The organism is Roseburia sp. AF12-17LB (genome assembly GCF_003479605.1).
Lineage (GTDB): Bacteria > Bacillota > Clostridia > Lachnospirales > Lachnospiraceae > Roseburia_C > Roseburia_C amylophila.
The window spans coordinates 57,672-115,342 of sequence record NZ_QUHR01000004.1 but is presented as its reverse complement, the minus strand read 5'-3'; the positions used below and the strand labels follow the sequence as shown (position 1 = coordinate 115,342).

General features: G+C 42.9%; 50 protein-coding genes (1 of these 50 only partly in view). 4 read left to right on the top strand and 46 right to left on the bottom strand.

Annotated features, from left to right (window positions below; translation table 11 throughout):
- From DWV68_RS06720 to DWV68_RS06680, 10 genes are all read right to left on the bottom strand, one after another.
- Positions 1-88, bottom strand: the start of a protein-coding gene (locus tag DWV68_RS06720) for a prepilin peptidase (RefSeq protein ID WP_118057607.1). 329 nt of this gene lie to the left of the window's left edge; only the first 88 of its 417 coding nucleotides appear in the window; it begins with the start codon at positions 86-88; its stop codon lies beyond the left edge, outside the window.
- 105 nt (positions 89-193) lie between these two features.
- Entirely contained in the window at positions 194-940 is a 747-nt protein-coding gene (locus DWV68_RS06715) for a TadE family protein (protein ID WP_118057606.1), read from the bottom strand.
- Positions 941-1,098: 158 nt separating this feature from the next.
- On the bottom strand, positions 1,099-2,541 hold the full coding sequence (locus tag DWV68_RS06710; protein ID WP_118057605.1) for a DUF5702 domain-containing protein: 1,443 nt from the start codon (positions 2,539-2,541) through the stop codon (positions 1,099-1,101).
- A 36-nt stretch (positions 2,542-2,577) separates the two neighbouring features.
- A complete protein-coding gene (locus DWV68_RS06705) occupies positions 2,578-2,802 on the bottom strand; it encodes a Flp1 family type IVb pilin (RefSeq protein ID WP_022242873.1) in 225 nt (74 codons plus the stop codon).
- 112 nt (positions 2,803-2,914) lie between these two features.
- Positions 2,915-4,138 carry a type II secretion system F family protein gene (locus DWV68_RS06700; protein ID WP_117841884.1) on the bottom strand — a complete coding sequence of 408 codons (1,224 nt, stop codon included), beginning with the start codon at positions 4,136-4,138 and terminating at the stop codon, positions 2,915-2,917.
- The gene (locus DWV68_RS14315; protein WP_022242871.1) at positions 4,132-4,647 is read right to left on the bottom strand and encodes a type II secretion system F family protein; all 516 of its coding nucleotides are present in this window, start codon (positions 4,645-4,647) and stop codon (positions 4,132-4,134) included. The genes DWV68_RS06700 and DWV68_RS14315 overlap by 7 nt, the downstream gene beginning before the upstream one ends.
- A gap of 208 nt (positions 4,648-4,855) precedes the next feature.
- Positions 4,856-6,082, bottom strand: a complete 1,227-nt coding sequence (locus DWV68_RS06695; protein WP_117841883.1) for a CpaF family protein — start codon at positions 6,080-6,082, stop codon at positions 4,856-4,858.
- Between the two features lie 78 nt (positions 6,083-6,160).
- Positions 6,161-7,162, bottom strand: a complete 1,002-nt coding sequence (locus DWV68_RS06690) for a hypothetical protein (protein ID WP_117841882.1) — start codon at positions 7,160-7,162, stop codon at positions 6,161-6,163.
- On the bottom strand, positions 7,162-7,707 hold the full coding sequence (locus DWV68_RS06685) for an A24 family peptidase (RefSeq protein WP_158552112.1): 546 nt from the start codon (positions 7,705-7,707) through the stop codon (positions 7,162-7,164). Before DWV68_RS06685 ends, DWV68_RS06690 begins: the two co-directional genes overlap by 1 nt.
- Before the next feature lie 55 nt (positions 7,708-7,762).
- Positions 7,763-8,035 (bottom strand): pro-sigmaK processing inhibitor BofA family protein, encoded by a 273-nt coding sequence (locus tag DWV68_RS06680; RefSeq protein ID WP_117698791.1) that lies wholly within the window; start codon positions 8,033-8,035, stop codon positions 7,763-7,765.
- A gap of 155 nt (positions 8,036-8,190) precedes the next feature.
- On the opposite strand from DWV68_RS06680, the gene DWV68_RS06675 reads away from it, so the two are divergent.
- Positions 8,191-8,445: a YaaL family protein gene (locus DWV68_RS06675; RefSeq protein WP_227700759.1), complete on the top strand. Its 255-nt coding sequence runs from the start codon at positions 8,191-8,193 to the stop codon at positions 8,443-8,445.
- Here the strand turns inward: DWV68_RS06675 and DWV68_RS06670 are convergent.
- The 14 genes from DWV68_RS06670 to DWV68_RS06605 form a co-directional block, all read right to left on the bottom strand.
- Positions 8,409-8,885, bottom strand: a complete 477-nt coding sequence (locus DWV68_RS06670) for a flagellar export chaperone FliS (RefSeq protein ID WP_118057604.1) — start codon at positions 8,883-8,885, stop codon at positions 8,409-8,411. The genes DWV68_RS06675 and DWV68_RS06670 overlap by 37 nt on opposite strands.
- Before the next feature lie 15 nt (positions 8,886-8,900).
- Positions 8,901-10,289 carry a flagellin N-terminal helical domain-containing protein gene (locus tag DWV68_RS06665; RefSeq protein ID WP_118057603.1) on the bottom strand — a complete coding sequence of 463 codons (1,389 nt, stop codon included), beginning with the start codon at positions 10,287-10,289 and terminating at the stop codon, positions 8,901-8,903.
- Positions 10,290-10,370: 81 nt separating this feature from the next.
- Positions 10,371-13,472, bottom strand: coding sequence for a DUF6240 domain-containing protein (locus tag DWV68_RS06660; RefSeq protein WP_118665340.1), 3,102 nt, complete (start codon positions 13,470-13,472; stop codon positions 10,371-10,373).
- A 203-nt stretch (positions 13,473-13,675) separates the two neighbouring features.
- Positions 13,676-14,176: a PTS sugar transporter subunit IIA gene (locus DWV68_RS06655; protein WP_118057601.1), complete on the bottom strand. Its 501-nt coding sequence runs from the start codon at positions 14,174-14,176 to the stop codon at positions 13,676-13,678.
- 88 nt (positions 14,177-14,264) lie between these two features.
- Positions 14,265-15,122 (bottom strand): MurR/RpiR family transcriptional regulator, encoded by an 858-nt coding sequence (locus DWV68_RS06650; protein ID WP_147337986.1) that lies wholly within the window; start codon positions 15,120-15,122, stop codon positions 14,265-14,267.
- 135 nt (positions 15,123-15,257) lie between these two features.
- On the bottom strand, positions 15,258-16,637 hold the full coding sequence (locus DWV68_RS06645; RefSeq protein WP_118057599.1) for a PTS transporter subunit EIIC: 1,380 nt from the start codon (positions 16,635-16,637) through the stop codon (positions 15,258-15,260).
- Between the two features lie 38 nt (positions 16,638-16,675).
- Entirely contained in the window at positions 16,676-18,565 is a 1,890-nt protein-coding gene (locus DWV68_RS06640) for an oxidoreductase (protein ID WP_197420824.1), read from the bottom strand.
- Between the two features lie 368 nt (positions 18,566-18,933).
- On the bottom strand, positions 18,934-19,506 hold the full coding sequence (locus DWV68_RS06635) for a PBECR4 domain-containing protein (RefSeq protein ID WP_117841874.1): 573 nt from the start codon (positions 19,504-19,506) through the stop codon (positions 18,934-18,936).
- A 423-nt stretch (positions 19,507-19,929) separates the two neighbouring features.
- Complete coding sequence (gene glgB / locus DWV68_RS06630; RefSeq protein ID WP_117698780.1) at positions 19,930-21,837, bottom strand: 1,4-alpha-glucan branching protein GlgB; 1,908 nt, start codon at positions 21,835-21,837, stop codon at positions 19,930-19,932.
- 27 nt (positions 21,838-21,864) lie between these two features.
- Positions 21,865-24,309 carry a tetratricopeptide repeat protein gene (locus DWV68_RS06625; protein ID WP_118057598.1) on the bottom strand — a complete coding sequence of 815 codons (2,445 nt, stop codon included), beginning with the start codon at positions 24,307-24,309 and terminating at the stop codon, positions 21,865-21,867.
- A gap of 341 nt (positions 24,310-24,650) precedes the next feature.
- Positions 24,651-25,985 (bottom strand): AI-2E family transporter, encoded by a 1,335-nt coding sequence (locus DWV68_RS06620; RefSeq protein WP_118057597.1) that lies wholly within the window; start codon positions 25,983-25,985, stop codon positions 24,651-24,653.
- 25 nt (positions 25,986-26,010) lie between these two features.
- Complete coding sequence (locus tag DWV68_RS06615; RefSeq protein ID WP_022242856.1) at positions 26,011-28,296, bottom strand: hydratase; 2,286 nt, start codon at positions 28,294-28,296, stop codon at positions 26,011-26,013.
- 176 nt (positions 28,297-28,472) lie between these two features.
- Positions 28,473-30,857 (bottom strand): HAMP domain-containing sensor histidine kinase, encoded by a 2,385-nt coding sequence (locus DWV68_RS06610; protein ID WP_118665338.1) that lies wholly within the window; start codon positions 30,855-30,857, stop codon positions 28,473-28,475.
- Between the two features lie 15 nt (positions 30,858-30,872).
- Entirely contained in the window at positions 30,873-31,562 is a 690-nt protein-coding gene (locus DWV68_RS06605) for a response regulator transcription factor (protein WP_022242854.1), read from the bottom strand.
- A gap of 234 nt (positions 31,563-31,796) precedes the next feature.
- Between DWV68_RS06605 and DWV68_RS06600 the strand changes: the two genes are divergently transcribed.
- Positions 31,797-32,387, top strand: a complete 591-nt coding sequence (locus tag DWV68_RS06600; RefSeq protein WP_022242853.1) for a hypothetical protein — start codon at positions 31,797-31,799, stop codon at positions 32,385-32,387.
- 30 nt (positions 32,388-32,417) lie between these two features.
- On the opposite strand, the gene DWV68_RS06595 is transcribed toward DWV68_RS06600, so the two are convergent.
- From DWV68_RS06595 to DWV68_RS06570, 5 genes are all read right to left on the bottom strand, one after another.
- Positions 32,418-33,149 carry a hypothetical protein gene (locus DWV68_RS06595; RefSeq protein WP_118088001.1) on the bottom strand — a complete coding sequence of 244 codons (732 nt, stop codon included), beginning with the start codon at positions 33,147-33,149 and terminating at the stop codon, positions 32,418-32,420.
- 21 nt (positions 33,150-33,170) lie between these two features.
- Complete coding sequence (purM, locus tag DWV68_RS06590) at positions 33,171-34,109, bottom strand: phosphoribosylformylglycinamidine cyclo-ligase (RefSeq protein ID WP_118088000.1); 939 nt, start codon at positions 34,107-34,109, stop codon at positions 33,171-33,173.
- Positions 34,110-34,170: 61 nt separating this feature from the next.
- Positions 34,171-36,120, bottom strand: a complete 1,950-nt coding sequence (locus DWV68_RS06585; protein ID WP_118087999.1) for a bifunctional metallophosphatase/5'-nucleotidase — start codon at positions 36,118-36,120, stop codon at positions 34,171-34,173.
- A gap of 539 nt (positions 36,121-36,659) precedes the next feature.
- On the bottom strand, positions 36,660-37,769 hold the full coding sequence (locus DWV68_RS06580; RefSeq protein WP_118087998.1) for a DUF362 domain-containing protein: 1,110 nt from the start codon (positions 37,767-37,769) through the stop codon (positions 36,660-36,662).
- Between the two features lie 266 nt (positions 37,770-38,035).
- Entirely contained in the window at positions 38,036-39,448 is a 1,413-nt protein-coding gene (locus tag DWV68_RS06570) for an aspartate ammonia-lyase (protein WP_118087996.1), read from the bottom strand.
- Positions 39,449-39,786: 338 nt separating this feature from the next.
- Between DWV68_RS06570 and DWV68_RS06565 the strand changes: the two genes are divergently transcribed.
- Entirely contained in the window at positions 39,787-40,233 is a 447-nt protein-coding gene (locus DWV68_RS06565; protein ID WP_022242847.1) for an Lrp/AsnC family transcriptional regulator, read from the top strand.
- Here DWV68_RS06565 and DWV68_RS06560 read toward each other — a convergent pair.
- The 15 genes from DWV68_RS06560 to DWV68_RS06490 all read right to left on the bottom strand — a co-directional run bounded on the left by DWV68_RS06560 (position 40,196) and on the right by DWV68_RS06490 (position 53,381).
- Positions 40,196-42,649: a cation-translocating P-type ATPase gene (locus DWV68_RS06560; protein ID WP_242994289.1), complete on the bottom strand. Its 2,454-nt coding sequence runs from the start codon at positions 42,647-42,649 to the stop codon at positions 40,196-40,198. The two genes, DWV68_RS06565 and DWV68_RS06560, sit on opposite strands and share 38 nt — an antisense overlap.
- A 371-nt stretch (positions 42,650-43,020) precedes the next feature.
- Positions 43,021-43,428: an ATP synthase F1 subunit epsilon gene (gene atpC / locus DWV68_RS06555; RefSeq protein ID WP_022242845.1), complete on the bottom strand. Its 408-nt coding sequence runs from the start codon at positions 43,426-43,428 to the stop codon at positions 43,021-43,023.
- Positions 43,429-43,439: 11 nt separating this feature from the next.
- Positions 43,440-44,831, bottom strand: coding sequence for a F0F1 ATP synthase subunit beta (gene atpD / locus DWV68_RS06550; RefSeq protein ID WP_117841866.1), 1,392 nt, complete (start codon positions 44,829-44,831; stop codon positions 43,440-43,442).
- A gap of 41 nt (positions 44,832-44,872) precedes the next feature.
- On the bottom strand, positions 44,873-45,727 hold the full coding sequence (atpG, locus tag DWV68_RS06545; protein WP_117947283.1) for an ATP synthase F1 subunit gamma: 855 nt from the start codon (positions 45,725-45,727) through the stop codon (positions 44,873-44,875).
- 32 nt (positions 45,728-45,759) lie between these two features.
- On the bottom strand, positions 45,760-47,265 hold the full coding sequence (gene atpA / locus DWV68_RS06540; RefSeq protein WP_022242842.1) for a F0F1 ATP synthase subunit alpha: 1,506 nt from the start codon (positions 47,263-47,265) through the stop codon (positions 45,760-45,762).
- On the bottom strand, positions 47,262-47,828 hold the full coding sequence (atpH, locus tag DWV68_RS06535; protein WP_118057587.1) for an ATP synthase F1 subunit delta: 567 nt from the start codon (positions 47,826-47,828) through the stop codon (positions 47,262-47,264). Before atpH ends, atpA begins: the two co-directional genes overlap by 4 nt.
- On the bottom strand, positions 47,816-48,331 hold the full coding sequence (gene atpF / locus DWV68_RS06530; protein ID WP_117698877.1) for a F0F1 ATP synthase subunit B: 516 nt from the start codon (positions 48,329-48,331) through the stop codon (positions 47,816-47,818). Before atpF ends, atpH begins: the two co-directional genes overlap by 13 nt.
- 48 nt (positions 48,332-48,379) lie before the next feature.
- Complete coding sequence (atpE, locus tag DWV68_RS06525) at positions 48,380-48,634, bottom strand: ATP synthase F0 subunit C (protein ID WP_007890533.1); 255 nt, start codon at positions 48,632-48,634, stop codon at positions 48,380-48,382.
- Between the two features lie 25 nt (positions 48,635-48,659).
- A complete protein-coding gene (gene atpB / locus DWV68_RS06520; protein WP_117698891.1) occupies positions 48,660-49,346 on the bottom strand; it encodes a F0F1 ATP synthase subunit A in 687 nt (228 codons plus the stop codon).
- Positions 49,347-49,425: 79 nt separating this feature from the next.
- On the bottom strand, positions 49,426-49,833 hold the full coding sequence (locus tag DWV68_RS06515) for a hypothetical protein (RefSeq protein ID WP_022242838.1): 408 nt from the start codon (positions 49,831-49,833) through the stop codon (positions 49,426-49,428).
- Positions 49,814-50,068: an AtpZ/AtpI family protein gene (locus tag DWV68_RS06510; protein ID WP_022242837.1), complete on the bottom strand. Its 255-nt coding sequence runs from the start codon at positions 50,066-50,068 to the stop codon at positions 49,814-49,816. Before DWV68_RS06510 ends, DWV68_RS06515 begins: the two co-directional genes overlap by 20 nt.
- A 253-nt stretch (positions 50,069-50,321) precedes the next feature.
- Positions 50,322-50,807, bottom strand: a complete 486-nt coding sequence (locus DWV68_RS06505) for a deoxycytidylate deaminase (RefSeq protein ID WP_022242836.1) — start codon at positions 50,805-50,807, stop codon at positions 50,322-50,324.
- A gap of 423 nt (positions 50,808-51,230) precedes the next feature.
- Complete coding sequence (gene upp, locus DWV68_RS06500) at positions 51,231-51,860, bottom strand: uracil phosphoribosyltransferase (protein ID WP_117698874.1); 630 nt, start codon at positions 51,858-51,860, stop codon at positions 51,231-51,233.
- A 1-nt stretch (position 51,861) separates the two neighbouring features.
- On the bottom strand, positions 51,862-52,320 hold the full coding sequence (locus tag DWV68_RS06495; RefSeq protein WP_117841861.1) for an arsenate reductase/protein-tyrosine-phosphatase family protein: 459 nt from the start codon (positions 52,318-52,320) through the stop codon (positions 51,862-51,864).
- A gap of 11 nt (positions 52,321-52,331) precedes the next feature.
- Positions 52,332-53,381 (bottom strand): L-threonylcarbamoyladenylate synthase, encoded by a 1,050-nt coding sequence (locus DWV68_RS06490; RefSeq protein WP_118665336.1) that lies wholly within the window; start codon positions 53,379-53,381, stop codon positions 52,332-52,334.
- Between the two features lie 172 nt (positions 53,382-53,553).
- Here DWV68_RS06490 and DWV68_RS06485 point away from each other — a divergent pair, with 172 nt between their 5' ends.
- Complete coding sequence (locus tag DWV68_RS06485; RefSeq protein WP_118173597.1) at positions 53,554-54,594, top strand: aldose epimerase family protein; 1,041 nt, start codon at positions 53,554-53,556, stop codon at positions 54,592-54,594.
- 86 nt (positions 54,595-54,680) lie between these two features.
- On the opposite strand, the gene DWV68_RS06480 is transcribed toward DWV68_RS06485, so the two are convergent.
- Both DWV68_RS06480 and DWV68_RS06475 read right to left on the bottom strand, forming a co-directional pair.
- Positions 54,681-55,439: an N-acetylmuramoyl-L-alanine amidase gene (locus DWV68_RS06480; RefSeq protein ID WP_117841858.1), complete on the bottom strand. Its 759-nt coding sequence runs from the start codon at positions 55,437-55,439 to the stop codon at positions 54,681-54,683.
- Positions 55,440-55,665: 226 nt separating this feature from the next.
- Positions 55,666-57,483, bottom strand: a complete 1,818-nt coding sequence (locus DWV68_RS06475; RefSeq protein ID WP_197420823.1) for a glycosyl hydrolase family 18 protein — start codon at positions 57,481-57,483, stop codon at positions 55,666-55,668.
- Positions 57,484-57,671 lie beyond the last annotated feature (188 nt).

Genomic DNA, 57,671 nt, shown 5'->3' with positions numbered 1-57,671 from the left:
ATACTCTTATGCTTTGTATTTCTTTTTTTCGGATATCTTCGATGGAACATATCCCCAACATTCCAAGTACAGAACATATCGTCATCATCCCCTTATCTCCTTGTTATTCGTTATTTTCTATCTGCTACTTACTGCTTATAACCTGCTATCTGCCGTTTCTTTCTTCTCATATTTTTCTGATACATTTATTTCCTCAGGAAGCTTTTCTCTTTTCACATTTTCCACAGGGCGAATGATTTCCCGCTTCTTCCAGCAAAATACGGTATACGGTACGCTTTAACCCACTGCAGGAAAGACTATTGTGCACTGCCTCTCCATATTCTGTTACAAATACTGTTTTGGTATCTTTCTTTCCTATGCGGCATTTCTCGCAATCTTTATATTTCGCTCCGGAATCATTCCGTAATCCGGATACCGTCTCTTCCGGCACCGCCAGAATGCTCAAATCCAAATAGGTACAGTCCGAAAACCAGTGATAGGATTTCCCTGTCTCTGTAATATAGACATAAGTTCCATCTTCATTTCCACTGCCTGTATAACCAATCCATTTATGCACTTTTGCCCGCTGATCCATGTCATAAGAAAATAGTCCCAATAACTGCAATGGATTTTCAATCCGATAAGATACACATAAATCAATATCATTTCCCATTAATTCAGAACGCCAAAAAGAGAACCCCTTTTCTTCCCCTTCCACATAAATTACCGGTGCTTTCAGTTCTTCTAATTTTCTTTGAAACAGGATTTTTGCTTCTGCAATTGGCACAACGGAATCCAGCCCGCTTTCATGTGTCATATGTGCATGAATGGCACTTTTTCTGGCGGCATATTGCAAGGCATATTCCACATCCAGCTGTAATTCCAATACCCGGAAAAGAAAGATTACCGATAGTATACAGATTACAAACAGTGGCAATGCGATAGCTGCTTCTATTGTCATAGACGCCGTCGTGGAGGCACATAAAGGTGTCTCTTTTCTGTTTGTAGAATTGCTATACAATAGATTTGTATTATCTGGGTTAGAGAGAGTTTTTTTATATTGATTTTTTATTTGAATTCTGAGAAGAGACACCTTTATGCACCCCCTTTCTTCTTTTGTTAATAAACATAGGAAAATGAATTTTTTTCCTGAAAATGATAATCTCCTTTGAAGCTTTCGCCACTTCCAAACCACCCGAAGAACAATGGTTTTGACAGATAACTGCACTGTATTTCCATACTACCAATCATGCAGTCCATCCGAAAATTCTCCCGGTCCGGCAGCCGCCTGATATTCTGCTCCATCAGATTCATTGCCCGATAGGTAAGCTTCTCCTGTCCGGTAAGATATAATAAAATTCTTAAATAATCCCCATAACTTAAACCACTTTCACTGGTCTTACTTTCCTCTTCTTTTGCAAAGGATTCCGACAATGCTCCAACGTCTAATGTCCACTCGGCATTTCCTTTTAAAAAAGGAACCTTGCCACCCTTTAAAAGCGTTTTTACATCTTTTATGCTTTCTGAAAATGCCCATGCCACAAGAATTCCTTCTTCTACCACCTTGACTACCGCCGGATTAGCTGTCCAGCCCGCAGTTACAAGTGCTATGGTATTCGCCAATGCCGTTTTCTCGGCATCCCCTTTCAAATAAATATAGTTTGCCACCTCACGAATCGCCAGCATGCGTTCTGCAACGCCAGCAAGGTTTGCCACATCAGAATCTTTCCCTGCAATGAGATATTCCATCTCATATTGCAACACTTCCGACTCACTCTGATTTCGGTAATCACTAAACTGCTTCAATAAATATTCCCGGAAGAAAAGTCCCGTTGTCATATCCTCCTGCTGTGCCTCTCCATTTCCTGTAAAACAGGTTCTCTTTGCAATATCATCGGATAAATCAATGGTCTGTGTCGATACCGCTGATACATCTTCTACCACCAGTGACAGGATACTTTTATTCTTGAGTTCTTTTACATAATCCAGTGGATTCTCATTCTTCTGATTTGCGCTATTCCGTTTTGTGTTTCTTTCCAGCCCACTCTGTGTATCGGTCTCCTGAATAGCAGCTTCGAACTTCTTCTCGATGTCTTTATTGTCTTCTGTCAGTTCCTTTGCTTCTGTTGCCTTTTCATATAATTTTTCAATGGCCGCAATTCCCATGGTACGCTTTACATAATCTGCTGCCTGCCTTCGAAATTCAGCTCCCGCATCATCGGTTGCCATCGTATAATTCGTAATATAGCAGTTCTCTAACTGCATCTCATAAAGATTGGTATATGACATTTTTAAGAATCCCGGCTTCGCCTTAAGGTTCTCTTCTCCAAGTTCCTGCAATGACTGTTCCAGACTACTAAGTTCCGGCTCTCCTTTCCTGCCTGCCTCCAGGAAATAGAAATGATACTGCTCAAAAAGCGCGGTATCATACTCTGCCATTTTGGATTCCAGCAAAAGTTCCGTTTCCATTTTGCTCTGCGCCTCTAATCCATAGAGGCGTGCAGATTCCAGCAGAGTAAATACCAGACTTAAAATCATCGTCAATGCAAGGCTTAAGAACAATGTAATACTCCCTTTTTCCCTTGTTCTTTCCATTTTCTACAAAGAACCGGTCCGCTGGGTAATTGTCGAAAAGATACTGTTTAAAAGAACCGTCAGTTTTGATTTAAAAATAACAATCAGTCCAATCAGAACCACCAGAATCAGAACCACTTCCACAACACCTACCCCATCTTCCTCTTTTAAAAACCGGGTCAGACTTCCTTTTATTCTTTTTACAACGTTCATTGGATTTGTCCGTTTTACATTTACTACACCTTTCATGTTCCTTCCTCCTTTATTTACCTATTGTTTTAGTTACATATTGTTTTAGTTACCTGTTATCTGCTTACAGCCGAAACCTGCCACTGACAGCTTCTTACGGCTGCCTGGTAACTTATATGTGCATGGTCATACATGCAGGCACAACAAGAATGACCATAATCACCACCATCATCATTAGCATAGGAAACAATAATTTTGTTCCTGCTTCCTCTCCCAGTCGCTGCGCCATAGTCTTTCGCTGGGAAAATGCATCCTCTGATTCTTTTGCAAGAATTCTGCCGATTCCTACAGTTCCCTTCTTGAGATTCTGTGTCAGAATAGATGCAAACCTGCGATAGGATGCCAGTCCGCATCGTTCTCCAAACCGCTCATATGCCAGGCTTTCCCCCATTCCATCCTCTAATTCTCTTCTGGTAAGCAGCATTTCCTCGTAACCGGCACGTTTTGGCAGTCTTTGTTCCTTCCGTTTACTCTCATATGTATCTGTCAGCTTCTTCCACGCCTGACGCAATGACATACCGGCTTCTAATAATAATCCCAATCGACTAACCATTTCCGGATAATCTTTTACCAATTCCTCTTCCCAACGTTTTTTTGCATCCTGCTGTTCCTTTTTCCCACTCCATAGAATCACTACTGCTGCAAATATCCCCAGGAAGAGAAAAATAACCAACGGCTTCTCGGTTTCTTCTTCCCAGCGAAGTGCTACACCATCCATATTCTGTGGCAGCTCCACTTCTTTTTCTTCTGCATTTTGATTATAAAGATATTGTTCTATCTTTTTTCCCAGATTGGTTTCATTCTGGTTTTCTGAAGGATAAAGACAGATGGGAAAGGAATACTCTGCCTGATTTTTTCCATTCGACAAAATTGCGGTAGCATTCACCACCTGCCCCGGCAAAAGATTTTCTTCCTCTATATTTCCCTGTAAATCAATCCAGATATCCGGTTCTAACTTCCATTCCACAGAAATGAGACCATTTTTAACACGTTCGCATAAAACCACCTGTCCACTGACATGGTCTGCCTGCTGCCCGTTTCGAAATACTTCTTCTGCTTCTTTTTCTGCCTCCGGCAATATCTCTTTCCATTCCGCTGCTGTTAAAGTACGTTCCTGCAGATTTAATACAATCTGCCCTTTTTCCCCACTATCTTCTTCTATATAATTTAAAGATTCCTGATAGTCTCCTTCCCCCGGTTCATTTCTTATTAAACAGTTCTCCTTAAAATGAGATTCCTGCTTTTGCATCCACTCCGCTGCAATTCCCAGTAAAACTGCTGCCAAAAGTACCAGAATTGCCAGCTTTTTCTTTTGCTTCTTCATTTTCTTTAACATATACTTTCTCCAATACGTCTTACGATTTTCTCTGACCAAAGATATGCCAGTCCATAGAGAATAAGACACCCTGTCATAATCAGCACCCCCGCCACATTCCCATACAATGCTTCCAAAAAGCTTCCCGATGTCACATTGACAAATGCCAGTATAAATAAGGGAATTACATTCATTACCTTCTGTTCCATCTTCCTTGCTGTCAATGCTGTCTCTATGGTTTCCTGCAATTCCATCCGGTCTGCCATCTGCCGAACTGTATTTCCCATAATTGCAGTAAAATCCCCGCCGCTCCGCTTGGCATAAGAAAAAATTCCCGCAAACTGCTCTACATCCTCTATCCGGCTCCGCTCTGCAAAATCCTCTAACAGCTGCTCCAATGGCACATTACAGTCCATCTGGTGTATCATCTGGCGCATTTCCACCGCCATATCACTTTCCATGCCATACTGCTGTATCACATCTTTTTTTGCTTCCCGCCACGCATTTTCAATGGAATATCCTGCCCGCATTGCTCCTGCTGCCGATAGCAGTGCATCCTTAAACTGAAGCTTTAAATCATTCTGGCGCTGTATCTTAGCAGAATTCCTTTTGTTTCGAAGAAATACTGGACATAAACCAAATCCTGCAAGAATTGCCAGAGTGGACTGATAAAACAGCCAGCCTATCAGAATATCCAGCAGCAGAAATTCTCCAACATATAATAAAAACTGTCTTTTCTTAAAATGATATTGACGATAATCCGGCAGCCTGTAATTTTTCCTGATAGAGAAGTTCTCCTTTCTTCTCCCAGATTCCGCCGATGCTTCCCTGTTCTTTTTTCTCCCGGAACCGGAAGAGCTCGTGTAAACATACCTTGCCATTTTCTACCCCCTTCACTTCCACAACCTGCAGCAATTTTCTGCTGCCATCCCTGATTCTGCCAAGTTGTATGATAATATCAATGGCCGATGCTATCTGACTCTGGATTGCTGCCAGCGGCATATCCATTCCCATCAGCACCATCGTCTCAAGGCGGCTTACCATATCCATTGCCGAATTGGCATGTCCGGTACTCAGGCTGCCGGAGTGTCCGGTATTCATTGCCTGCAGGACATCCAGTGCTTCTGCCCCACGGCATTCCCCGACGATAATCCGGTTTGGGCGCATACGAAGTGCACTTTTTATCAAATCCCGGATGGTAATCTCCTCTGCTCCCGGAAGCTTGATATCCCGGCTCTCCAGACGCACCAGATTGGGTAGCCCAAGCAGCTGCAGCTCCGCTGAGTCCTCAATGGTAACCACACGTTCTTCCTTTGGAATAAATTCCGACAAAGCATTTAGAAATGTAGTCTTACCGCTTCCTGTTCCTCCTGATACAAAAATGTTATAGCCGGCACACACCAGATGCTTTAAAAAATCTGCCACTTCCCTTGAAATAGAACCCCATTCTATCAGTGTCTGCATCCGGACAGGCTCTTTGGGAAAACGGCGGATGGACAACGCTGTTCCATCTATGGCAATAGGTTTTAAGACAATATTTACCCGGGAGCCATCCGGCAGTCTGGTATCTACAATAGGATGTAATTCATTTACCATACGGTTACTGCCTCCTGCAATCTGCTGTATGACATCCTGAAGCTTTTCTTCTGATGTAAAGTGTTTATCCCACTGATAAAGCCTCCCTGCCTTTTCATAAAAGATTCCTTTGGTCCCATTTACCATAATTTCTGTAATGTCAGCATCCTCAATAAGCTCCTGCAAAATATCCAGCCTCCGCAGGGAATGAAAGATTTCCCGAATCAGATTCTGCCGCATGGAAATACTCATAGGCATTCTATGGCTGTCTTCTTCCAAAGTCTTTTGCACCAGTTCTAAGATTTCTTCATCTTCCATGGTTCTTGAAATGTCCATCCGTTCCATTACCTGATGCTTCAAGCGTTCCTTTAAATTCTCCTTTGTCTCCATCTGAATGCCTTTCCCCCATACATCTTCTTACGCATTTACTTATGTACTTTCTTATCCATTTCCTTATCTACTTCTTTCCTAAGGCATTTCTTTTTCATTGTCTTCTTCTCTTTCTATTTCCTGTGCTATCCACTCTTTGAAATAGCCTGCTGCTGCAACCGGATTACCGGAATTTTCATATCTTTCACCTGTCTGCAATCGTTCCGGAATCTTTATAATCTGAATCTTTCCTTTTACTTCCTGTGACATAAGCTGTTGCTCTACCGTATCCATTCCATATTCCTGCTTTAAAAATGCATACACCCTGTCACACTCTTCGATAATTCTTCCCGTATCAGCAAGCTCCGGCTGTATCTCTAATATCACATAATCAAAGGACAATTCCTGCCAGATAATTTCTAAAAGTCTGTGATAATCCTGTGCTTTTACTTCACCCAATAAAACTGCCTGTTCTACCGGAACCATAATGCCAAGTTCGCCCACAGTAGTAATTCCGCTCATCACGCTGGCACCCCCATTGGTACTTCCAAGCCGGAGAGATAGCAAAACATCGGATAAATTATGGCTTTCTTCCATTTCCGGCAGCTTCATGCCGCAATATCCTCTGGTATTAATGTATAAAACCTTTCCCTTCTCTGCCAAAACCTGTGCTACAGCCAGTCCTGCCAATAAAGACAGCCCGTCATACCAGGGTGACAGCAGTCCTATGGTACGACCCTTCCTGCTTCCCCGCAGACAGATTTCCGTTGGACGCTCCGCCAGTAATGCATACATTTCCTGCAGGATGACATTGGCAGACTGGTACTTATAAATATGCGGCAATGCTGCCTCTCTTGCTCCCAGCCGTTCTTCTGCCAGACATACCATTTCTTTCTTTAAAGGAAGGGTTTCTGCTTCTTTCAACAGCCCTGAATTAATCAGCCAGATATCTCTTTTTTCTTCATTTAAATCTGCCTCCACACTGTTCCAGTCTGTATATACTTCTGCCTTTGCCACATTTCCTGTCTCCAGAAGATATTCTGCCAGTTTATTTCCATAGGCACTGTCCGCATCGCAGATTGCAATTGATATCTGATTCATTACACCACCCCCAATGTCAGTAAATAGCCGCCCAGTACCGCCGGTGCCAGATGCATGCAGGAATCATCCATACCGGACTGCTCCCGATAAGGCACCCACTGTTTTCTCACCAGACTGCTCTGCATATAAGTTCTAAAATACAATATACGCTGTATTAATGTTCCCTGCCTTATCAGCCGGAACAATCCGTATACTGCTGCCAAACATAAGGAAAAAATAATTGTGTGAAGCACAATAGAATAATCTGTCATGCAGGAGAGTGCCATAAAAAGCTTAATGTCTCCGGCTCCCATTGCATGCATCAAGAATAATAAATAGAATAGAATCACGGGAATTAACATCATTACTGTTACCAGTATAATTCCCTTTTCTCCTTCTCCCCGGATATGTGCTGCATATCCTGTCATCACCCCCATGCCCGTCAGCCAGTTCGGTATTTTTGACTTCCATAAGTCAAAGCAAACTGCCAGTCCAAGCATAATTATCACCAGTATTGTTATAATTCCTTCCCCCTTCGCTGTAATCGCATTATACGATGTCCCCATGACCTTGTACATGTCGAATTGGGAAAGTTTTTTCTTTCGTCACATTTCACAAATATTACATCAGACGATATGCCATAATTCCATAAAGCAGGGTAAATCCTCCTGCTCCCAGCAGTCCCACCGTTGTAAGGCTCCATGGATTCAGTCCCACCATAACGTCTATGCCATTCTTCGAAAGCAGCTGGTTGCAAAAGACAATTGCCACCGCTCCTGCTGCCATCCGGACAACAAAATTTAAGACAAGGTCTGCCCTCTGTTTTAAGATTCCGATAAACAAAACCAGCAGACAAATGCCTATAATCACCATAATTCCTGTTTCTTTACTCATTACACTGCTTAAAATCCTTTTCAAGTATCCATTTCCTTACCATTAACATATTTTTCTGCAAAAAAAAATATTCCTTTTTTTTGTATAGATTGGATTTTTCTGATTATACTTAGTAAAAAGAGGATTTATTTTCCATAAAGAAAGTGGGGATCGTATTGTTTGGAATTGTAAAAAACACACCTGCGCCGGATGCCGGCTACCGCTTACTTTTAGATGATTTAAACCGGACAAAGAATGACTTAGACTTCGCATATGCGAATTTTCAGAATGTTGTAGAACCGGATCTGATTGATGCCTATATTTATGAAGTAAATGCCATGCAGCTGAAATATAAATTTCTGCTGCGCCGCTTAAAACAAAAAACAGAGGATTCTTATGCGAAGAATCCTCTGGAAGTATCTGACTCCTGAAAATTTTCATTTAATTGTTCTTTTCCATACGTCATACCCGCATATACCTGCTGGGTATTGTGCATTAAGGGTTCTGAGGTATCCTGCTTTGCGACCTCGCAGAAGGCCTGATACAAACCGCTCAGAACTCTTTTTGCATGGGCGATGCCGTCACCGCTCTGCTGATACATACTACACATCAGCTCTCTTCTGCAATAGGAATAAAGCGGATAAAGCTGTGGGGAAAGTTCATATTGAAAATTCAATGCCGCCTGAAGTTCTCCAATCACTGCATCAGCTTTCCGGACGGCTTCTTTGTATACATCAAAATCTTTTTCCTTCAGATTTTTTTCTGCTTCATCAAGATAAGAAAAGCAGATATCATATAAAACCACTACCAGTTCACTGCGGTTACTCTGGGTAATCCTTCTGGTAAAGTCCTGCTTCGTTCTACTATCCATGACAGTCTCCTTTGATTACTGAAGTAACTGTAATACCTGCTGTGGAATATCATTTGCCTGAGACAATACGGAAATTGCTGCCTGGGACAATACATTCTGCTGTGTATAATTGGTCATTTCCTCTGCCATATCTACATCTGAAATACGGGAAAGTGCAGATGTCATATCCTCGCTGGTCTCATCAAGACTTCCTACAGTAGAATCCAGACGGTTCTCACAGGCTCCGATGGCAGAACGTACAGAAGATACTCTTGCCAGTGCATTATCTAATGCAACGATTGCCCGGTCTGCTCCGGTTACGGTTGTTACATCCAAATCATCCAGATATAAGGTCTCGGTATCAATCTCCGGAATATCTACTTTAATGGTCTGGTTTTCATTGGCTCCTACCTGAAGATCCATGGTTCCAATATCGGTCACTTCTAATTTAACAGTGCTTCCCGCGGCAAGTCCGCTCTTGGTAAGAAAAGACATTTCAAATCCATCACGGTCTGTAATAGTTACTTTATTGCCATCGACTGCGGCAGTTGCAGTGGTTGAAAATCCGCTTCCTGCAGCATGAATATCTACCTCAGCATTGGTTCCGTAAGATACTGCCGGTGTCATGGAATTAAATCCAAGCTGTGCTGCCAACGCAGCATCGCTGATTGTGATTTCTACTTTGCCTGTCTCTCCATATGCAGTGGATTCAAAGGAAAGCTTACCGCCATCTGCTTTTACGGTAGTCTCGCCTAACTCACCGGCTGTTCTGATTTTCTCAAAGACCTGCTCATAGGTATCGGTTGCTTCTATTTCTACGGATGAACTGTTAATTTTCATTTTACCGGACGCTCCGATTGTTGCTGTCATATCATTAAATGCAACGGTATCTGCATCCTTCTTTGCAGTCTCAGCTGCCTGATTGATGGTTACGGTATAATCTGCTGCGGTTACATTACTGGATACTGCCATTCTTGTAGCGTTGGTTCCATATACTCTTCGCTGGATGCTGCCATCCAGTAAGGATTTGGTATTGAACTCGGTATCCTTGCTGACACGGTTAATTTCTTTCTTTAATTCTTCTACTTCCTGCTGAATTGCTTTCTTATCATCCGGTGTATTGGAATCACTGGCTGCCTGTACAGAAAGCTCACGCATTCTCTGTATCAGGGAAGTCACTTCATTTAAGGCTCCATCGGTTGTCTGTAATACGGAAATACCATCAGACGCATTCTGGGATGCCTGGTCAAGTCCTTCAATCTGTAAATTTAATTTATTGGAAATTGCCATACCTGCCGGATTATCTTTGGAATGATTAATCTTTAATCCGGAGGACAGACGCTCCATTGCCTCGGTTACTTTATTTTCTGTACGCAATAACTGTTTATTTGTAATTACCGCTGACATGTTATGGTTTACTTTCATTTATCTTAATTCCTTTCTTCCATTCATGCCCGCATCCTTGCGGTCTATCGACGTTCCATGTCTTATGTATTGTATATCGGACTACCTTTCTAAGGACTTAACCGCTTTTAGGAAACTTTCTGCCATTCCATAAAGTGTCTTTGTCTGAATTTCCGTATCTGAAGAATTCTTTTCTTCCGTCTTGTCTGTATTTTCAGAAGAAACTTCTGTGCTGTGATGGATTCCATCCTTCTTTATTTCTCCGGTCATATAGCTGATGCTGACTTCCTGTCCCGGCTCCTGTGCAAAAAGATTTTCCCACTCTTTCGCATGGCTTTCAAATAATGCAGTGGTCTCTTTGGATTCTGCTGCAATATAACCGGAAATCTTTTCCTTGCCGGCACGAAGCTGTGCTGCCACTCTTCCTAAGCGGTCTGTCTCAAAGACGATGTCTACTAGACCTTTCTTTTCTTCGCCACGGACAATCTTAAGAGACACATTGCAGGTCTCGCCCTGTACCAGCACCGGAACTGCATATTCTTCTTTTTTTGCCGCCGCACTTCCCAAAGCAATCTGGGTATGCATCATTTTCAGTTCCTGCAAATCAAGGCTTGTAAGATTATCCTCCGACATCATCATGGTCTTCATGACATTCTCAGCGGTATCTGCCAGCTTCCGCTGAGCCTCTGCCATTTCCTTCGGTGTCTTAACTGCCTCTGCAAAATCAGAAAATATTTTTTCTTTGATATTTTCCAGTTCCTCTGACAGATTTTCGCTCCGGTCTGCCATCTTAAACAGACGGTTAAATACCTGATTCCGGTTATTCATATAATCTGCCGCTGCAAGCACCCGGTTGACGGTTGCCGGCATATCAAGCTGTTCTAACCACTCATAGACTTCCTGTGGTGCCGCTGCTGCCTGGGACAGCTCCTGTACCTGTTCCTTCCGGTAAGCTGCCTCTGTTTCTTCTTTCTGCTCCACTTCTTTCATGGCATCTGCCAGCTCTTCCGGTGTCATGGAAAGCCATTTTTCATCCTTCATAAACGGTGCCACCTTCTCCGGTGCCAGTCCGTCTTTCACATCGGAAAGCTTATTCTTCTGGTACACTCCCTCAATCTGTTCCGTAATGGAAATGCCGGCTCCTTCTTTGGTCTGTACGCCTCCAAAATCATCATCTACCTGATAATCCATGGCACCATGCTTTGCGGAACGAACCTGAGTCAGAAGTCCACGCAATGTAATATCTCCGCCCTGCTGCAGCAAGGCTCCGATTGCTGCGCCGTCTGTCTTTTCTACCTGACGGATCAGCCGGTATACACCAATATAAGCACTTCGTTCTTCTTCGCTGATTTCCTTATTCTGCTCTAATTTATAAAGGTATTTACTGAATTTTTCCTCTTCGGTAATGCCCTGTTCTTCCTGAATCTGCTCAGATACGGTATTTATCTCTTCAAAGCTCATATCCAGTGGATTCATGCCTTCTTGTATCATGGTACGGACAACTGCCGGTTTTAAATGGTCAAATGCCCGCTGCACTTCTTCATCCGCAGCTTTCATTTCCGCAATATTTTCCGGTGTCAGCTCCATCTGGTTATAAGCTAAGATTCTGACGGCACGCTGATTTCCATAGCTTGTTTCCAGGTCTAAATCCTTTAAAATATCATCCACATTGCGGAATGCCTTGGAAATGGAATCTCCCATGTCCTGACGAGGTGCGGTCATCATAGTCTCATATCGTTCTCCTGCCTTTTCAAAGGTATCCTTTAAGGCAGCTCCATCTTCATAGAGACTCTGCAATGTTGTTTCATCTACCGGATGGATTCCAAGAGCATATGCCGGCATCGCTTTTAATGCTTCAGATGTGTCCATGACATTCCGGAACAATGCCACATCCGCTTCCTTTGGTACAATGCCATCCCCGGAAAGGAGTCTGCTGTAATATTCATTTTCCTGTGTTTTCAGTTCTTCCACCAGCTGGGACAATTCCATGGTATCAATGGAAATTCCTTTTTTCAGTAAAGAAAGGTTCGCTTCACTGGTCATTTTCAGTCTGGTTTCCTCTAACTGTCTTCTTGCAGTCAGAAGGTCTAAGCCGCTTTTCGTATAAGCTGTTTTATCCGCTGCCGCTGAAACTTTTGTGTCCTTGTTCTTTATCTCATCCGCAGCTTTTTTCAGATTCTCAATAGTAAACGGTTCTCCGGAATTTACCACATAGGCAAGTTCCTCATCCGTTACATTGGTAATGACGTCCAATGCATCCTGTGCCTGATCCTTGAAATCATTTCCGGAAAGTACGACATCCTGCGGACGGATTCCATCGGAAATTGCCTCTGCCGATACCGTTATGATTTCTTCTTCGCCAAGTGGAAGCTGTAACTGCTGTAAAGTGGATAACTTTTCCAAATTCTCTGCAGTCAGTGGAATACCATTTTCAATGAGCCATCTGCCATCTGCCATATTCTGCTCATTGACATCCATGCCGCTTTCGGATATTACGGCTTCTATCTGCTGCTTTAACGCATCATAATCAAGGTCTGTCATCTGCTGGATTCCGGCATAGGTTGCACTTCCGGAAAATTCTGCTTTGTACAAATTGGCAGTGGTAACCGGCAGTTCATTATCCAGTATATATTTCATGCTTCCTTCATCCGGTGTATGAAGTTCTTCCATCATATTGGCAGTCTCTGTAATATCTTTTACATTATTCTCTGTCACCGGGATATTTACGGTATTCAGGGCTGATTCTATATGCTGTGCCATTGCAGTGCTTCCTGCCATCGCTTCAATCTGGGCATCACTGAGTCCGTCCCCGAAATAGCTGATGTCTTCTCCTGACTTTGCCAGACGCATCTTCATCTTATCGGTCTCGGTTACTACCGTTGGAATCTCCGTATCCGTCAGGGAAAATCCATCTTCTTCCATTGCTTTTACATCTTTTCCCGTAGTATGGTCTGATGCAAAAAGCATCTCATTTTTCATCTGGGTTGCGTCCAGATTGGATGCCTGCTCCTTAATCTTCTCTAAGGCATTTCCCTCTTTTTCCGGCTTGCCATAAGTCGGCTGCTCTAACAGACGATCTGCCTTTCTGTCTTTTTCTATTCTTACAATGGATGCGTCCTTCTTCGCAGCTGCCACATTGTCCTGTCTGGCGTTTCCTGTCACCACTACATTGGCATCCATTTTCTGATTCTGTTCTATCCGCATGAAATTCCTCCATTTTCACGGTCTGTCCATATGTCTTACTAATTTATTATGTCGGATGATTCCGCGGAAAACTTAAGGATTATCCGGAAATGCCCTTGGCAAAAATGAAAAGAACTCCGGTGATTACTTTATATTTCAAGTAACCTCCAGAGTTCCGGTATCTTTCTATATTTTTTATTCTGCCTCTGTGTCTTTTATCCAGCTTAAAATTCTACGATTACCGTCTCGTTCTGTACTGCATCCATTCCGGTATGAATCTTCATATCCGGGTACTCATCTCCGTTGGTAAATACCAGAATGCAGGTTTTCTCATATCCCTGGGCTTTGATTTTCTCCGGGTCAAATTCTAAGAGCTTGTCTCCCGCTTTTACCTTTTGTCCCTGTTTTACAAAATACTTGAAACCTTCTCCCTGCATATTTACGGTATCGATTCCTTCATGAATCAGAATCTCTGCACCGTTGGAAAGCGTCATTCCAACCGCATGTTTCGAATCATCCATTAATAAAGATACTGTTGCGGCACACGGAGCAGTAACAATATTTCCTTCCGGCTCAATTGCCAGTCCATCACCTAACGCCTTTGAGGAAAATACCTCATCCTTTACTTCTTCAATCGGAATTACTTTTCCCGACAGATATGCTTTCAGAACCGGTGTCTGGTTCTCTTCTGCAGAATTTTCTTTATTTTTAAAAATGGAAAACATCTCTATTTCCCGCCTTTCTTTTCTTTTTTCACTTCTATGCTGCCAAGCCTGGTTGGTTTACATAACTATAGACAACATCCTTGTCTTTCTACTGCTCTTTGCTTTCTTTTATGAAATACGCCTTTTCCTTTGTCTCCTTTTCATTGCTTTCATAATCAAGCTGATACAAAAATGAAAACATGCAATCCAATATAAAATGGAATGCACTATATACCGCAAACGTATCTATTTTCTCTTCATAAGAGCCCTGCTCCTGGATGTCCACCAGGATGACTTCCTGACACATTTTCGCCACGGAGCTGTCTGGAGTTGCCGTAATTCCTACGCTGTACCGTTTATTCTTTTTCAGAAGCTTTAAGCTTTCTACCACATCCCGGTTTTCACCAGACTGGGAAATTGCAAGATTGACGGTGTGCTCCGTTGCTGTCAGCGCATAGCCCGGCAGGAAACAGGAACTCATCGTCAAGTTTACTATTTTACCAAAACGCAGCATTTTCTGTTGAAATTCCAGTGCTACTGTGGCAGATGTACCCACACTGAAAACATTAATCATATCAGCTCTGCTCATCCGCTGTACAATGCGGTGCAGCTGGTTATAATCAAATCCAGACACTGTTTTTCTTATAGTCTCATTATTTAATTTTGCAAGTTTCCTTGCTATCTGTTCAAAAGAGTCATTTCCCGAAAAAGGATAGTTTGCATCTACTACGCCCTGATTTGCAAATGCTTCATATTCTGAATAAAACAGAATCTGAAATTTTTTATATCCATCCAGTCCCAGCTTTCTACAAAATCTTGTAATAGTAGACGGCGACGAAAAAGTCGCACGCGCCAAGGACTGAATGGACATATTTTTTACATCAAACCCATTTTTCATCAAATAAGCTGCAATACTTTTTTCAACATCTGTAAAGTCTGCCTGCTTCATCAGTTTTTCTATAATCATAGCATTTCCCTTTCTTCCGGCAGCCTTTGCCAAATAATTTTACATTTATTTTAGCAGAGAATCCACCGGAAAAAAAGGGAAGATATTGTAAATTACCTAAAATATGCTTTGCGGGTTTCCCGCATCAATTATATTCTAGTCATATTCTTTTACTTTTCCGCTCTTAAGCAGGAATGCTGTAATTCCGAATCCTAAAACAATGGATACAATAATTCCTACGCAGTACATCGGGAAGTTGACACATCCAAACCAGCCACTGAAAGCAAGAAGTCCTGAGAAGGAGAAGTTTGTTGCTGCAACACCGCCGATTCCAAGAACTAATCCTGCTGCTGCACCGGAAACAATCATTGTTCCAAGCAACCATTTGCTTCTTAAAATGATACCGTAAAGTCCAGGTTCTGTAATACCACAAAGTGCATTGGTAAATGCTGCTGAGCCGGCAGTTGTCTTGTCTCCTGCATTTTTTGCAAATACTGCTACTGCAAGGCAGATTCCAAGTGCTGCATAGTTGCCCATTCCACCTGCTGCCAGTGCCGGCTCAAAGCCCTGCTCTGCCATAATTCCAAGTAGAATCGGAGTAACTGCCCAGTGCATACCAAGAAGGATTACCAAGGAGAATAATCCACCAAATACAATGCCTACAAGAATCTTGCTTGCGCTTATTACACCGTATACAGCATTAATTCCGTTTGCAACAAGTCCGCCCAGTGGTCCAAATACAAGAATGCTAAGTGGAACAAATACAATCAAACATAAGAATGGAACAAGGATAAACTGCACTACCTGTGGCAAAATCTTTTTCAGCCATTTTTCAAAATAACTCATGCAGAATATTGCCAGTAAAATCGGGATAAAGGAACCGCTGAAATTATATGCGGTAAAGTTAATTCCCAATAAGGAAGCTTTCTCACCGGTTACCAGAAGGTCTGCTACACCAGGATACATAATGGATGCACCCAGTGTTACGGCTACATATGGATTACATTTAAAATGCTTTCCTGCTGTAAATGCCAACAGAATCGGGAAGAAATAAATCAGCGAATAAAAAATAGAATAAAAGGTCTGGTAAGTAAGACCTGTGCTGTCTACTACGCCAAGGTTTGCCAGTAATCCAATTAATCCGGATGCGATACCACCGGTTGCCAGAATCGGAATATACGGTGCATATACATCGGACATCATTTTTGTAAATCTGTCTAAAAGTCCGACTTTCTTCTTCCCTTCATCCACAGCTTCTGCTGGATTTTCTGCTTTTAATTTGGATTTCAGTGCCGGAACTTCTGCAAGCTGTGCATAAACATCACCTACATTTGGTCCGATTAATACCTGATAATATCCGGAGCCGATTAAGGTTCCCAGTACACCTTTTACTTTCTTTAAGGAAGCCTGATCAAATTTTGCTCCATCCTTTAATGTAAAACGGAGTCTTGTTGCACAGTGAATACAACTTTCAATATTATCTGTGCCACCCACGCCGGCGATAACCGCCTGAATTAATTCTGAGTAGTCTTTCATTCGTATTACCCCTTTCTTTTGTGTAATTCACATTTTTCTTATATATTTAATCCTGCTGCAAACCCTTCAAAATTTGCATTCATAATGTTCGATGGACTGATACAGTCCCCAATTGCTATGGTATCTTTACAAATTCCGTAAAATGCTTCTACAAGCTTTTTCTGTGCCGAAAGTCCGGTAGAAAGAATCAGGTTGTCATAGGAAATACTCTTCTCTTCTCCCTTTTCATCCTTATAAACAACAACATCCTCTTCGATTCTGCTGCAACCGCATTTTAACAGGCTGTGAAGATTCTCATACTGCAAAAACTTCTGACGTAATGCTTCCCGGTATAAAGAGTTGGCATTTGCTGCCAGTGTATCGGTCAGTTCCAGAATGGAAACATTCTTTCCCTGCTCGGCAAGTTCCAATCCTATCTCGCATCCAATACTTCCTCCACCGAGGATTACAATATCCTGTCCTAGCTGTTCCGGATGCATAATCGCTTTTGTTGCAAGCTGTACCTTGGGATTATCAATTCCCGGAATCGGAAGAACCCGCTCCGTAGCACCAAGGGCAACTATCAATGAATCCGGCTGAAGCTCTTTTATGAACTCCGGTGTTGCTTCTGTGTTCAGACGAACCTCTATCTTTCTTTTTGCCATCTGCGTCCGGTAATAATTTAAAAGCCGCTTAACTTCTTCCTTGTGTGCTTCTTTTTCAATGAAGCGAAGCATGCCGCCCAGTTCACTTTCTTTTTCCAGCAATGTCACCTGATGTCCCCGGTCATATGCTGTCATGGCAGCTTTCATGCCTGCCGGTCCTCCACCAACGATTACCACATGTTTTTTCTCTTTTGCTTCCGGCAAATCAAGACCTGATGGAATAAATTCCTCATTGTGATATCTTGGATTTACCGAGCAGCCTACATTCCAGTGGTCTGTGGAAATGTGATAACAGTTGGAGCATCTGAGACACGGAACAATGTCTTCCGGATGCCCCTCCAGTGCTTTCTTCGGCCAGTTCGGGTCTGCCAGAAGTGTTCTTCCAAATGCCACCATATCCACGTAACCCTTTGCAATAATTTCATCTGCCATTTCCGGCGTCATAACGGCGCTGACCACAGAAACCGGAATCTTAAGCTCCTGTTTTGCAATTTTTGCCCATTTGAGATTCGGCATTTCTTCTTCCAGATTGGTTGTGATGCAATGCACATTTGCTTCAAACACTTTATCAATTCCAGATGAAATCTGAACAGTATCCACATACCGCTCTGCCTGCTTCAGGAAGTACATCACATCCTCAAAGCTTATGGAATCTTCAATCCATTCATAGGCACTGACACGCATATCAATCGGATAATCTTTTCCAACTGCTTTCCGGACGGTTTCTAATATCCGAAGTGGAAAACGGCTGCGGTTTTCGATGCTTCCACCGTAGGAATCTGTCCGGTGATTGTAATGTGGGGAAAGGAACTGTGCCGGAAGCCAGCCATGTCCGAAGTGAAGAAAAATGGAATCGAAACCAATTTTTCTTGCACTTGCTGCGGTCTCGGCATACCACTGCAACGTTTCTTCCATCAACGCTTCATCCATTTCCTTTACTTCCACTCCATCCGGGCGGATAAATCCAGACGGTCCTTTCGCATAATCCACCGTTCTTGCATCCTGTCCTGCGTGAAAGATTTCGATAGAAGCTTTCGCTCCGCCTTTGTGAATCTTCAACACTTTCTTTCTGGTGGCTTCTCTTTCATACTTGGCAAATGGATACGGTTCTTCCGGACTTGCAAAACTGGAACGTCCCGGTTCTACTATTGCATGTCCCGCAATTACAAGTGCTGCACCGCCCAATGCTTTTTCTTCAAAATCATCACCTGTCGGTGTTGCCACAATTCTATTTTTTAATATCATTCCATTAATAGAAATTGGCTGAAATAAATGATTATACACGTTCTTCTCCTTTCTGCTGTATTTTATTTACCTTCATCTTAAGGCACTTAAACCGCAGAAACAAGCCATTGAAAACAACTGGAAAATATTTTTCACAATCTCTATTTTTCATCATTTATTTATGAAATTTATTATCTTTTTATAATTTTGGGCTTCACTTTTTGCTTATATTTACTTTCATACAGCAACTACGAGAAACACGCTTTGCGAGTTTCTCGAGTTATCGCGTTGCTCGCCAAATCTGAGTAGAAAAGGAGTTCACTCAAGCAAGCTTGGCTCCTTCTTTTCTCCCAGATTTTTCTCGCTACTCGCGTAAATAAAACAGCCATCTGGAATTTCATCCAAATGGCTTGCTAATATACATATTATTATTTTTTTAACCTGTCATACAAAACAATTTCTTCACCTGTGTTCAAATTATATTTCTTTTTATATAACAGGGTCCATGAAGCCTGCTTCTTGGTATAATCTTTTTCCCCTTTCGGAAAGAATGACCTGCAAAAATACTTATCATCTGTAGCATGCGATAAAAACAGATATAAATCTTTCTCTTCCATTTTATTTTTCATCAGATAATCAGCCTCTATCATAGAATACATATTTGCCTTCTTGTTATACTTAAATATTGTATCATTACTATCTAATAACTGCTCCAACAACGGAAGGAAATTCACTCTTTCTTCTATTCTTTTATAAAAATCCGATGACTCAACTTGTTCTGTGCTAATGCTTCCCGACATTATTCCATCAAATACTTTTCCTCTGTCTCGATTTAATTCAGGTCGATCAACCAAATACTGTAATCCCATCAAATGAAAGCAGTCCTTTTTATCAAAAGTAATTCTTAGAGTTACAGCTACCTCTTTTCTCCCCAATACAATCTTGTATTCAGTATTTAAAAGCGGAAGGAAAGCACTTACACAATCTTTTATATTTCGCATAAAGTCAGTTCCTCCTAATTATGTATAAACTACGAGAAACATGCTTTGCGAGTTTCTCGAGTTATCGCGTTGCTCGCCAAATCTGAGTAGAAAAGAAGTTCACTCAAGCAAGCTTGGCTCCTTCTTTTCTCTCAGATTTTTCTCGCTACTCACGTAAAAAGAAAGGCTCTGCTAAAATTAGCAGAGCCTCCGACATTTTCTTTCGAAACCCACGGTCTCTAGCCAGATTGTGGTAAATGTCAAACCCTTATAAAGCTCGTAAGGCACTGCTCTCTGGCACAACACCTTACCTCCACGCTTGGCAGACACTCAAGTTGCCTGTCTTTAATATTATACTAATCACATTGAAAAAATATGTCAATCCATAATTCTTAATTTTATAAAAAATTCATATTTCCCACTCATGCGATTTTTTTCTGTCCTCTACATTACCCGGAACACTGCGACACCAAATGGCGGCAATGGATAGGAAATGGAATACGCTTTGCCATCGCATTCCGACTTCACTGCCTTGTAGCTTGCCGGTCTGCTCTTATCTGCTTCTGTACCGCCGAAACGGACTTCATTGCTGTTTAACAGCAGATGGTAAGTACCTTTCTTTGGTACACCTACACGGTAATCATCTCTGGCTACCGGTGTCATGTTGCAGACAAAGAGAAGAGAGTTCTTGCCATTCTTGCTCTTGCGGACGAAGCTGTAGATGCTTCGGTCTGCATCATTTGCATTAATCCATTCAAATCCGTTCCAGTCACTGTCCTGCTCATACATTGCCGGATATTTCCGGTAAATATGAAGCAGTTCACGGAAGTATTCATTTAACTGTCTATGACGTGGTTCTTCCATAAGATACCAGTCTAATTCACGCTCTTCGCTCCACTCACGAAGCTGTCCGAAATCCTGTCCCATAAAGAGGAGCTTCTTGCCCGGATGTCCCATCATAAAGGAGTATGCGCTCTTTAAATTACGGAATTTGTCTTCCTCATCACCCGGCATCTTCTCCCACATGGATTTCTTCAGATGCACCACTTCATCATGAGACAGCACCAGAATGTATTTTTCAGAGTTGTTATAACTCATGGCGAAAGTCATCTTGTGATGATTATTTTTACGGAAATATGGGTCTAAGGACATGTAATCCAAGAAATCATGCATCCATCCCATATTCCATTTGTATGTGAAATTCAATCCACCCTTGTCTGCTGGTCCGGTTACCATCGGCCATGCGGTAGATTCCTCTGCAATCATGACAGTACCGTGATTTCTTCCGGTAATTAAGGTATTGATATGGCGGAAGAATTCGATGGCTTCTAAGTTCTTGTTCTCGCCATATTTATTGGCAATCCACTGTCCGTCCTTCTTGCCATAGTCAAGATATAACATGGATGCCACCGCATCTACACGGAGTCCATCAATGTGATAATGTTCAATCCACATTAAGGCACTTCCAATTAAGAAGTTCTTTACTTCTGATTTTCCATAATTGAAAATCTTGGTTCCCCACTCCGGATGCTCGCCCATCCGCGGGTCGGCATATTCATATAACGGGCAGCCATCAAAGTCAGCCAGTCCGTGGGCATCCTTCGGGAAATGTGCCGGTACCCAGTCCAAGATAACGCCGATGCCATGCTTATGCAGGTAGTTTACCAGATAAGCAAAATCCTCCGGCGTTCCATACCGTGAAGTCGGTGCATAGTAGCCGGTTACCTGATAGCCCCAGGAGCCATCGTATGGGTATTCGGAAATTCCCATTAATTCTACATGGGAATATCCCATGCCTTTAACATATTTCGTCAGTGCTTCTGCCATTTCACGATAGGAATAATATCCATCATCTTCTCTTCCCGGATGGCGCATCCAGGAACCCAGATGTACCTCGTAAATTGCCATTGGCTCTGCATAGACATCTTCTGTCTGTTTCCGTTTGTCCATCCACTTATCGTCAGTCCATTTGAAATGCTCAATGTCTGCAATACGGGATGCTGTTCCCGGACGTACCTCTGCATAGTTGGCATATGGATCTGCTTTATACAATTTCCGTCCATCTGGTGTGATAATCAGATATTTGTATAAGTCTCCCAGCTCTGCCTTTGGAATAAATGCTTCAAAAATTCCAATTCCCGCCGGCTCTAACCGCCGCATCGGATTTGCTGTCTCATTCCAGTCATTAAAGGTTCCAATGACATAGACTTCTGCAGCATGTGGTGCCCAGACATCGAAAAGAATCCCCTTTTTCTTCCTTATCTCTGCCGGATGAGCTCCCAGTTTCTTGTAAATATCATAGTGTGTTGCCTGGCCAAATAAATACATGTCCAGTTCTGTGAAGTTCCCCATTTATACTACACCTCGTTTCTTTCTTTCCTATTCTTCGAAATCCTTTTCATGAAGAATGACATAATCATCATCCTTGTATTTCTTCGAGAAAAATACTTTCTTAATGCTGAATTTCTCGGAATTGGCAATTGCTTCGTCCACGATTTCTTTCACCTCGGTCAGCGTGGTCGCTCTGTCTAAGCGTTGAATGTTACTAATTCTGTTGTATAGAGCAAGAACCGCCATCTCATCTATTTCATAGGTCAGTTCGTGGGCATACGATTTTGCAAAGGATACCAGCTCATCACTGGTAAATATCGGAAGCGTAATCTTCTCGGTAAATCTTTTGGCAAAGGACTCATCTCTTCCCATTGCTTTGGTGATTCCCTCTCTTGTATCTTCTGCGATTACAAGAATTCCGGTATCATCTGCTTCTAATGCCAGTGATAATTTCACGGCTGTCTCCCGGTTGATTCCTCCGATTTTTTCTATAATAAGACATCCACCGGCAACTTTCTTTAAAAGCTCCGGGATATTTTTCTGGTTTAATGAAACGGCATCTATCTTTCCGACACGCTTGCCCGGCTTTCCGATTTCATTCTGGATTGCCTTCACCAGTGCGGTGGCAAGTACGGTCTTACCGCTTCCTCTTGCTCCCTGAATCAGGATGTTTCCACCTTTGATTCCCTTTTCTAAATGTTCAATGGATCCTTCCATTGCCTGACAGATCTGCGGCTCCATTCCGGATACCGGAACAAAATAAGTAAAGATAGCTTTCTGCTCCTTGGAAAGATGGGTAATCGGTTTTCTCTCTCCGATGTTATCCTCATCTAAATTCGGCTCTGCAATCTCCGGAAGTTTCTCCTCCGGCTTTGCATCCTCTGTCTCAGCTTCCGGTTCTAACTGTATATTCGGTAAGACTTCTTCTGCAGCATCGGATACTTCCTCTGCTTCTGTTGCTGCCACTTCTTCTGCTATATCGTCCGGCAGTGCAATCTCTGGGAGTTCTTCTTCCGGAGAAAGTTCTGTCATTTCTTCTGTGCCAGCCGGCTCTTCTTCATCGGCAGCTGCAATACCTTCTTCTTCCGGAATTTCCATCGCATCTGCTGCACCTGCAGCCGCCTCTCCGCTCTGTCCCGGTACACCGGCAGCTAGGAATTCATCGATTTTCGCATTTGCCTGACTGATGGAATCAATCTGCTGCTGCAAAATATCATTCATATTGGCAACAAGTTGTCCGGCTTCTTCCTCCGGCAGCTTGCCTAAGTATTCTTTTTCTAATAATTCTTTGGAGGTAAGTCCTGCATCCAGCTGCGGAATTACATCTGCAAGACGCTCCATGATATCTCCGGCTTCTGCTAATGCCTTTGCCTTGGCAGATTCTAACTTCTGCTGCTCCGCTTCCTGTAATGCTTTCTCTGCGGCACGCTTGGTCTTCTCCCACTCCTCTAAAATATCCTGTATGCTCATCTGTCCGGTAATCTGTGCTTCTAATGCACTCTTCTCCGGGACTACCATACGCATCTGACCATCATAATCTTCGCCTAACATCTCCTGGAAATTAATTTTCAGGGAGCCATCGATTTCTTCATCGGTTGGGATATCCGCAAAACGCTCTTTCTGTGCTTCTTCATCCTGTGGGAGCTGTAAATAAGGAATCTCTTCTACAATTTTCTTGATTCCCTGCATGGTATCTGCCACTTCTTCCTTCTCTGTGGCATTCATAATCTGCTGCATGCTGCGGGCTAATTCTTCCTGCAGGTTTACCGTATTAAATTTCTCTGCATTGGTGGTTACCGGTTTAATCTGTACCGGCTCCTTGATAATCTCACCGGATTCCAGATAATCCTCCGGCCGCACTTCCACAATTCCGTCCTTCCGTTGTTTAAACTGGCGGTACTTGTCCTCCTGTGCCCGGTTTAACGGCTGATAAAGCATCTTTAATTCCAGTGCTTTCTCTACATATGGACCATCGCCAAACCAGAGAATCAGTTCATCACAGGCATTGATACATTCTTCGCTGCGTCCTGCCTGATGATATAAATATGCCAGTTCAAATGCCCATTTCTCGGTATATTCCTGTTCCTTTAATTCTTCGAGAATCTGAATTAAGACATCCAGACCTGCACCCTTTGCTTTATTCATCTCATAGCGGAGAATATATTTCAAATTATCATGGGGTGCAATCTCTACAAACTCATCATAATATTCCTGTGCTTCATCAAATTCCTTCGTTTTGATGGCAATCTCTGCCAGCTTATAGATAATCATTCGTCCGATAGGAGAACGGTCATATGCCATCAGGAGAATCTCTTTTGCTTCATCATAACGACCAATCTGTGCATAAATATCTCCGGCTTTCATCAGTGCGTTGACATTACGGACCTTTCGCCAGTTGATACTGTCAGCAATTTCAGCAGCTTCTGTATACTGCTTCTTCGCCATCAGATTTTTTATTTCATCTAGTTTTAATTTGTATTCATATTTATCCAAAATATGTCACCTCAATATCTATTTCAAGTAAACTTAAATTCGTCTTTTTTCGTCAGGGTATACTGACCCCAATTATTGTTTTAAGTGTACCATAAGGGGTGCCTTCTGTCAAAAATAATCGAACCGGCACGACGGACTTTTTCATGTTTAACAAAGAATGTGCCTTGGCACATTCTCGCACCTGCGGCGGTCGCTTGCGACATCTACCTTATACGCCGCAGTGCGCATCCTCGCGGAGCGTTTTTTACTTTACAGAAAACAATTTCCTGTAAAAAAAATCCGAAGAATCATAACATTTTATCTGCTATCATTCTCCGGATTATTTATTTCCTTACCAGAATTTACTTTTTCTCTTTTTTCTTTAAAGATGGAATATGAAGTTCCTTTTTCTCAGAGGCTTCCTCTACCGGCTCCTTCAAAAGTACGATTTCATTGGTCTTTTCATCGACTTTTTCCAGGCGGATATATTCGTCCGTATCCTCCGGCAGCTTTCGTTTCCGCAGACAGTAATCCACGGTCTTATCGATAATATAATAGATGACTGCGAAGGTCGGAACACCAAGAATCATTCCGCCGATTCCAAAGAGTCCGCCGCCTACCATGATGGCAAATACCACCCAGAAGGAATTCAGTCCGGTGGAATCTCCTAAAATCTTCGGTCCGATAATATTTCCATCTACCTGCTGCAAAATAAATATAAATATCAGGAAATAGATTCCCTTAATCGGATCTGCCAGTGCGATGATAATAACGCTCGGTATTGCTCCGATAAAAGGGCCAAAAAACGGAATAATGTTGGTCAATCCCACGAATACGGAAACCAGCAGGGTATATGGCATCTTCATAATCAGAAGACAGATATAACATAATACACCGATAATGGCGGAATCCAATAATTTACCGGAAATAAATCCACCGAATATTTCATTACTCTTCCGGAAGGTGTCAATAATTACATTGCCCCGCACCGGTTTGAAAATGGCATATACAATTTTTTTGGACTGACCGATAAATTTCTCCTTCGTCATCAGCACATAAACGGATACGATAAGTCCGATGATTGCATTCATCAGCACCTTAACCATATTGATTACACCACTGGTAATAGATGTAATGTAGGTCTGGATGTTTGGCAGGAAAGACTCCTTTACCCAGTTTTCAAGGTACGTTACCATATCCATCATGTTCGTTTCTAATGACTGTATGATTTCATTATCTGAATTTGTCAGTCCATTGAACCAGTCAATAAATGAATCCACCTGCTTTGGCAGGGAATTTACCATTCCAGAAATACTGCTGATTAACTGCGGAATCATCATGGCAAACAGCAGGATTACAATTAATACAAAGACAACTACCGCTCCACCGGTTGCAATACTCCTTGCAATCTTCCTGCACTTCTTCTCTTTCTGCACTCTTGGTTCTAAGAAATGCAGCAAATGCTTTTCAAAGAATTTCATAATTGGATTAATGAGGTATGCAATCACAAGTCCGAAGGTAATCGGCTGTAATACCCTCATTATAGTGTCCCAACCCTTTGAGACACCATTGTACCGGTATATCATAAAGAAAAACATTGTGCAGCAGCAGAACAGTACAAATACCAGCACTGCAAGGCTGATGTACCAGCGCATCTCATGTTCTGTTTTCCCGCTCTTTTTCTTATCTTCTTCCATTCCGTTCTCCTTCTTTTTCCGGATATTATTTTCGGTTATAGTTAATGAGGCATCCTTTACGGATAATCTCTCTCTCCTCGTCAGTAAGGTCACCCAAGGTTAATGAGAACTCGGTTAACTGTCCGTCTTTTACGGCATACGCTTTTACTTCCGGAGCTTTCTCTTCTACTGCTTTGCGGATTTCCGGTACAAAGAGATAGTCTCCGTTGGCAAATGGCAGTTCTCCTTCTTTGATGATAAATGGAAGCATACCCCAGTTAATCAGGTTGGAACGATAACGCTTGGTTGCATATTCGTTGGCAATGTTTGCCCAGCCGCCTAATACTTTCTGACAGGATGCTGCCTGCTCACGGGCAGAACCGTCGCCTGGTTTTACTGCAAAAATGGTACTTCCGATTCCGGTATTCTCTTCATTGATATCCGGGAACTGTGTACGGATTGCATCTACAGCTGCCTTTAATTCCGGCAGCACAGCGTATGGTTCTTCGCCTGCTTCTCTTGCTGCTTCTGCCTTCTGTACTTCTTTGGCACGTCCAACGTATGCAGGGTCTTTTCTGGAAAGTGTGAACTCTGCCAGTCCCAGTGGATTAGAACGATAAGAAGATGTCTCTCCGGAAGGAATCAGCTCATCGGTTGTAGTTACCGGATCATGAATCTCGGATACTACTTTTAAGATGAGGTTATCGGTTAATGCTACCATCTTCGGCCAGTCTTTAATGTTTGGTCCCATCTGGATTTCTACGGATGGATCTGCTACACCATGGCTGTCAAAGACACGGTTCTCATATATGGTCTTATCAAAGAAATATTTTGGCTTACTGAAGTTCACATCCACATCAGTTGCTGCGGTTAAATATCCCTTGTTTGCTGCGGTTGCTGCAATAGAACGGGCATCCATCAATGCTACGGATGCAATCTGGCCGTTCTGTACCTTGGAGCCTTCACGGTTCGGGAAGTTTCTGGTAGAATGTCGGATGGAGAATGCATTGTTAGCAGGTGTATCTCCTGCGCCGAAACATGGTCCGCAGAATGCAGTCTTAACGATTGCTCCTGTCTCCATTAATTTTGCTACAGCTCCGTTTTTCACCAGTTCCATGTAAATCGGGGTACTTGCCGGATATACGCTTAAGGTAAATTCATCCGGTCCGATGCTGCTTCCCGCTAAGATGTCTGCTGCATCACAGATATTTTCAAATCCACCACCGGCACAGCCTGCGATGATTCCCTGGTCTACATATAGTTTTCCATTGCGGACTTTATCCTTAAGATTTAAGTCTACTGCTCCATTGAAGCTTACCTGTGCTTTCTTCTCGCAGTCATCCAAGATGTCCATAAGGTTTGCATTCAGTTCTTCAATGGTATAGGTATTGCTTGGGTGGAATGGCATTGCAATCATTGGACGAATGGTGCTTAAGTCAATTTCAATCATGCCATCATAGTAAGCAACCTGTCCCGGATTTAATTCTTTGTATTCTTCTACTCTTCCGTGAATGTCATAGAATTCTTTCACTTTCTCATCAGTTGCCCAGATAGAGGAAAGACAGGTAGTCTCTGTGGTCATTACGTCTACACCGATACGGTAATCTACGCTTAAGTTTGCAACACCAGGTCCTACGAATTCCATTACTTTATTCTTTACATAGCCATTGGCAAATACTTCACCGATGATTGCCAGTGCGATATCCTGCGGCCCAACGCCTTTTACCGGTTCTCCGGTTAAATATACGGCTACAACGCCCGGCATATTGATATCATAAGTCTGCTCTAAAAGCTGTTTTACAAGCTCCGGTCCACCTTCGCCCATTGCCATGGTTCCCAGTGCTCCGTAACGGGTATGGGAATCAGAACCAAGAATCATTTTTCCGCCGCCTGCAAGCATTTCACGGGCAAACTGGTGAATAACCGCCTGATGAGGTGGTACATAGATTCCGCCGTATTTCTTTGCACAGGTCAGTCCAAACATGTGGTCATCTTCGTTGATGGTTCCACCTACTGCACAAAGGCTGTTATGACAGTTGGTCAGTACATAAGGAATTGGAAACTTTTCCAGTCCGGATGCTCTGGCTGTCTGGATAATTCCAACATATGTAATGTCATGGGAAGTCAGCTTATCAAATTTGATTTTCAGCTTCTCCATGCTGCCAGATGTGTTGTGGTCCTTTAAAATACCGTATGCAATGGTATTTTTTGCTGCTTCTTCTTTGCTTACCGCAGTGCCTGTCATGGATGCAATAGCTGCGGATGCTTCGCTATTGTCTTCTACTACGGTACATCCGTTTACGAGATATGCCCCTGTCTCATGTAACTTCATGAATGTTTCCTCCTGTTTTCTGAACTGATTACTATTTTATACCTCTTCCTATATAGGAAGAAATCGGCGGGGAAAAAGCCACCGCCGATACTCTTTTTCTAATTCGTTATTATAAAGAAACGTCTGTTAAAAATCAACCCTTTTCAAGGATTCCCCACGGTTTGCAAGGTTCCTTATTATGCCAGCGGAAAGGTAATGGTAACAGAGAATAAATCACCGTCCAGAGTTACTTCAAAGGTTCCGCCCATAATCGTGGTAAGATTCTGGGCAATGGAAAGTCCCAGTCCGCTTCCTTCCGTGGTTCTGGATTCGTCTCCTCTTGCAAAACGCTCCGTCAGCTCTGCCGCACTTCCATGCAGTGGCTGCTCGGAAATATTTTTAATAGAGAAGATTACCTTCTGCTCCGATGTCTCCATGGTCACATAGACTCTGGTATGTGCCATGGCATATTTTGCCACATTGTTATAAAGGTTCTCTACCACACGCCAGATTCGTCTGCCGTCTGCCATAATGACAACGGATTCCTTCGGCAGCTTTGTAATCGTGGTCAAATCCTTGGCTTCGAATTTCTCATTAAATTCACCTGCAGTCTGGTAAATCAGTTCCACAAAATTAATTCTTGTCATCTGAAGTGTAATATTTCCGGAGCTGATTCGTGATGCCTCTACCAGATCTTCTGTAAGCTGCCTTAACCGCTGGGATTTTTCTTCCAGTACATTCAGATAATTCTGCATCCGCTCACTTTCCGGCTTCTCCATTTTCATAAGGTTTACATAATTCAAAATAGAAGTCAGCGGTGTCTTGATATCATGGGATACATTGGTGATTAAGTCTGCCTTCATACGCTCGTTTTTGGTATTCTCTTCCACCACAAGATGCAGGCTGTCTCCAATGCTGTTTACTGCCTCTGCCAGCTTTTTGCTGTCGCTGTGAAGATTCTCTAACGGAATCTTATAGGATAAATCTCCTTCCGTAATCTGTCTGATTCCCTTCATGATTTCCTGCTTCTGTACTACATCCCGGAGATAGATTACACCGATAACAATAATCTGAAGTGCCAGAAGAATTCCACCTAACAAATGTCTTCTTGTAAAGAACTGATACGCCAAAAACAAAAATAACAACGCATTAAATACAAAGGTAACAATGACACGCACCGATGCTTTCCATGTTCCAAGTACTCGCAAAGTGCTGACATATACCCAGTTGGTAAAGCTGTATTCCCAGAACACGCCGGCTTTCATCCGCCGGATAACACTGGTATAGAAAATCTGGAACACGCCGTCATAGATAAAGGAAATCACTCCTACTACCACAAGCATTCCCGGAATATCCCACTCATAGGATGCCGCAGAAAAGCTTAAAACCAATATCAGCACAGAAAATACAATAAATATCAAAAAGAAAAATTCCGTCTTAATATGGTCAATCCAGTTTAAATGAATCTTATCATCCTTATTATTGCGTCCTGCTGCAAGGGTAAGATAAACCAGTGTTACAATCCAGCCCAAAAGACTTACCACAATGGTTACAATCGAAATCATGCCCCAGGGATGCAGCGTCATAAATTCCGATTTTGCTATTGTAAATCCATCTTCATTTGGGAATGTGGTATCTACTGCCACCAGAAAGACTGCATTATTTCCTATGCCAGACATGGTTCCATCAATGTATTTGTAATAATAATCTTCCATTCCCTTTACATTGCTGCGGAATTTCAAATCTTTATCATTACAGTAGAGATAGCTTCCCTTTTCTTTTCCGTAATCCAAAAGGTTATGTGCTTTGTCTCCGAATACATAAGAGGTAATATCTTCTTCCGTATCCTCTAACATATTTGTGTAGATAACCTGCTCATTTTCAATAAAGACATAAGATAAATTCGTCTCAGAATCATCAAATTCATTCAGTGCTTTCCGGTAGGCAGTTTCTTCCTGGCCGATACGATCCAAGGTCTTTGCCAGTGCCTGATACAGCTCCTGTCCTTCCTCTTCCGTAAGCCTGCCCTCCTGTATGCCCTGGGCAATGGAAATACCGCTCTGTGGCAGATATTTTTCCTCAATTTTATCAGAATACTGTACATAGCCTTCCTTCGACCATGCCACCAGATCACTTAAGGTATAATTTTCAAACTGTGCCTTGTCATTTTCCCCGTCATATTCTTCTGCATTGGAGATACTGCTGTCATCATACATCCAGTATGCCGAGGCACCATTCCGCACCAGTGTCATGGTATAGCTTTCTTCTGCGTCGTTACGGATAATGCCGCTTCTTGCGTATTTGATAACATTGACCGGTTTCTCCGAATCGTATTCCCCGTTGGTCTCAAAATTTTTCCGGGTCATTAAGAAATTAGTCAGTTCCGTTACCTTCTGCTCATAGACATAGCCGTAGTAACTGGAATCCACGTAGCTCTGATTCGTCAGATTATCCATGTCTATCATGTGTTTTCCGTTTAATGCCGCTACCATAAAAACGGACATCAGCAGCAGGACAGAAAACAGTAACTGCAGGAGAATAATGGTATTTTTCCAAGCATTTCCATAGTGTCTGTTCTTCATATTTGCTTTCCTTCGTTAATTCTTCTCAACTTTATATCCAACGCCCCATACTACTTTTAAGTATCTTGGCTCCTTCGGATTAATTTCAATCTTTTCACGGATATGACGGATATGAACAGCAACGGTGTTATCTGCACCAATTGCATCTTCATTCCAGATATTTTCATAAATTTGTTCAATAGAAAATACTTTACCCTGATTCTTTACCAGAAGCAGAAGAATATTATATTCAATCGGAGTAAGCTTCACTAATTCACCATCCACGGTGACTTCTTTCAAATCATCATTAATCATAAGACCGCCAACCTGATATACCGTCTCATTGCTTTCGCTGACATTGCCAAGCTGGGTATAACGGCGAAGCTGTGATTTTACTCTTGCTACCAGTTCCAGCGGGTTAAAGGGCTTGGTCACATAATCATCAGCACCGATGTTAAGTCCTAAGATTTTATCAGAATCCTCGGATTTTGCTGATAAAATGATAATTGGAATGCTGCTTTCCTCCCGAATCTTTAAAGTTGCCCGGATACCATCCAGTTTCGGCATCATGACATCAATAATCAGAAGATGCACCTCATTTTTCTTAAGCATATCCAGTGCCTGTTCTCCGTCATATGCTTTCAAGACATGATAGCCTTCCTGTTGCAGGTAAATCTCGATTGCTTCTACAATTTCTTTATCATCATCACATACCAGTATATTCATTTCGTCCTCCTGTCCTCATGCTCTATCTTTACTGATTTTTGAATACTTCATACTGCGAACACATAAACTACCTCATAATTATCTATAGCGTATCAGATTTTTCTTAATAGGAAAAGCGTACTTTTCTTAAAAAACATTTAAAATTGTGTTATACTATATTAAATCCGTATCTTTCATAGCATTTTGTTGTGAAAATATCTGTTTTATGATTGATTATTTTTGAAAGGACTGTTTATGAAGAAGCATTATACCTTTATTCCTTTAAAGGAAAAAGATTTATCCTCCTTCCGGAAAGCATTAATCAGCAGCCTGTGGTTCCGCCCCTGTGCCTGCCTGCTTGCCCTGATTGTCATTGGCATTATCGGTTACCGGAAGCTTGCGGTGCTCACCAGTGAGATGTATTTTCTTATTCTCTATGGAATTGCCGCTGGTTTCATTCTCTACCGCATGATAAGAGAACTTGCCAATCTGCATCAGGTCAGCACCCTGCGTAAATCCAGCCTGCTTCCTTTTATTCATACTGCCAAAGAAGACGATACCTTCTATTCGGAGGAATTATCCGGCGGGTTTATTATCCAGACCGAGCCAATTAATCTGGTAGAGTTATCCACCAGCAAAGAAGTACTCGCTGAGCTTGCCGCCAACTGCGAAACTCAGAATCCACTCTTTGCTTATCTGGAATCCTGCATCAACAGCGGTGATGAAAAATTAATAAACAAAGGCGTCATCTATATTGAGATTATTAAAAAACAATTGGAAAAAGGAAATGTGGATATTCTTGCCACATATGACAAATTAAAAAATTGCAGGGAGGAACTTCTCTAAAGTCCTTCCTGCAATTTGGTTTACGTAGTTCTATTTCTTTTTGTTATCTTTTTCTTTTGCTTTCCACTTGAAGTACTCTGCATCCAGATCCACCGTAACTTCCGGAATCTCTTTCTTTCCTTCGGCTGCATCTTCCTCCGGTTCTTCATCCTCTAAAGGAATTCCGGCTTTCTTAAAGTATTCCGGATTAATCCGGATTTCCGGCTTGATTGCCTGATATGGGGATTTCTTTTCTTCCCTCGGCTCTTTCTTCTCCTTTTCACGTTCCTTTTCCAGTTCGTGATTACGTTCTTCGATTAACTTCAGATACTTTTCGGTATCTACCATATCCTGAAGCTGGCTCTTAAGCTCTGACTGGTTCTCCCGGATAACCACCTTCTGGGTCTTCATATCATCCTGGGCTTTCTTCAGAATATCCTGAAGGGCATCTGTTGTATCCTGCATAATATGCTGTACCCGCTGAAGGGCATCATCGGTATACAACACAGCGGCTGCATAGACATCTTCAGCATTCCGGCTTGCTTTAAAAATCATGGCATCGCCTTTTTTGCGTGCCTCCCGTTCTGCCTTGTCCCTGCTCTGCTGTGTCACTTCATATTCATCCATCATCTCGTAAATACAGGCATTCAGATGATTGAGATATTCAAACATTTTCTTCTTCTCAACAATAATCTTCTCACCGGTATTGTCATAAAGTTCACTTCTGGATATTAATACATGTATATCCCGTAATACCCTCTCCAGTTTGTCCTGTGTACTCATGATATTCTCCCTTCACCTTGGCTATATATATCGTACAATGTCCGAGCCTGTCTCTGCAAGACCTAATTCCACCGGTTCTTCTCCCGCTGCTTCTAACAGTTCTACCACCCGGTCTGTATCTTCTTCTGCCACCAGTATCAGCATCCCGATTCCCATATTAAAAATATTTCTCATCTGCTCTTTGCTGATATTACCATCTTTATGCAGCATATCGTAAAGTGGTGGAATATCTTCTTCCCGCTGCTTTATCACTGCACCGGCAGCATTATGCATCAGAGTATGTACTGCCTTATCAATACCTCCATGAGCCACCTGTACGCAGGATTTGATTTCTATCTCACTCTGAAGCAATGCTTCCATGGCATCCCGGTACATACGGGTCGGTGCCAGAAGCAGATCTCCTAACGTAGAACCTAATGATTCATAATAGATTTCCATAGAAGTCTTCGTCAGATATAGTTTTCTCCGGGCTGCCACATAGCCGTTATTATGAAGTCCATTGGATGGAAGTCCAATAATAACATCTCCAGCTTTCACCTGTGCTATTCCTATTTTCTTCTTTTTCTCTACAACTCCGGCAATAAAGCCAACCAGATCATACTGGTCATAAGAGAAAATATCGGAAAGCTCCTTAATTTCACTTCCGGCATAAGTCACATTTCCCTGCCGGCAGCCATTTTCCATACCCTCTTCCATGTCCCGGATATATTCAAACTTGGGACGGGCACAGGAAATATTGTCATAAAAAAGAAGCGGTTTTGCTCCCATGGCATACATATCATTGATACAGACAGCTGCACAATCATAACCTACCGTGTCAAATCTCGACATTTCCGAAGCCAGCAGCAATTTTCCACTTACCGCATTAGTTCTTGATACCAGCATCGGCTCATCATATTTTAAGAACTCTCCCAAAGGTATTTCATTTGTCAATTCTTTTAAGTCAAACTTATCTCGCACTCTCTAACTACTCCAAACTTTTTTCATCTGTTCTATAGCATACCACACTTCCACTCATGTGTTAACTTTTTTTCAATTTTCTTCTGCGGATGCGGCGTATGACTTTGACAATCAATACGATTATGAAAATCAGAACAAGGAGTACCACAAGAACAACTCCCACAATCATTGCTGCATATTTATTCGGATTTTTCAGTCTTGCGCCAAGGCTCTTATCATCATCTACCACCTTGCGGTCATGAAGTCCGTTATAATATTCCGGCATCTCTGCAATACCATTTTCTCCTTCTTCAAAGGATTCCATATAGCGGGCAATGGATACCCATGCCTTTAATTCCTGGTCACCATCATAAATAATGCAGTCTTCAAAATCTTCTACTTTACTTCCATCTGCATTCTTTGGCACAATGGAAAGCAGTCCATATGACATATCCGTTACTGCACTAAGCATCTGGCCGCTGTAAAGGTCAGCTACGACGCAGTATAATTTGTCATCTTCAATTTCTTCTCTCTTATCATTCTTCGTCAGATATACATCTGTTACCCGGTTTAATATCAGACGGTTGGGATTATAGGTCATATTCAGTCCGGAGCAGTAAAGTCTTGCCGTTGTCATATAATCGGAAATGGAAGCATCAATCTCTGCTACCGTCTTTAATTCTTTTCCGGTCAGGTATACCTTAATCAGCGGGTAACCCGGCACACCATCTGCCCCGATTCCAAGGGAGAAGGAGTTAAAGACATCTGTTACCGTAATATCCCCCGGCACATAGGTATCACGGACAGTTCCGCTTGGAACGACTGCCACATCAATTTCTTCTCCATCATAATCCTTCGTATGGGTTGCCCCGTAAATATAGGCATCCGCCATAATATCTCCCAGATTATGTTCCGTATGCTTCGTATATAAATCATCTACTGACGCAAATTCATAATCATTTTCACACAATACTTCAGAAGCAGTGTATCCAAACTGTTTCAGGTAAGTATCATCAATATTGGCTTCAAAAGCATCTATCTTCTCCTGGGCCGCCTCATCTGCCTCAATATCCGGGCGAATCGGAATCAGATTATAATCCTCTACCTCCCAGCGTCCTTCGGCATTCTGGGAAAGGTGCATACTTCCTACATTAATGCCATATTCTCCGGCAGATACAATAGCTGTATTTCCTTCGATAATCGGCTCTTCCAATGTGGTATGGGTATGTCCGCTGATGATAACATCCAGCTCCGGCACTGCCTTTGCAAGAAGTTCATCCTCAGATTTCTTCGGGTCTTCACTGGTTCCACTGTGGGAGAGGCAGACAATCATATCCACATCTTCTTTTTCCTTTATGGCTGCCACAGTCTCCCTCACCGCCTCGATCGGATCTTTAAACTCAAGCGCACAGGTTGGTGCACAGGAAAGGGAATCCTTGCCGAATACTCCAAGCAATGCGATTTTTACACCGCCCTTCTCGATGACTTCATAATCCTTTACACCATAATGATCAAAGGCATCTTTTAAAAGCTGTCTCTCATCATTCATCTCTGACCAGTCAACATTACAGACCAGCAGGGACGGCACTACATCACCGCTGGCTGCCGCTGTATCAAGCATCTGCGCTAAGCCTTTGCTTCGATAATCAAATTCATGGTTTCCAAAGGTCGTTGCATCATAGCCAAGATAGCCTAACATCCGAAGCTCAGATGCCTCTTCTTCATAAACTGTCTGGAACAGTGTTCCCATGGAAAAATCACCACCGTCTACCACCAGTGTATCCGGATTTTCTTCCTTCTTCTCATCAATGACTGTTTTGATTCGTGCAAATCCGCCTGCTTCCACATTTTCTCCATCTACTACCGTACGGAAGCTGTTCAAATGGGAGTGGGTATCATGGGTAAATACGATATCCACCGACTTCGGCTTTTCTTCTGTTGCGGATGCTGTTGTTACCTGCAGACTGCATACCCCCATGCATGCTGCCAGTAATAGTGCTTGTAGCTTTGCTCTTATTTTTTGTCCCCTCATATTGTTCTCCTTTTTTTCTATTTTAGATGCGAAAGAAATTTTTAGGGTATTGTAATTTTGTTTTCTGGATTTATCCATTAGATTTTCTTTTAAGCAGAATACGCCTGCTTCTTTCAGACATTTTTGCTTTCTGCCGTTTTGTCTTTCTGGTTGCTTTGACCGGATACTTCCGACTGTCCGTCTGCTACGGATACCAACATTATGTCTGCAAGGGACTCTAAGAATTTCGATATACAATCTATATTTTGCGGCAACCGGCGCAAATTCACATCCATGTTCAGTTGCGCCTCGCTGGCACGTCCCTGCGCCAGCGTTGCCGGTTGCTGTCGAAATTCTAAGAGTCCCTAACAGACTGCATAAATGGTATCCGTATGCAGACGAACCGCCGGAAGTATACTATCAAACATTGGAAAGACAGGACGCTATAAGAAAAATAAAAATGTCTGAATTAGAAGCAGCTGTGTTCTGCTTTTGGAAATCGTTGGATAAATCCAGAAAACGAAAACAATACATAAAATCTCTTCCGTATCGAAATTCGTTTAAATACGGACTAACTCGTAGTTACGGGTTCCAAGTCCGATTTTTTCTGCATGCTCTACACAGGATTCCCAGTTGGTATCCGGATGCACCATATGAAAATGGTCTTTCTCATGAACATGCTGCATCTGTTCTTCCAATACACTGCCGTGTACTACCGGCTGCTTATTGCAGGCATCTGCACATGCCATGTCCAGTGCTACCGGATCGAAGGATGCAAACATTCCTACATCCGGGATAATAGGAATATCATTTTCTGGATGGCAGTCGCAGTTCGGTGACACATCACATACCAGCGAAATATGGAAACACGGGCGGTTCTGGCAGACTGCCTTGGAATACTCTGCAATCCGGTAATTCAAAAGATTGGATGCATCCCAGTTGGTTGGATTGACTGCGTCTTTTGGGCATACGCCGATACATCTGCCACAGCCCACACATTTATTTTCATCAATACCTGCCTTGCCATCTGTGATATGTGGTGCATCATGGGCACAGATTCTTACACAGGCTCCACAGCCTACACACAGGCTCTGGTCTACCGCCGGTTTGCCGGAGCAATGCATTTCCATTTTTCCGGCACGGGAACCACAGCCCATTCCAATATTTTTTAAAGCACCGCCAAATCCGGCCCCCTCATGTCCTTTAAAATGTGTCAGGGAAATAAATACATCTGCATCCATCACGGCTCTTCCGATTTTGGCTTCCTTCACATATTCCCCGTCTACCGGAACCAGTGCTTCGTCTGTTCCTTTCAGCCCATCTGCGATAATCACATGGCATCCGGTGGAAAATGGTGTAAATCCGTTTTCATATGCTGTATCCATATGATCCAGTGCATTCTTTCTGCTTCCTACATAAAGGGTATTGCAATCCGTAAGAAATGCTTTTCCTCCACATTCTTTTACAAGATCCACCACTACTTTGGCATAATTCGGACGCAGAAATGCAAGATTTCCTAACTCTCCGAAATGAATCTTAATTGCTGCATATTTATCTTCAAAATCAATATTTTTCATTCCAGCTGTAATACAAAGGCGACGCAGCTTCTGCAACAAATTTTCTGAGCCGCTGGTTTTAAAACTGGTATAGTATACTTTGGACGCTTCCATACGTTTTCCTCCTACTTGTTTTTACTTACTATTTACACACTTTTTATACTTCATATCATAATATAATCCGCCGCTTTTTTCAATAAAACGCAGACTGTTTTGTATCTTTGTGCGTTCCTAAAATTATTTCAGCACTCATCAAATCTGCATGCAGGTTTGAATTTTCTTCTATATATTCCACCAGAAAAAAAGCAGCATCCGGTTTCGTGGAATAAGACTTTCGCTTTTCCCCGATCGTGACGCTGCTTCTGTTATTTTTATATTGGCTACATTGCTTTTCTCTGTTCAAAATGTACTTCTGTCATCATTTCCGGATTCAGTACATGCTCTAAATCCGTTTCACTCATCAGCTTCCGTTCCAGAACGATTTCTCTTACACTCTTGTTCTCCCGGAGTGCTGTCTTTGCAATGTCGGCAGATTCCTTATATCCAAGATACGGGCAAAGTGCTGTGGAAATACCAACACTCTTGTCTACCAGACTGCGGCAGTGTGCCTCATTGGCTGTGATTCCATGTATACAATTCTTTGTCAGTGTCTCAACCGCTTCTTTTAAAGTATCGATGGAATCAAAAAGGCTGTAAAATACCACCGGCTCAAAAGCATTCAGTTCCATCTGTCCTGCCTCTGCCGCCATGGTAATTGCTGTGTCATTTCCAATGACATGGAACGCTACCTGGCTTACCACTTCCGGAATAACCGGATTTACTTTGCCCGGCATAATAGAAGAACCATTCTGTCTTGCCGGAAGGTTAATTTCACCAAACCCGGTTCTTGGTCCGGAGGATAACAGTCTTAAATCATTACACATTTTTGAAAGGTCTACGGCGCATGCTTTCAGTGCACCGGATACCATCACGAATCCATCCAGATTCTCTGTAGCATCAAATAAATCCTCTGCCTGCTTCAGTGGATAACCGGTTATCTTTGCCAGTGTCGGCACCACGTTAGATAAATATGCCGGAGAAACATTGATGGCAGTTCCAATTGCGGTTCCCCCCAGATTTACAGTAAACATTTCACATCTTACTTCTTTCAGCCGCTCATAATCACGTTTTACCATGGTTGCATAGGCATGAAAGGTCTGTCCGAGGCGCATCGGCACTGCATCCTGAAGCTGCGTTCTTCCCATTTTTAAGATTCCATCAAATTCTGCTGCTTTAATCCGAAGCTCCCTCTCCAGTCCATCCAGTTCTGCCAGCAACGGTTTTAACAGTTCCAGCACCGTAAGTTTTCCGGCTGTTGGAATCACATCATTGGTGGACTGGGACATATTCACATGGTCATTCGGATGAATCCGGCTATAATCACCTTTTCTTCCTCCCATCCATTCATTGGCACGGTTTGCCAGCACCTCGTTCATGTTCATATTGGCACTGGTTCCGGCGCCACCCTGAATAGCATCTACAATAAATTCATCGGCAAAACATCCACGAATCACTTCATCACAGGCTCTTATAATTGCTTCTGCCTTATCTGCCGGAAGAGCCAGCGCATTCCGATTACTCTGTGCCGCTGCCTTCTTTACTTTTGCAAGGTTGCGGATAAATACAGGATGCAGACTCTGTCCTGTAATCGGAAAATTCTGTTTTGCCCGCAAAGCCTGTACGCCATAATAAGCCTCCTTTGGCACTTCCATTGTTCCAATTGAATCGGATTCCATACGCATTTCTTCTGTCATGATGTTTCCCTCTCTCTTTCTTATTTTTTAGCCCTACTTAGTAACGCAAATAGCGTCAAGACAGTCTTATCCTGTCCTGACGCCATTGTCACAAGGGTTTGTTTTCAATTTTTATTTTTTGTTTTTTGGTTCTGTCAAAGACTAGCACTCTTTGACCAGAAGGTAAATAGTTTTAAGTTAAAACGTGCTTTATATTTGTTTTTTGCTTGTTTTTGATTAATTATTTTAATATTGTTTGTTGTTTTCTTTATTTTCTTAAGTATCTGTCTTTTCAGAGAAATACTTTTGTGCTACAATGAGTGAAAGCAAAACGCTGTATGAGAACGAAAGGAGCCTTTATGGAAAAAGAATTAGACAACATTGACAAAAGCATCATCCGGATCTTACAGGAAAATGCCCGCACTCCGGTCAAGGATATTGCAAAGGAAGTCTTTTTATCTTCCCCGGCGGTTTCTGCCCGGATTGAGCGGTTGGAAAAACGAGGGATTTTAACCGGCTATCATGCCACTGTAAATCCCATGCTCTTTGGCTATCACATTAAGGCTTTCATTAATCTTGAGGTGGAACCGGCACAAAAAAAGGAATTCTACCCTTTCATCGATAGAATTCCCAATGTGATTGAATGTAATTGTGTCACCGGTGATTATGCCATGCTGGTGGAAGTCATGTTTCAGACTACCATCCAGCTTGACCACTTCATCAACGAACTGCAGCATTTCGGACGAACCAAAACACTAATTGTATTCTCTACTTCTGTGGAGCACCGCGATGTGCCCGTGAACTGATGAATTTTGCAATTCCTTCCACCCCGATTGTCAGGTAACGGAACAGTGACTCTGCAGCAAAAGCAAATACAATCATCAGAAGAATACTAATCTTAGACATCTGGCTCATGGCAAATAACTGGTTTAAGCAGATGCCGCAGAAAAGCAGCCCGGCGATATTAAAAATTAAAATTCCATATTTAAACTTATTCATCGGATGGCTGATTTTAATCAGAATCATAAATCCTACAACACATAAAAGCATGGTGGATGCAGTTGCCACATCGGAAGCAGGTATAGAAAATACTTCTCCGCAGACTACCAGCGAACCAACGATTAATACATCGGTCAGTCCTGCCGGAAATGCTTTTAATAATACTTTCCGTAAAAACCGTCCTTCAATACGGTTGCAGTTTGGCTCCAATGCCAGTAAGAATCCCGGTGCCCCAATGGTAAACATACTGATGAGGGAAATCTGTGCCGGCTCTAACGGATAAGTAATTGTCGATACCACTGCAAAGATTGCCATTAACAGAGAGAATATATTTTTTACCAGAAACAGGCTGGCAGAACGCTGCACATTGTTTACTACCTGCCGTCCTTCTGATACCACATCCGGCATATGGGCAAAATCGGAATCTAAAAGAACTACCTGCGCCGCCTGTGCTGCTGCTTCACTTCCGGACGCCATCGCCACGCTGCAATCCGCATCCTTCATTGCCAGAATATCGTTAACTCCATCGCCGGTCATTGCTACGGTATGTCCCGCATCCTGCAATGCATGTACCAGCTTCTGCTTCTGTTTCGGAGTTACCCGTCCAAATACGGTATAGCGGTCTGCCGCATCATAAATTTTCTCATCGGTATCCAGTGTGCCTGCATCCACATATTTCTCCGCATGCTCGATTCCGGCACATCGTGCCACTTCGGATACGGTCTCCGGGTTATCACCGGAAATTACTTTCACTGCTACACCCTGAGTCTTAAAATAACCAAAGGTCTTCTTCGCATTTTCACGAATTGGATTGGAAAGAATCACATAACCCAGCGGCTCCGGTTTTTCGGTCAGGGTTCCCTTGATATCACTGCCCGGATATTTTGCCAGCAAAAGCACACGATAACCTTTTTTCGTATATTCCCTGATTTCATCTGCAATTTCTTCAAAGGCATTTCCCATCACAAATTCCGGCGCACCCAGAAGATATTTTCCATCCTCAAATACAACGCCACTGTATTTTGTTGCAGAAGTAAACGGCATAACCTCCAGTGCTTTCCGCCGGGCAGCCATAAAGGTCTGTACTTCCGCTGTTTTATCTTTATTGCTGTCGGTATCACTATCTCTATCCTTATCTTTGCCCTTCCGCTCCAGATGATCACGAATTGCTTCCATAGTAGCATTATTATCCGGCACTGCTGACGCATAATCCCGAAGCAGAGACTGAAGAAATGTATTTTCCGCATCCTTCGCCGGAACAATTTTTGCCACTTCCATACCGGCTTCCGTTATGGTTCCGGTTTTATCGACACAGAGCACATCAACTCTTGCCAGTGCTTCGATACTCTTCATGTCATGGAGCAGTACATGCCGTTTTGCCAACCGCATGGTTCCAAGTGCCAGAGCTATGGTTGTCAGAAGATACAAGCCCTCCGGTATCATTCCGATAATTGCTGCCACCATGGAAACGATGCTCTTCTGGAAAGTCTCTCCATTTACGATATAGCCCTGCCAGAATAAAATGATTCCAATCGGAATAATCACAATACCAATCCATTTTACCAACTGGTTAATAGAGCGAATCATCTCGGACTGTTCTTCATTTCCCATCGCTTTTGCTTCTGCAGTCAGCCTGGAAATGTAAGAATGCTTTCCTACCTTCTCCAGTCTCGCATAACATTCTCCGGATACCACAAAGCTTCCGGACATCAGCCTGCTTCCCGGTGTTTTCTCAATTTCATCGGCTTCTCCGGTCAGCAATGATTCATTTACCTGAATCGTACCTTCCAGAACAACGGCGTCTGCACAAATCTGGGTTCCTGCAGTCAGTAAAATGACATCATCCTTCACCAGCTGCTCCGATAAAATTTTCTTCTGCTCTCCATCCCGGATAACAATGGCATGGGGTGCATTCAGAAGGCTCATCTTATCTAAGACTTTCTTCGCCCGCAATTCCTGAATAATTCCAATCAGCGTATTTCCGATGATGATTGGCAGGAAAGTCAGGTTCCGGAAAGAACCGACCACACAAAGCAGAATCGTAATGACCAAGAAAATAAAGTTAAAGTATGTAAATACATTGGACTTTACGATTTCCTTTGTGCTCTTCTCTGTGCTGATGTCTGTTTTATTTACAAATCCTTCTATAAAGCGTTCTTCTACTTCTTCCTTTGATAATCCCCGCAGGATACGTTTTTCTTCCGGCATTCTGTTTTCACTCATAAACTGTTTCTTCATCCTTTTCATTCTGTTTGAAATTCATTATATAGCTTTCCCCTATGGTATGGTATAAATATTTTCTTAAATTATTATAAACTATGTAGAAACCTCTCTTAAAACATATCCCCCTTTTTCACTCTACCGGAAAGCAATTTCCTGTAAAGGAAACAAAGAATGTGCCTCGGCACATTCTCGCGCCTGCGGCGGTCGCTTGCGACATCTACCTTATACGCCGCAGTGTGCATCCTCGCGGAGCGTTTTTTACTTTACAGGAAAGTAATTTCCTGTAAAGTAAAAAATACCCTCTCTACCGTTTTCTACGGTAAAGAGGGTACCTTCCTTACATCATATTTTATCTTTTGTATACACCGTTTTTAATGTTTCACTTCAATTCGCACCAGCGCCTTACGCAATGCAAATTCCGCACGGAGCATATCTGTATCTGCAGCCTTAGCTGCAATACGGGCTTCGGCACGCTCTTTTGCTGCCTCGGCACGCTTCTCATCGATTTCATCCGGCCACTCGGCAATCTCTGCCAGCAGTGTTACCTTATCGCCCAAAATCTCTGCAAAGCCTGCATGAACCGCAGCTTCTTTTACATCTTCGCCATTGGTAATGGTCACAACACCGGGAGCAAGCACCGTTGTCAGCGGAATGTGGTCCGGATAGACACCGATTTCTCCTTCTGTTGTATTGAATTCTATCATGGTTGCTTCCCCGGTATAAAAGATTCGCTCCGGGGTAATGATTTCTACCTCAAATGCTTTCTTCTCGTCTGCCATGGCTTCACCCCTTACTTCATACGGGCACGTACTTCGTCAATACTTCCGGCATTCAGGAAATAGCTCTCCGGTACATCATCATGCTTTCCTTCTAAGATTTCACGGAAGCCGCGGATGGTCTCGGCTACCGGTACATATTTTCCATCAAGACCGGTAAACTGGGTTGCTACGAAGAATGGCTGTGACAAGAAACGCTGTACTTTTCTTGCACGGCTTACTACCAGCTTGTCCTCTTCTGACAGCTCATCCATACCAAGAATTGCAATAATATCCTGTAATTCTTTATATTTCTGAAGAATCTCCTGTACTCCACGGGCTACTTCAAAATGCTCCTGCCCTACAATACGAGGGTCAAGGATTCTGGATGTAGAACCAAGTGGGTCTACTGCCGGATAAATACCAAGCTCTACGATAGAACGATCCAGTACAGTAGTGGCATCCAGATGGGCAAATGTAGTTGCCGGAGCCGGATCAGTAAGGTCATCCGCCGGTACATAGACTGCCTGAACGGATGTAATGGAACCATTCTTGGTAGAAGTGATACGCTCCTGCAATGCACCCATCTCAGTCTGTAAGGTCGGCTGGTATCCTACTGCGGAAGGCATACGTCCTAACAGTGCAGACACCTCAGAACCTGCCTGTGTGAAACGGAAAATGTTATCAATGAATAACAGTACATCCTTTCCACCTTTATCACGGAAATACTCCGCCATGGTAAGTCCGGTAAGACCTACACGCATACGTGCTCCAGGCGGCTCGTTCATCTGACCGAATACCATGGTGGTCTTATCAATAACTCCGGATTCCTTCATTTCATAATAAAGGTCATTTCCCTCACGGGTACGCTCACCTACACCGGTAAATACGGAATATCCACCATGCTCGGTTGCGATATTATGAATCAGCTCCTGAATCAATACGGTTTTTCCTACTCCTGCACCACCGAAAAGTCCGATTTTTCCACCCTTCTGGTAAGGGCAGAGAAGGTCAACAACCTTGATTCCTGTCTCTAACATTTCTGTAGAAGTTGCCTGTTCATCAAAGCTTGGGGCTTTCCGGTGAATCGGCATATATTCCACATCCTGTGGTGGAGCCTCATTATCAATTGGCTCGCCTAATACGTTAAACATTCTGCCTAAGGTATGCTCGCCGACCGGCACGGAAATCGGTGCACCGGTTGCCTCTGCATCCATACCACGGATTAAGCCGTCGGTAGGTCCCATGGCAATACAACGTACGACATCATCTCCTAAATGCTGTGATACCTCTACTACCAGAACTTCACCATCTTTTCTGGTAATACGGATTGCTTCGTTGATTGCCGGAAGCTTTCCTTCGGTAAATTTAATATCCAATACAGCACCTATTATCTGAGTGATTTTTCCAATATTTGTTTCTGCCATCTTTTTCTATCACTCCTTATTCTCTATTCTTATGGATATGATTAAGAAATTGCCGATGCTCCGGCTATAATCTCTGTCAGCTCCTGTGTAATGGAACCCTGACGGGCACGATTGTACTTCAGTGACAGGTCACTGATCATATCCTCTGCATTGCTGGTTGCAGAATCCATTGCCTGCATTCTTGCACCATTTTCACTGGCTACTGCTTCTACCAGTGCTCCATAAAGAAGGCTCGTTACATACTTTGGTATGATTAAATTAAGCGCCTCCTCCTGGTTTGGTTCATAATTCATCAGCACATTATCTTCTTCCTGCTCCGGCATATCTTCGATATCCACCGGAAGAAGCTTGATTAATTTCGGCTCATGTACCACCGTATTCTTAAAATGTGTATAAGCAAGGTAAATTTCGCCAACTTCACCTTTTTCATAGGCTGCCAGCACTTCCCTTGCCAATGCGGACGCCTCATCATAAGCCGGTGTCTCTATCAGCTCCGGAAGTTCCTTTACAATGGAATATCCCTTATGTTCTAAGGACTCTCTTCCCTTATTACCAACTGCATAAATGGAAAGCTTGTCCTTTGGAAGGTCACTCTCTGTAATCAGCTTTACGACATTCGCATTATAGCCTCCTGCCAGTCCACGGTTCGAGGTAATTACAATCACTGCCTTCTGCCCGGAATCTTTACCGGTAAGGTAAGGATGATTGATGGAACCGCTCTTTGCCAGCATGGAAGTTACGGTCTGATACATATAATTAAAATACGGATTTGCCTGTTCTGCATGTCCCTTCGCTTTCTGCAGTTTTACGGTAGAAACAAGCTTCATGGCCTTTGTAATCTGCTGTGTGCTGGAAATACTGCTTTTGCGCCGCTTTATATCACGCATGGACGCCATAGTCTCTCACCGCCTTTTACCATATTACATGCCTATTTGAAATCTTTCTTACATGCTTCAATTGCTGTAATTAATTTCTGCTCTGTTTCTTCGTCTAACTGTTTTGTTTCACGAATGGATTCGAAAATCTCCGGATACTTGGTATCAATCAGTTCTAACAATGCTTTTTCAAATGCCAGAATCTCATCCACCGGAATATCCAGTAAATATTTCTTGGTTGCAGCATAAATAATTGCTACCTGTTTTTCCACCGGCATCGGCTGATACTGTGGCTGTTTCAACATTTCACGGATTCTTTCGCCCTGTGCTAATTTCTCTTTGGTATCAGCATCCAGCTCAGAACCAAACTGTGCAAATGCTGCCAGCTCACGATACTGTGCCAGCTCTACTCGGATTGGTGCTGCAATCTTCTTGATTGCCTTAATCTGCGCAGCTCCACCAACCCGGGATACGGAAAGTCCTGCATTGATTGCCGGACGGAAACCAGCGTTAAACATATCTGTTTCCAGATAAATCTGACCGTCTGTAATGGAAATTACGTTGGTCGGAATGTATGCGGATACGTCTCCTGCCTGTGTCTCGATAATCGGCAGTGCAGTCAGGGAACCTCCACCCAAAGCATCGGAAAGTCTTGCTGCACGCTCTAATAATCTGGAATGCAGATAGAATACGTCTCCCGGATAAGCCTCACGTCCTGGTGGTCTCTTAAGCAGCAAGGAAAGGGTACGGTATGCAGCAGCATGTTTACTCAAATCGTCATAAACGATTAATACATCCTCTCCGTTCTCCATCCACTCTTCACCAATTGCACATCCTGCATACGGTGCAATATACTGTAATGGTGCCAGCTCACTTGCTGTTGATACAACAACTGTGGTATAGCTTAATGCACCGAATTCTTCTAATGTTTTTACCAGGGATGCTACGGTAGATGCTTTCTGACCGATGGCAACGTAAATACATTTTACGCCCTGTCCCTTCTGGTTAATGATGGTATCAATTGCAATTGCCGTCTTACCGGTCTGCTTATCTCCGATGATAAGCTCACGCTGTCCACGTCCAATCGGCACCATGGAATCGATTGCCTTAATACCGGTCTGTAATGGTGTATCTACAGATTTTCTGGAAATAACACCGGATGCCACACGTTCAATCTGGCGGTATTTCTCCGTCTCAATCGGTCCTTTTCCATCAATCGGCTGACCCAGCGCATTTACTACTCGTCCCAGTAATGCATCTCCGACCGGAACCTCTACTACACGTCCGGTGGTCTTTACGGTATCACCTTCGTTGATGGAACGCTTATCTCCTAACAGAACCGCACCTACATTATCTTCCTCTAAGTTCAGCACCATTCCATATACTTCGCCCGGGAATTCCAAAAGTTCTCCCTGCATTGCATTTTCAAGGCCGTGAATTCGTGCAATTCCATCTGCCACCTGAATGACAGTTCCTACGTCTGCCACTTCCAACTGGGATGCATACCGCTCGATCTGCTCTTTGATAACGGAACTGATTTCTTCTGGTTTCAATTTCATGAAGCGGTTTCACCTACTTTCAACTGTATTTTGGATAATTCACTGGTTAGCTTCTGCAGCCTGGTTTTGATACTGCTGTCCACTACCCTGTCTTTTATGCGGATGACCATGCCTCCAATGAGTGATGCATCCACCTCATAATTCATTTCAATTTCTACATAATGTGTGGTTTCTAATAGTTTCTTTACGATTTCGTCTTTCTGCTGCATTGACAGCTCCATCGCAGAAATGACATATGCCGTTCCGATATTTTTATATTCTTTTACGGAATCCACAAAGCATGCAAATACGCTTTCCATATCTTTAAAGTGGTCTTTTTCTATCAGCTGGCACATCAATCCCACGATCTCGTCCGCGGTCTTTCCCTTGAATATGTTTTCAATAATCTGAATCTTCTCTTCTTTTACAATCTGTGGATGATTCATCAATTTTGCCAGTTCCTCATTCTCATGGAGAATCTCAAGAAGTGCTTTCGCATCTTCTAACCAGGCATCTTCACATCCCTTTTCCACGGCGAGTTCAAACAATGCATCTGCGTATGTTTTGGAAACTAATTTTGCCATGTTGTATCACCCATCTCTTTCAAGGTTTCTTCCACGAGGGCATCCTGTATTGTTGTATCAATGGATGCGGCTACCACTTTGCCTGCCATCATAGATGCAATTTCTATCATTTCCTGTTTCATCTCATCCATCACGCGTTTTTTCTCCAGTTCTGCCTCTTCATTGGCACGCCGGATAATCCGCGCAGCCTCTTCCTTTGCCTCGCCAATGATGCGGTTCTCATTGCGCAGGGCTTTGGTTCTGGCTTCACTTAAGATAACCTCCGCCTCTTTATCGACGTTCTTAAGCTTCTCTTCATACTGCTGTCTTAATTCTGCTGCTTCTGCCTGGTCGCTTGCCGCAGATTCCAGTTCCGTCTTTATCTTCTCCTGACGTCCCTTTAACATCTTACGAACCGGCTCGAAAAGGTTATAAGACATTACGGTAAACAATACGAAAACGGATATCGCCATAAGGATGGTATCATGCAATAACTGAAAATCAAGATTAAATAATCTGGTCATTTTCTTCCTGCTGTGCCTCCTTTCTTTTCGTAATCATTTCTTCGCACTTTATACCAGTGGTTTTACGAAAAGCAGAAGCATTGCAATCAACAGACCATAAAGACCGGTAGTCTCTGCTACTGCCTGTCCAAGAAGCATGGTTGACATAATATCTCCTTTTGCTCCCGGGTTACGGCCTACAGCTGCTGCTGCGTGTCCTGCTGCAATACCCTGTCCAATACCAGGTCCGATACCTGCGATAACTGCAAGTCCTGCACCAATTGCTGAGCATGCTAAAATTAAATCCTGTCCTGTAATGTTCATAATTATAAATCCTCCTTATACTGTTCTATTCTGTTTCCATCTGCTGGTTCACATATGTCATAGTCAACATACAGAATACATACGTCTGAATTGCTCCTGAGAACAAATCAAAGTACACATGAAGCGCCGCCGGCCAGACAATTGCAATCTTGGACAACAGTCCATAGACCAATGCCATCATTACGGTTCCTGATAATACGTTTGCAAACAAACGAAGTGACAGGGAAATCGGCACGGCAATCTCGCTGATGATATTGATTGGCAGCCACAGTGGCAGCCATGGTGGTAACGGCGAACACATATCTTCCCAGATTTTCTTTGGTTTCTGGTACTTTATCTGGCAGATATGGATAAGCGAAAAGGTGATAAGTCCCAACGCCAGTGTCGTTCCATAATCTGCGGTAGGCGGTCTTAGCCCGAATAATCCAGATATATTACTCATGAGAATAAAGATAAAAATGGTGCTGATGTAATTCACCAGCTTCGGTGCATTTTTCCCCATGACACCGTCAACCACGCCATCTAATTTTTCCACCATAAGTTCTACTACATTCTGGAATCCGCCCGGTACCTCCGTTGCCGCTTTCATCTTGTGTTTTACAATAAACGAAAAGGCAATCAGTATCAGCATGATTATCAGAATACATACATGAGAAGTAGTAATCCATACCTCATGTCCGAAAATCTTATAGGAAAACAGTCCATGAATCATAAAATCTATATCCTGGGCACCCGCTGCTAAAATTCCGTTATCCACGCTTTCACCTCCTTATATTATATTTTTCTTCACCCTAAGAAGATTCATCACCTCTCCCTAAAAGTTTTAAAATTACTTTATGTGTAAAGGGTTGAACGTAAGCTCCAACCTTCAATCCCATTACTCCCACAAATGCTACAATCACATTGCCTATTTCAAAGTATGCCGTAGCAAAAAAGACTGCTACAACTACGAGATACCGCAGCACATACTGCAATGCAATCCGTCTTGTCCTTCCGGATTCTGCCATATCCATACTGTCCCGCAGAACCACTGCCATATGGATTGCCATTCCGATTGCGGTTGCTGCTCCAATCAGAAGGCCGTTGGAATATCCCAATTTGTCCTTTACAAACCAGATACCGGTAAATTCCACCACAATTTCGTATATAAGGATTCCCAGAATCAATTCCGGTAATGCATCATTTATCCTTTTTAACATCTGATTTAACCTTTCCCGTGTCTTTTTTCTGCCAAAGCCTCTGTGCCATCCGGTAGCAATTCTGGAATCCCGCTGCCGCCCCAAGGAAAAACAGCAGAATCACCAGCCACGGATGCCCGTATCTTCGGTAAATAAAAACCCCGAGTCCAACACATAAAAAAATAGGAACTATCATGTTGATACCGAACTGCATGATTAAAATCAATGAATCATACACTTTATTTCTGTTCTTCATGAATAGCTCCTTCCCTTACATTTTCGTGAAACGCTCTGCAAAACGTGCCAGCATGATGACTCGCTTACGCTCATTATATCATTTTTGAGGAAATTGTCTATAAAGATTTTATGAAAAATGTCTATAAATCAGCTTTACGATTTTACAATTTTACATATTTTTAACAAATATTACCAGAACATTTTTCCCTTACCTTCGTCATTTGTTCAATTGGTTGTAAACCTCTGCAATTGATTGTTTTCTCGCCTGTCCATTACAAGGTAATGTTTATTTCCCGGTTGGTGTGGGTGTACTGATAGTAGCGCACGCCTGCCGCATCTAACATCCGTTTGGAAGCAATAACTGCCGGAGTATTCTGGTATTTGTCGCTGTCATATACGATAGTCTTGATTCCAGCCTGAATGATTGCTTTGGCACATTCATTACACGGAAACAGTGACACATACATTTTCGCTCCCTCCAATGAACCACCCCGGTAATTTAAAATTGCATTTAATTCGCTGTGGGTAGTATAGAAATATTTATTTTCCAGGGGTGCTCCTTCTCTCACCCACGGAAATTCATCATCGGAGCAGCCCTTCGGCAGTCCGTTGTATCCCATGGAAAGGATCTTGTTATCCTCACTGACAATGCAGGCTCCCACCTGTGTATTCGGGTCCTTGGAGCGCATTCCGGATAACATTGCCACGCCCATAAAATATTCATCCCAACTAATATAGTCTTCCCGTTTCTGGCTCATTTTATTTCCTCCTTGCTGCGGTTTTTCTGTTGCTATTTTACCATATTTTTTTATGGTTTTATACGGTTTCTGTGAGATTTTTACGGAAATGACACAGTTCTTAGCTGAATAAAGTACTTGCCGGGGCGAAGCCCGCTTCCTTCACTTGGGATACATGATAAAGGCTGTTAGGGGCACTTGGAATTTCGTCTGTTTCTAGGCAACACCGGCACAGGGATGTGCCGGTGAGGTGCAGATGAACATGGATGTGAATTTGTACCGGTTGCCGGAATAGACTGTATCTTTTTCGAAATTCTTAGTGTCCCTTGCAGGCTTTATGCCGTATTCAAAGTGAAGGATGTGGACTGCGCCAGACAGTAATGTAAAAAAGGGTTCTTAAGCCATTCAACTTAAGAACCCTTCACATTTCATGTATCTTTGAACTTATTTTGTTCCGAATATTCTGTCTCCTGCATCACCAAGTCCTGGTACAATATAGCAGTGCTCATTCAATTTCTCATCTAATGCTCCGATATAAATGTCTACGTCCGGATGTGCTTCCTGCATTGCCTTTACGCCCTCTGGCGCTGCAATGATACACATAAAGCGGATGTTCTTTACACCTCTGTCTTTTAACATCTGGATGGCTGCTATAGAAGAACCACCGGTTGCCAGCATCGGATCTACAACAAATACTTCACGCTCATCGCAATCCTCCGGAAGCTTGCAGTAATATTCTACCGGTTTTAATGTCTGTGGGTCACGGTAAAGTCCGATGTGTCCGACTTTTGCTGCAGGAATCATTGCAAGCATTCCGTCTACCATTCCAAGACCTGCACGCAAGATTGGTATCACTGCCAGTTTCTTTCCTTTTAACTCTTTTACAGTTGTCCTGCAGATTGGAGTCTCGATTTCGATATCGGTAAGTTTCAAATCCCTGGTTGCCTCGTAGCACATTAACATAGCGATTTCGCTGATTAATGTACGGAACTCCTTAGAACCCGTTTCTTTTCTTCTTATCCAGCCGATTTTATGCTGAATCAGTGGATGATCCATTACAAATACTTTTGACATATCATTCTCCTTCGTTTAATAATTTCACTAATTTTTTTATACTCTTATTCATGGTCTCAAAGCAAAGCCCGTATGACTGAAGTGTGCCGCCGTAAGGATCTAAGATTTCCAGTTCATCCCCTACTAACTCCGTCAGTACCTGGACATTTTCTTCCTTCGCCTCCGGAAACATTTCCAATAATTTCTGTCTCTGCTGTGCTTCCATTGTAAGCACCAATGTATCTTCGCCAAAATCCCCTGCTGTAATCTGGCTTGACATAAAACCTTCCATGTTAATGCCATTGCTTATCATAACAGCTTCTGCCTTCTGATTCAGTGGTTCCGGGAATAATACCACAAGGCCTCTCACTAACACTTCTACCGGATGATTCAGGGAATATTCCCGAAAAATACCGGCCGCCATGGGTGCCCTGCATGTTCCGCTTTCCGCCACGAATACAATGCGATCGTATGGCTTCATAAAAACCTCCTCTAAACTGTAATCACCTGATGTCCTGCAGCCTTCAGCAGACGATTCATAATTGCCTGCCCAATACGCGGAGTTGCAAAACTCTCGGAGTAAATAATATCTACTTCTTTCTCATCAAAGTCCCGCAACAGTTTATACAAATGCTTTGCAATTGCATCCTCATCACTGCGTGCACCAATACTTACCACTTCGCCTTCCGGATAACGGTCTATCGTTTCGTCTGTTCCGATGACTCCTACCTTCTTTCCCAGCAGAACCGCTTCCTTTGCCAAAGCATTAATCTTTGCTACTACCTTCTCTTCTTCTCCATCTACCAGAATCAAATCTGCTTTCGGTGCATAATGCTTATATTTCATTCCCGGTGCTTTCGGCTTCTGCAGCGAATCCGAAGCAATAATTCCAGGATCCATTTTCACTTCCCCGATTACCTTTTCTAACATTTTCGGTGTAATATAGCCCGGTCTTAAAATCATTGGTATGTCTTCTGTCAGATCAACAATCGTGGATTCAATTCCAATTCCCACAGGACCCCCATCCAGTATCATCGGAATTCTGCCATCCATATCAAATGCTACATGCTCTGCCAGAGTCGGACTCGGTTTACCGGATGTATTGGCACTCGGTGCTGCAATATATCCACCGCTTCTCCTGATCAGTTCCAGTGCAACCGGGTGATTTGGCATGCGGACTGCCACCGTATCCATCCCCCCCGTAGTTTCATATGGAACCTTATCATTCTTGCGCACAATCATGGTCAGCGGTCCCGGCCAGAATGCATCTGCAAGTTTCTTTGCTTCTTCCGGCATCTCCTGTGCGATTTTCTCCATGTCTGAAAATTCTGCCACATGGACAATCAAAGGATTATCAGATGGTCTTCCCTTTGCCGCATAAATTTTCTTCGATGCCTCTGCACTCAGTGCATCTGCGCCCAGTCCATATACCGTCTCAGTTGGAAATGCCACCAGCCCTCCATCCCGGATAATTGCGGCTGCACGTTCCAGTGCTTCTGTATCCATATTATTCTGATCTATTTTTATCACTTCTGTTTTCATAACGCTTATTATATCACGTTCCCTTTATGTGTTCAAGAACTGGAATTGTTTTCAAAATCCATTTCCATCGAAAATCGAAAACACCCGAAAACCGCACTTCCTACTTGCTATGTAGCCCTAAGTGTGGCATAATCAGTATGTTCACTAGAATATTATGGAAAGGAGTTTCCAGATGAAAATTACAAAAAGCGAATTTGGCATGACCAAAGATAATAAGCCGATTTCCCTTTATACTATTGAAAATGCATCCGGTGCTTCCGTTACACTTTCGGATTATGGATGTCGTATTATTAAGATTATGGTTCCGAATAAAGAGGGAAAACTGACCGATGTAATTTTAGGCTTAATGAATGCCGATGAGTATCTTGCTGATGATGCCAGCCTGGGAGCTGTTGTCGGTCGATGCGCCAACCGTATCGCCAAAGGGCACTTTACCTTAAATGATAAAGAATACAATCTTGCCATTAATAATGGGCCAAACCACCTGCATGGTGGTCCTACGGGATTTGGTCAGCGTGTATGGACCGGAAAAATTACAGATGATAAAGTTACTTTTACCCGCATTTCTCCGGATGGAGAAGAAGGTTATCCGGGTAACCTTACAGTTTCCGTTACCTACGGATGGTCTGAAGACAATGAATTATCTATTGTTTACGATGCAGCCTGTGATCAGGATACTGTATTCTCTGTTACCAGCCATGGTTATTTCAATCTGAATGGGGAAGGAAACGGTACCGTATTAGATCAGGAATTACGCATTGATGCAGATGCGATTACAGAACTGGATGACACACAGTGTCCTACCGGTGCATTTCTCTCTGTGGAGGGAAGCCCATTTGATTTCCGTGAGATGAAGAAAATCGGTGACGGCATTCACTGTGACAATGCCCAGTTAAAATTAGGTGGTACTTACGACCATAACTTTGTAATCAACGGGGATGGCTTAAGAGAGGCGGCTGTTTTACAGTCTAAGGAAAGCGGCATACGGATGACCTGCTTTACCGACCAGCCGGGTGTACAGCTCTATGTCCCTTGTTATACCCTTCATCAGAAAGGAATTGATGGCAAAGATTATCCGCCATATTCCGCAGTATGTTTAGAGACACAGCATTATCCAAATGCAATTAATATCGAACATTTCCCTTCTGTTGTTTTAAAAGCAGGCGAGAATTTCCGTTCCAAGACACTCTATCATTTTTCTGTGATGGGCTAAACCCGGAAAAAATATAAGAACGCAAAAGATTCCAGACCATTATGGCTGGAATCTTTTTTGTAATCTTTCTTTATTTCTGATGCATTTCAATGCTGTTTCACTTTCTGTTTTTCTGTATCTGCAGTCTCATTACTCATGCCGGCTTCTTCTGTATCTGCTGTTTCATTGCCCAGACAGTCTAGAATTCCATCTGCAATAGCTTCTGCCACTGCCTCCTGATATTCCCCGGTAGATAATTTCGCGGCCTCCTCAGAATTACTTAAGAAGCCGCATTCTACGATTACCGTAGGATATGCCGTTTTTTTCAGGAGATAATAACTCTCATTGGCTTTTGCTTCCCGCTTATTTTCCGTATCCAGATGCGACCGCAGGCTTTCCTGCATAATCCCGGCAATTTTTCTGCCCTCCTCGGACTGTCCAAAATAGAAGCACTGAGCTCCGCTTATGGACTCTTCCGTATAACTGTTCTGATGGACACTTATGGTAAATAACGGCTTCGCCTCATCAATCAGCCGGCAGCGGTTACGCATATCTGCCACCTTTTTGCTGCCGCTCTCCCCTTTATCAAGACTTTCGTCTGTCTCCCGGGTCAGAATCACTGTTATATTTTCTTTTTCCAGACGGGCTTTTACCTTCTTTGCAATGGCAAGGTTAATGTCCTTTTCCAGTTCGCCGTGAATCCCGATTTTGCCTGGGTCATCACCGCCATGGCCTGCGTCCACAACGATACATGGCTTTTCTTCTGCTGCCCGCATGCTGCTTACCAGCACTGCTCCTTCTTTTGATAACAGGCATACTGCCACCAGTAGAAGAACTGCCATATATAATTCCATTCTTTTTTTCAAACCACACTTCCTAATTTTTTTCTTTATAATAAATATGAAAGTGCCGGCTCAATTATCCTGTTTTATCTGTTAATCTACTTTAAACTTCGCAATTTCTTCGGTAATCTCTACTACAATCCGTTTCAGTTCCTGTCCGGCTTCCACTACTTTGTCGCCATCCCTGGAGAATTCTTCGGAAATATCCATAACAACTTTTTCACGGGCCTCTCCTTTGCGGTTTTACACTTTAGTTATTTGTATATTTTATAATGGTATCCCAGATACTGTCTGTCTCAAAGCCAAGCTTCCAGAAAGATATTCCCGCCAGTTTATTTGACTTCATGACTTCTAACTTCTTCTCAAGGGAAGCTGCGTCTTCTATCCAGACTTTATAGGTAACCCCATCATTTACATATTCTGCGTAATTCTGCCCATCTTCTTCCGACCAGGTCGGCGTTGCTCCATTTAATTCCAGACGTTTCTGTACCGTATCCATTCCAACAGCTTCGCTGGTCAAATCATATGGTACATAGTCCTCTGCTGCTGCAGCTGTTGTATCTTCTTCATCATCTGCCTTTGGTGTCTCTGCCCATATTCTTGTATAAAATGGACATCCCAGAATGATCTGGTCTGCAGGTACTTCCTTTAAGGTATCGGCTACTCCGTTGGTTACAAATCCAATGGATGCAACTGATCCTTCATCTGAGCCGGCATAATGCTCATCATATCCCATAATCACTACATAATCCGCAAAATTTGCCTGCTCTTCCCGGTCATAAAATGCGGTATAAGCACTCGGCACATAGTTGTCCACGGATAATACCACGCCGTTGTTTGCACATTTTAAGGAAAGTTCGCGGATAAACTGGATATAGCTGTCTCCCACTGCTTCACTGTTTAAGGATTCAAAATCCAGATTGATTCCATCCAAATCGTACTGGATTGCTGCTGAAATAATCTGATTGACCAGATACTGTCTGGTAGAGGTATGGGTCAGAACAGCAGCTGTGTCCACTTCCTTATTTTCAAGATTGCTTACCAGTCCCCAGACCTCAATATTATTCTGATGGCAGTAGTTTACATAATCCAGCGATGCAAGGTTTGCAATGTTACCGTTATTATCATTTAAGTAGAACCAGGTCGGTGCGATTACATTGATTCCTTTGGTATTCTGCAATACCGTTGCAATGGTGCTGTTGGCATCCTTTGTTGTCACCTGATGCCATGCCATTTCTATGGTAAAGTCCTTGGAAATATGGGTAAATTCCGGCTCTGTAAAATCATTGTTCAAGGTTTCAGTGGTTACTTTTCCTACGAACTTATTCTTAAGGTATCCGATAACACCATCTTCTGTCATGGCTTTGGTCCAGCTGTCACCTGCATCCAAAATTGTCAGGGTCTCACCTTTTTCTAAGTCTTTCACGATCGGACTCTTGATACCGCCCTTTAAACGAAGCTGTGTTGCCTTCTTCGCCGGTGCTGTATCCACATCCCCCCACACGGTATTGATTACGGTACGATTCGGGCCTTCATATACTTCGTGGGTAATATTGGTATACTGCTCTACGAAATCAAGTGCAAGATACATGGTATTGCTGTCATTCCGGACAATTGTATAATCTGCACTCTGGTTTTCCTTCCCTACCTGATAAGTATTGCTGCCTGCTGCCACGGTAACGAGATTATCAGGCAGTGTATAAAGCAATACATTTTCATTGGCATCCCAGTAAAAACGGTCATTGAAGCGGTCATGTACCGTTTCATAATCCACATATACTTCGCCGTCTATATATTTGCCCGGTGTTTCTAACACTTCATGATCCACCACCAGCGAAATATCATCATCCGCCTGTAAATGATAATATTCTGTCATATCCTGATGCTCTTTACTCGGAATATATTTCTGAATAATTTTCGTTCCTACGGCAATCAGCAGCACCAGTAATATCAATACGATTACCACAATAACCGGTGCTAATTTCGTGTTTTTTCTGTTCCGTCTGCGGTTCCTGTTTCTATTTCTATTTCCATTTGTCGGTCTGTTCGTTCGCTGCGTTCTCTCCAAGCCTGCGTCCTCCTGTACTTTACTGTTCTATTTTCTTATGGTTTTCCATTTTTGTTTTCTTTGCCATAAGCATACGTCATTGATGGGAAAATTTCAAGTAAAAACCACCCGGAAACTCTCCCGGAAACTCTCTTTGTTCTTCAGCCGCAGCCACCGTCAGTTTCTTACAAATGTCTGGTCGCAACTAC

Excerpts from the sequence above, each read along its gene's own strand:
- DWV68_RS06695 (WP_117841883.1), bottom strand. The coding sequence starts at position 6,082 with ATGGAGACAAAGGAGAATTTAAAGGAACGCTTGAAGCATCAGGTAATG.
- DWV68_RS06515 (WP_022242838.1), bottom strand. The coding sequence starts at position 49,833 with ATGTTAAAAAGGATAAATGATGCATTACCGGAATTGATTCTGGGAATC.
- DWV68_RS06585 (WP_118087999.1), bottom strand. The coding sequence starts at position 36,120 with ATGAGGGGACAAAAAATAAGAGCAAAGCTACAAGCACTATTACTGGCA.
- DWV68_RS06680 (WP_117698791.1), bottom strand. The coding sequence starts at position 8,035 with ATGAGTAAAGAAACAGGAATTATGGTGATTATAGGCATTTGTCTGCTG.
- DWV68_RS06595 (WP_118088001.1), bottom strand. The coding sequence starts at position 33,149 with ATGAGTACACAGGACAAACTGGAGAGGGTATTACGGGATATACATGTA.
- DWV68_RS06635 (WP_117841874.1), bottom strand. The coding sequence starts at position 19,506 with ATGCGAAATATAAAAGATTGTGTAAGTGCTTTCCTTCCGCTTTTAAAT.
- DWV68_RS06490 (WP_118665336.1), bottom strand. The coding sequence starts at position 53,381 with ATGAAAACAGAAGTGATAAAAATAGATCAGAATAATATGGATACAGAA.
- DWV68_RS06485 (WP_118173597.1), top strand. The coding sequence starts at position 53,554 with ATGAAAATTACAAAAAGCGAATTTGGCATGACCAAAGATAATAAGCCG.
- DWV68_RS06505 (WP_022242836.1), bottom strand. The coding sequence starts at position 50,807 with ATGAGCCAGAAACGGGAAGACTATATTAGTTGGGATGAATATTTTATG.
- DWV68_RS06495 (WP_117841861.1), bottom strand. The coding sequence starts at position 52,320 with ATGAAGCCATACGATCGCATTGTATTCGTGGCGGAAAGCGGAACATGC.
- DWV68_RS06700 (WP_117841884.1), bottom strand. The coding sequence starts at position 4,138 with ATGTTAAAGAAAATGAAGAAGCAAAAGAAAAAGCTGGCAATTCTGGTA.
- DWV68_RS06620 (WP_118057597.1), bottom strand. The coding sequence starts at position 25,985 with ATGGAAGAAGATAAGAAAAAGAGCGGGAAAACAGAACATGAGATGCGC.
- DWV68_RS06645 (WP_118057599.1), bottom strand. The coding sequence starts at position 16,637 with ATGAAAGACTACTCAGAATTAATTCAGGCGGTTATCGCCGGCGTGGGT.
- DWV68_RS06690 (WP_117841882.1), bottom strand. The coding sequence starts at position 7,162 with ATGAATCAGATATCAATTGCAATCTGCGATGCGGACAGTGCCTATGGA.
- DWV68_RS06600 (WP_022242853.1), top strand. The coding sequence starts at position 31,797 with ATGAAGAAGCATTATACCTTTATTCCTTTAAAGGAAAAAGATTTATCC.
- DWV68_RS06715 (WP_118057606.1), bottom strand. The coding sequence starts at position 940 with ATGACAATAGAAGCAGCTATCGCATTGCCACTGTTTGTAATCTGTATA.
- DWV68_RS06650 (WP_147337986.1), bottom strand. The coding sequence starts at position 15,122 with ATGATTATAGAAAAACTGATGAAGCAGGCAGACTTTACAGATGTTGAA.
- atpD (WP_117841866.1), bottom strand. The coding sequence starts at position 44,831 with ATGGCAGAAACAAATATTGGAAAAATCACTCAGATAATAGGTGCTGTA.
- atpF (WP_117698877.1), bottom strand. The coding sequence starts at position 48,331 with ATGACCAGATTATTTAATCTTGATTTTCAGTTATTGCATGATACCATC.
- DWV68_RS06655 (WP_118057601.1), bottom strand. The coding sequence starts at position 14,176 with ATGTTTTCCATTTTTAAAAATAAAGAAAATTCTGCAGAAGAGAACCAG.
- DWV68_RS06705 (WP_022242873.1), bottom strand. The coding sequence starts at position 2,802 with ATGAAAGGTGTAGTAAATGTAAAACGGACAAATCCAATGAACGTTGTA.
- glgB (WP_117698780.1), bottom strand. The coding sequence starts at position 21,837 with ATGGGGAACTTCACAGAACTGGACATGTATTTATTTGGCCAGGCAACA.
- DWV68_RS06560 (WP_242994289.1), bottom strand. The coding sequence starts at position 42,649 with ATGAGTGAAAACAGAATGCCGGAAGAAAAACGTATCCTGCGGGGATTA.
- DWV68_RS06660 (WP_118665340.1), bottom strand. The coding sequence starts at position 13,472 with ATGCGGATAGAACAGAATCAGAAAATGGATGCCAATGTAGTGGTGACA.
- DWV68_RS06570 (WP_118087996.1), bottom strand. The coding sequence starts at position 39,448 with ATGACAGAAGAAATGCGTATGGAATCCGATTCAATTGGAACAATGGAA.
- DWV68_RS06565 (WP_022242847.1), top strand. The coding sequence starts at position 39,787 with ATGGAAAAAGAATTAGACAACATTGACAAAAGCATCATCCGGATCTTA.
- DWV68_RS06665 (WP_118057603.1), bottom strand. The coding sequence starts at position 10,289 with ATGAAAGTAAACCATAACATGTCAGCGGTAATTACAAATAAACAGTTA.
- DWV68_RS06615 (WP_022242856.1), bottom strand. The coding sequence starts at position 28,296 with ATGAAGTTACATGAGACAGGGGCATATCTCGTAAACGGATGTACCGTA.
- DWV68_RS06510 (WP_022242837.1), bottom strand. The coding sequence starts at position 50,068 with ATGAAGAACAGAAATAAAGTGTATGATTCATTGATTTTAATCATGCAG.
- DWV68_RS06670 (WP_118057604.1), bottom strand. The coding sequence starts at position 8,885 with ATGGATAGTAGAACGAAGCAGGACTTTACCAGAAGGATTACCCAGAGT.
- atpE (WP_007890533.1), bottom strand. The coding sequence starts at position 48,634 with ATGAACATTACAGGACAGGATTTAATTTTAGCATGCTCAGCAATTGGT.
- DWV68_RS06610 (WP_118665338.1), bottom strand. The coding sequence starts at position 30,857 with ATGAAGAACAGACACTATGGAAATGCTTGGAAAAATACCATTATTCTC.
- DWV68_RS06685 (WP_158552112.1), bottom strand. The coding sequence starts at position 7,707 with ATGGGGACATCGTATAATGCGATTACAGCGAAGGGGGAAGGAATTATA.
- atpB (WP_117698891.1), bottom strand. The coding sequence starts at position 49,346 with ATGATTCATGGACTGTTTTCCTATAAGATTTTCGGACATGAGGTATGG.
- atpA (WP_022242842.1), bottom strand. The coding sequence starts at position 47,265 with ATGAAATTGAAACCAGAAGAAATCAGTTCCGTTATCAAAGAGCAGATC.
- atpC (WP_022242845.1), bottom strand. The coding sequence starts at position 43,428 with ATGGCAGACGAGAAGAAAGCATTTGAGGTAGAAATCATTACCCCGGAG.
- upp (WP_117698874.1), bottom strand. The coding sequence starts at position 51,860 with ATGTCAAAAGTATTTGTAATGGATCATCCACTGATTCAGCATAAAATC.
- atpG (WP_117947283.1), bottom strand. The coding sequence starts at position 45,727 with ATGGCGTCCATGCGTGATATAAAGCGGCGCAAAAGCAGTATTTCCAGC.
- DWV68_RS06605 (WP_022242854.1), bottom strand. The coding sequence starts at position 31,562 with ATGAATATACTGGTATGTGATGATGATAAAGAAATTGTAGAAGCAATC.
- DWV68_RS14315 (WP_022242871.1), bottom strand. The coding sequence starts at position 4,647 with ATGCGGGCAGGATATTCCATTGAAAATGCGTGGCGGGAAGCAAAAAAA.
- DWV68_RS06580 (WP_118087998.1), bottom strand. The coding sequence starts at position 37,769 with ATGGAAGCGTCCAAAGTATACTATACCAGTTTTAAAACCAGCGGCTCA.
- atpH (WP_118057587.1), bottom strand. The coding sequence starts at position 47,828 with ATGGCAAAATTAGTTTCCAAAACATACGCAGATGCATTGTTTGAACTC.